This is a genomic window from Candidatus Zixiibacteriota bacterium, from assembly GCA_016933955.1.
GTDB lineage: Bacteria > Zixibacteria > MSB-5A5 > GN15 > PGXB01 > JAFGTT01.
Window position 1 is genome coordinate 1 of the sequence record JAFGTT010000019.1, and the last position, 57671, is coordinate 57671.

Consider the following 57671-nt stretch of genomic DNA (forward strand, 5'->3'; position numbering starts at 1 on the left):
ATCCTTCTTCGCATAACCTTTCAATCATTTTTGACATTATATGCAAAACGCCTATAGAATGAGTAAAACGCGTATGTTCAGCCGCCGGGAACACAAAGCTTGCCAAACCCAAATGCTTGATTTTTTTTAATCTTTGAAAAGTCTGTGTATTGATTATTTCTTGCTCTAATGCAGATATGCCAATTGATCCATGAACGCTGTCTGTGATGATTTTATTATTAAAATCGTTTTTAGTCATTTTCAGGATTATATCGTTTTGATATTTTATTTAGACGGATTTTTCCAATAAGCCCCAAATTGTTTAATTGTTCCCAGGCAGATTCTATTTCTTCTGAATTATAGTTGGATTTACCGGCTTTTTTTAAGATCTCCTCTATATTGTCAGACGTTACACTTGCCGGATTTGAAGATGAGATATGTTTTAGATAATGTATTGAACTAAGAAGTTCTAGCCATCTTGCGCCATCCAGGGACTGAGGTCTTTTTTGTAAAACATTCTCCAGTTTTACTATTCTCTCGAGAACATCGTCTCTTAATTCAGCATTCTTGGTCATTTCCAGGTATTCATTCTTACGCGAATCGATTTCATATGCCAATGATGTCAATTCTTTAGAATATGGCCCTCTTAAATACCAATCATAACGTAGGCGAAAATCTATACCAAATAACTGAAGTAAATATATAACCTTTTGAAGAAATAGCCTGTCAGAAAAGGAATCTATGCAGAAATCTTTAATCCTTTTCATTATTAAATAAACGCCAACTGAACGGATATCCACCACTCCTCCTCTTTACATGTATTATATAGGCAAGTTACCATTTACATAAATCACATTATATTTCAAATCAACAAAAATTTTAACAACGACTCGGTTTAAATCTCACCTGGATGGGCGATAGATAATTCTCAACGCATTTAGCTGAAATCGAAGGGTAAATTGTCATGATATTCCACAACCCCATAGAATTTAAAAAGCCCCGGAATCTCCCTTTGAGGGCGGGGCTTTTTGCTGTGATTGTTAGAGGCAGATGAAACTCCTCCAAAGAGGCCTTCCTAAGCTCCACTAACAACATGAAAAAGTATTTGGCAAATGTCAATCTTTTTTGAAAAATAAATTAAATATGTGAAAATACTTGAAAATACCCAGAAATTTGAGGTTTGACAGCGGTATAAGAAGGAGATATATTAATAAGTTTAACAACGAAACGGAGGAAAAAGTCATTATGAAAAAACTTGGCATTATCACCCTGGCCCTGTTATTCCTTATGCCCGCGGTTTTAGCCCAGGACAAAAAAGATCAACCCACCAAGGATAAAAAAGTGAGCGAATACAAAAAACGCCAACCCGATAACCCTGAAATAGCTATCGAAACCGATTTCGGAACCATGAAACTGGAGCTGTTCCGCGATGTCGCCCCGATCCATGTCGACAGCATGCTGTCACTGGTGAAAAAGGGTTTCTACGACGGCCTGATTTTCCACCGGATTATCGACGGTTTCATGATCCAGGGCGGCGATCCCAAAGGCAACGGCACCGGCGGCCCGGGCTATACCCTTCCGGCCGAGTTCAATAAAATCAAGCATGTCGAGGGTTCGCTCTCGATGGCTCGTTCCCAGGATCCTAATTCGGCGGGGAGCCAGTTCTTTATCTGTCTCGCTCCGGCGCCTCATCTGGATGGCCAGTATACCAATTTCGGGATGCTCATGGATGGCTTCGATACCCTGCACAAAATCGGCAAGGTCGAGACCGGCGCCATGGATAAACCGGTCAAGGATGTCTATATCCGGAAAATGTACGTGATCAAAGATATCACGCCGGTTAAGAAGGCCACGGAATAAGTTTTAATCGGGGCCGATCAAAGCGAAAATAATACGGAACCGGTCATCGGGCCGGTCGTTATATAAATTGTGAAAAAAAGACTCGTCATACTGGGTTCAACCGGCTCAATCGGTCGCTCGGCGCTTGATGTGGCGTCGCGACACACCGACCGGATCGAAATTGTCGGCCTGTCGGTTCATGCCAATATCGATCTTCTGGCCGAACAAATCCGCCGGTTCCATCCCAAATATGTGGCCGTAACCGAGCCGCGGGCCTATGACAAGCTGGCCCGGTCGTTTAATTACCCGGAAACCCGTCTCCTTGATTTCTCCGAAGGGATCAGGTTTCTGACCGGTTTGCCCGAGGCCGATGTCATTCTCAATGCCATCGTTGGGGCGGCCGGACTGAAAGCCTCGCTGGATATCGTTCATTCCGGTAAACGGCTGGCCCTGGCCAACAAGGAATCAATGGTGATCGGCGGCGAGCTGATTAATCGGGTGGCTTCCAAATCAAGGGCCGAGATCGTTCCGGTCGATTCGGAACATTCGGCCATCTGGCAAGCTTTGTGTTCCGGGCGTAAACGGGAAGTTAAAAAAATTATCCTGACCGGTTCCGGCGGGCCGTTTCGCGATTTGCCTCTGGATAAGTTTAAAGACATCACCCGCGAACAGGCCCTTCACCATCCGACCTGGAACATGGGCCCCAAAATAACGATTGATTCGGCGACCATGATGAATAAAGGGCTGGAAATCATCGAGGCCATGCGCCTTTTCGATATACCGGCGGAGAAAATCGAGGTGGTCATCCATCCCCAGTCGATAATCCATTCCATGGTCGAATTTGTCGATTCCTCGATAATAGCCCAGATGTCCAACCCGGATATGCGTCTGCCGATTGCCTACGCCATCTTCTTCCCGGAACGTCTCCCCAGCGCCAATGGGCGTCTGGACCTGATGGCCGCCGGAAAACTTGAATTTTATCCGCCCGATTATCAGAAATTCCCGCTTCTCAAACTGGCTTTCGATGTGGCCGCGCGGGGCGGGACGGTCCCGGCGGTATATAATGCCGCCAATGAGATCGCAGTCGAGGCATTCTTGAATAGCGCTGTTGAATTCGTTAAAATTCCCGAAATAGTTATTAATACTGTAAATAAACATGAACCGATCAAAAACCCATCGCTCGATGATATCCTTGAGGCCGACCGATGGGCCAGAGATACTGCAATAAAACAGGTGGGGTGATATTTTGACTACAATCCTGGCAACGGTCTTCGTCCTTGGCGTGCTGGTTTTTATTCATGAACTGGGTCATTTCCTGGTTGCCAAATGGGCCGGTATCAGGGTCGATAAATTTTCTCTTGGTTTTCCGCCCAAAATTATTTCCAGGAAGTGGGGCGAAACAGAATATGCCATCGGCGCAATTCCGCTGGGTGGCTATGTTAAAATGGCCGGCGAGAATCCCGATGATGATGCTCGCGGCGAACCATATGAATTCATGTCAAAACCGGTCTGGAAAAGATTCATGGTGATCTTTGCCGGACCGTTCATGAATTTCGTCCTGGCCGTACTGGTTCTGACGGGTTTGTATATGGTCCGTGGTAAGGAAATCCAGGCCGTTTTCATCGGCCAGGTGGCGCCCGACAGCCCGGCCGCCGCCGCCGGTATCCGGACCGGGGATAAAATTCTAAGTGTCGATGGGGTCAGGGTTACCAGTTTCCGCGAGATGGCGGATATTGTCTATAAGAAAGTGGAACAACCGGTCGAGATTTCCTGGGAACGGGACAACCGGGTTTTCACCGATACCCTGGTAACCTACCGGAACAAGGTGGAACTGGTCTCGGGCGATTCGGCCGAGGTCGGCATGATCGGTATCGGCAGTCAGGCGGTTTATCGGAAATATGGTGTTTTTACCGCCCTGGGCGCCGGTTTCGAGCAGTCAGTGGTCTATGTCAGGATGGTTTTTGAATTCGTTTGGGGGTTGCTAAGCCGCCAGGTTGATGCCCGCGAAATCGGCGGCCCCATCCTGATCGGTAAACTGGCCGGGGCCACGGCCCGGGCCGGCTTCGATGTCCTCCTGGAATTTTTAGCCCTGCTCTCCATCAACCTGGCCGTCCTCAATGTCCTGCCGATTCCGGTTTTCGACGGCGGACACCTGCTGTTTCTGCTGGTGGAAAAACTGAAAGGCTCGCCGCTTTCTATCAAGGCGCGGTTAATCGCCCAGCAGGTAGGCATTGCTTTTATTCTGATTCTGGTGATTTTTGTGACTTTTAACGATATCACCCGTTAAAACGGGGGAGCGGACAAAGACAGGATGTTTCGATGAAAAAAGATATTTTCGATGTTGCCTGGGAAAACATTAAATCGCTTTTAATCGCCATCGTTCTGGCCGTTATTATCAAAACCTCGATTGTTGAAGCTTATAAGATACCTTCGGCCTCCATGGAGGATACCCTGCTGGTCGGCGATTTCCTGATTGCTAATAAATTTATCTACGGTGCCCGTATTCCCCTGATCAACTGGCGTTTGCCCGAGATCAGGAATCCCGAACCCGGGGATGTGGTTATTTTCAAATGGCCCGGCGACGGGGTGACCAATTATATTAAACGCTGTGTCGCCGCCGAGGGCCAGACCGTGGAGATTATCGATAAAGTCTTATATGTCGATGGCAAAATTTTCCCCAACCCGCCCGAGGCCAAATTTACCGGGACTATCCAGCCCCGCCCCGGGCCGGGACAAAATTCCCGTGACAACTGGGGTCCCTATGTCGTCCCCAAGGATTGCTATTTTATGATGGGCGACAACCGGGATAATTCCTATGACTCGCGCTTCTGGTACGCCGTTCATAAGAATCTTATTCTGGGTAAAGCCCTGCTGATTCACTGGTCATGGGAACCCGATGCCGATTCTCCGGAAGTGTCCGTGGCCGATCCGATGTCGGTGCCACGGTTATTCATGTATAATGTTATCCATCTTCCCGAGAGGGTCCGCTGGGAGCGGCTTTTCACGCTCATCCACTGACCGGCGGTCATTCCCCTGATATCCGGGTTGCCCGGATATTACGCAGCAATCCTTTCAGACCGGGACGCCGAAGGGGAGAAGAAGCGAATTTGAGATCGAATTCGCCTTCCGTCATGTTTGTAACCGCCCCGGTTTCGACCATTCCGATTTCTTCCCGCCGGGTCAACTCCTTTTGATGCCTTGGTTTTTGAAACCGGTTGAAGGGGCAGACTTCCAGACAAATATCACAACCGAATACCCAACCTTTAGACAATAAGGCGATGTTTTCGGGTATGGTGTCGGATTTATTCTCAATGGTTTGATAGCTGATACATCGGGTGGCATCAAGGCAGTACGGGGCGGTAATGGCCCCTGTCGGGCAGGCCTCGATACAGGCGGTACATCGTCCGCAATGATCGTCCGAAGGATGATCGTATTCATCGATGGCGATATCGATAACCAGACTGCCCAGAAGAAGCCAGCTTCCATAAGTAGTCGAGACCAGGTTGGTATGTTTACCCGGCCACCCCAATCCGGCCTGTGACGCCCAGTATTTATCCATGAATGGAGCCGTGTCGACGCATATCCGGCCTTTCAGATCGGGAACAATGAGTCTCAGACGGGCGCGAAGTTTCTCCAGCATTTGGCGAATAATCCGGTGGTAATCATTCCCCCAGGCATACCGGGCCACCCGGTATGGGCCTTTTATCATTCGGTAATTGTTTTCATCCGGACAATAATTGAATCCCGTCACGATTATCGACTGCGCGCCCGGCAAAAGCCGTCCCGGATCGAAACGTTCCTCCTGATATCGGGCCAGATAGGCCATTTCCCCATGATAACCGCGCGACAGCCAGGTTAAATATGCATCTTTGACGCTGACCGGATTAACCGGGGCAATACCAACTGCATCAGCCCCGAGTCTTTTGGCAATTTCCTTTATTTCAACTGATATAAGGATTTTCGCGTTCTTCATCAGTCAGAATATAGCCTGTCAGCCGCCCCGGTCCAAGCAAAACAAAAAACGGCCGCGATCCGGAATGCAATATCGCGGCCGCTGTTGTTAGGAATTACCCGGCTTTACGGTTCCATGAGTTTGCCCATGAATAAAATCGCCCCGGAGTTAACCTCGTGAATGATGTACACGAATGGGCGATTCAACCGGATGATGGTCATCTGGGGTCCATCCGAAGTATTCCCGAATTCAATACTGGTCACCGCCGCGGCTTCCGTCCCTTCCTCGTTGACCTCGATAAATCCTTTATGTTTCACGCGGGAAATATAAATATCCCTATTTCCGGTTATTCCGGAAAAATCTGCGGTATATGGCAAAAAAGCGATTCCCATTCCCAGATCACTAAGGGGTTTCTCGAGAGAATATTCCGTCTCGACCTGGAAACGAGGCATCCATAAATTGACTTCATTCAGAGAAAGCTGCCCCTGCCATGATTTCCAATTGTCGCAATTGATTCGGCCGACAAATTCATTGATATCCACCCCGGGATTCGGGAGCAGAACCGTCATATTAAATGCCCCCAGATTATACGGAATCTCTGCCATCACGAAGTCGTCACCCAAAAAAACATCGAGACTGCACTTTTGAGACATCATCTGACACGATACTTCGGAACCGTTGTAAGCATAAAATGGTGCTTCCTGAGTATATTCGGGGTCAAACCGGAAAGTCCAGGTACCTTTGAAATATACGGCATTAATCAGAAAGAGAATAGTCTCAGGGCTGATTGGAGGTGTCACGATGGATTCGATTTTATCATTGGTTTTCTCTGCCACCCACCGGTTAATGATATCGGCGGCCTCCGGATCATCGAAATCCAGCGGTTCAATTTCGGCCGCAAAATACTTCTGGTTGGTGCTGACGAAATCCTCGAGAAGAATGAATCCCATCCGGGGCCACATGGAATTGGCAATCGACATTTGTACCTGGGAGTCAACCCCAATTAGAAAACTCATCAGGTTATAATAAGATTGATTGAATTCTTCCGACTCCATTCCCAAAACCTGCAGAACCGCGGCGATGGAATCGCGGGTATCGCCGGCCGCGCCGTTGTAGGCCATTCCCAGAGCATAGGATATCGATAAAGGGGAAATAAAAAGATTGTTGTTTTCTTCACCGGCATTGATTACTTCCAGCAAATTGAAGGCAAAGGCATTACCGGATTCGGCCAGGGCTTTTTCCGTTTCGCCCAGATTCTGCGGGATATCCGGTTTACCGGATTCCGAGGGATTTTTGGAACAACTTACCAGAACCAAACCGACCCCCAGAAGCAGGAAAACTGTCATTTTTCTGAAATAAAACATAAAACCCTCCTGATTATTTATTCGAATATGACAATATTAATCTAATGTCACAAGCGCCTTATTTCTATAAAATAATCAATCCGCCCTTTAGAAGAAATCCCGATGACCCTGGTCTCACGATTATGACGCTTAGTTATGTTAATACAATTCAATGACTTACATAGACCCCGAAGGAGTTCGGACAGTGAATCCGTAATATCATCAGGGAATTTATTTAATTCCTGCTATTAATGCCTAAATCTCCGGATTTACCTTATTCATGACGCGGCTGACCTGATTCTGTTGTAAAAAAAAGTTCACTCTCCAACTCCATGATTTTGTTCCGAGTCTGTAAAGCCCGGTGTAATCCTGTCGATAACATAAATAATATCAACATCTTTTCAATGGATAGAAAGAGGGTTCAAACAAAATTGGGAATCAAAATTAAATTAATAATCATCCATCAACAGGGAGAAACCCCATGAAAACCACTTTCAAACTGACAGCTCTGGTGATCGGCCTTGTCCTGGCCGCTTTTGCGCTTGCGACCGCCGACCAGAAACCGTCTTTTGATGTCAATGTCTACGGGTACTTCAAGCTGGATGGTGCCTACGATCAGAATGAAACCAGTCATGGTAATTTCGTGATGTGGGTAAATCAGCAGGAGTACGATGACAACGACGAGCAGTTCAATATGACCGCCAATGAAACTCGTCTTGGTATTAATCTGAAAGGTAAGAATTACGGGAATATCAATGTCAATGCCAAAATCGAGTTCGATCTTTATGCCAGTGTCACCGGCGGAGTCGCCGAGAACAAGGCGATGCTTCAACTGCGCCACGCCTATTTCGAGGTGATTTCGGGTCAGTTCAAACTGCTGGCCGGTCAGAGCTGGGATATTGTCAGTCCCCTCAATCCCTCGACCCTGAATTACCCGGTTCTCTGGGGCGTCGGTAATATCGGTTATCGCCGTCCTCAGGTCAGCATGTGGTACACCATGCCGGCCGGATCAGGAACCAATGTCACAGTCGCGGGCGGATTCTTCCGGACGATCGGAAGCAATCTCACGCCGACTTTCTCTCTGGCTCTGGGCGAGGAAACCGAAGGCGCCGATGACGGTACCGATGCCGGAATCCCGACCTTCCAGGGAATGTTGGATATCAAACACGAATCGTCGGACTGGTCGATCAGAACCGGTGTTTCCGGTCTGTGGGGCGAATTAAAAGCCGAGACCAATATGGGCAATTCAGAAACCTATAACAGCTGGGGTGTCAACGGCCACCTGATGATTTCTTCCAATTCGGGCTATGGGCTGGCCGGCGAGGTTTATTCCGGCTCCAACCTCGGCAGTTATTTCGGCGGCATTCTCAACAACAGCACGGTCGATGGAGTCAATTCCTTCGGCGGCTGGGGAAGTGCCTGGTTTACGCCGATTCCCAAAGTCAAATTCAGCGGCGGTGTCGGTGTCGATGATCCCGATGATAAAGACCTGGGTAACAACACCCGTTCCAAAAATACCGCCTATTTCGGCAACATCCGTTACAGCCTGGTTCCGAATGTTACCCTCGGTCTCGAGGTGTCCTTCTGGGAAACCGACTATAAGATGAGCGCCGATGTCACCGAATCATATGACGACGTTCGGGTTCAAACATCCTTCATATTCAATTACTAATATTTTTCTGGATTTTAAAGCCCCCGGCTAACGGGGGCTTTTTTTTTGCTCTTTTCAGAGAATTACTATATTCAATCCGGCCGCCGTTCAAACCATGATCATTATTCCGGAATATTTTTGGCATACCTGTTCAAAATCTGACCATTGCGCGGAAATTCAACCGCTTTCCTGTGCGTTTTTCGGGCCTTACCGTTTCTTGTAAACGGCCATTATCATGGGGTTAAAGGGATTAATTCTATTCTTGTCTTCGGGCATACCATTTGTATTACACCCCTCTGCCCTCAAACCGAAAATGCTAACTGACAGGGGGAACATTTTGATGGGGTTTAATGAATTGAAGCCGCGGGGCGGATTATGGCTATTGGCTATTTATCTGCCTCTATTTCTGTGTCTATTGACCGGATCGGCCCCGGCCACCTCACCGACCTCGGTGACCCTGACCTGGACCGCGCCGGGCGATGATGATGATATCGGAACCGCCGCCGAATACGATCTCCGTTATTCGCTGGAACCGATCACCGAAGACAACTGGAACAGCGCCGAACAGGCTAACGGCGAACCATCGCCACAACCGGCCGGATCGGCCGAGACTTTTGAAGTCACCGGATTACAGCCGGGGACATCCTATTATTTTGCGATCAAGACCGCCGATGAGATTCCCAACTGGTCGGAGCTGTCCAACGTTATTGCCCGCTCGACTCTTCCCGAGGATACTCCGCCCGGGGATGTATCTACGCTGGTAGCGGGAACACCCACCCAAGCCACTATCACGCTGGGCTGGCTGGCACCGGGCGATGATGGTTCATCCGGAACCGCATCCCAGTATGATATTCGTTATTCCACGGCAACGATCACCTCGGCCAACTGGGATGCCGCCCTTCAGGCAAGCGGCGAACCATCGCCCCAGACGGCCGGGACACCACAAACTTTTATTGTCACCGGTCTCGATGCCGGGACGACTTACTATTTTGCCCTCAAGACGGCCGACGAAGTCCCCAACTGGTCGGGATTATCGAATATCGCCTCGGCCACGACTGAGGAAGAACCGACCGTGCCCGATGCACCTCTGGTTATCGGGCCGGATAATGGTGTGATCGATCTTGTCCAGCCGGTCGATCTCAGCTGGGTGGATGTCGGCGAGGCCGATATGTACCGGGTCCAGCTCGATGATAATGCCGATTTCGGCAGCATTATTATCGACACTACTATCACCACTGTCACCTTCGCCGCCTCCGGGCTTGACGATGGATTAACCTGCTACTGGCGGGTGGCCGCCCATAATGATGTCGGCTGGGGTGACTGGAGTTCTGTCCGGAGTTTCACCACCGTCTGTCCGCTCCTCGATCCGCCGTCGCTGGCCTCACCGGCCGATGGGGCTGTCAATGTTACTTTGCCGATCGCGCTCGACTGGACCGATGTGGCCTCTATCCTGCAGTACCGTCTCCAGGTCGATGACCAGTCCGATTTCTCCTCGCTGGTGACGGATATTCTGACCTCCGGGTCGGCATATACTCTCTCGGGACTGGCCGAAGCCACCACCTATTACTGGCGGGTCCGCTCCAATAACGCCTGCGGTTCGGGCGCATGGAGCGCGGTGCAATCATTCACAACCCGCGATAATACCCTTCCGACGGCTATTTCCAACCTGGTCGCTTCGGCAGGTAATGACAACGGCGAAATCATCCTGACCTGGACAGCCACCGGTGATGATGGTACTGTCGGAACCGCCTCGCAGTACGATATCCGCTACGCCATCACGCCGATCACTCTCCAGAACTGGGATCTGGCCTCGCAGGTCAGCGGCGAACCTTCACCGCAGACATCGGGAACTACCGAATCGTTTGCGATCGGCAATCTCAATCCCAACCAGACCTATTATTTCGCTATCAAGGTGGTCGATGAGGCCGGCAACTGGTCCGGATTATCGAATGTGGCTGGCGGTCTTCCGGCCGATCTGATGCCCCCGGCGAAAATCAACGACCTTGGTTTTCTGCAGGATTTCGATATTGAGGATGGGTTGTTAAGACCGCGAGGTATATTGGGTCACAGGAATGAAATGATTATCGGTTGATGTGCCGATGATCGGATAAAAGTGTAAACCTCCGGTTAACCCGGAGCCCGACACCTCGAAATATCCCCGCCGCCGTGATATGGCGCCGGGGATTTTTTATATGCGGAATCTTGTCAATAATCGGAAAAGCCCCCCTTTTTCCCCCTTTGCTTTTCGGGTCAAAGTGCCGTATAATTGGGCGTTGAATATGCTTGAAAATCAATACCCTTTTTAAAAACAGGTGCTTATATGGCGGGACAAAATCTGATCGAAAAAATAGCCCGGAAACATGCCGTCGGACTCGAACCAAACCATATCGTCCACTCCGGCGATTATTTGTCCATCAAACCGGGTCATGTCATGACTCACGACAACACCGGCGCGGTAATCCCCAAATTCAAAGGAATCGGCGCCGCCAGAATCGCCAACCCTCGGCAGGTGGTTTTTACCCTCGACCATGATATCCAGAACAAATCCGAGGAAAACCTGGCCAAATACTCCAAAATCGAGGCCTTTGCAAAGGAGATGGGGGTCGATTTTTATCCCGCCGGACGCGGTATCGGCCACCAGATCATGTGCGAGGAAGGCTACGCCTGGCCGGGTACCATGGCGGTCGCCTCGGACAGCCATTCCAATATGTACGGCGGCCTGGGCTGTCTGGGCACCCCGGTAGTGCGAACCGATGCCGCCGCTATCTGGGCCACCGGGCGCACCTGGTGGCAGGTCCCGCCGGTGGCGCTGGTGGAATTAAAAGGGCAACTTCGGCCGGGAGTAACCGGCAAAGATGTCATTATCACCCTGTGCGGGTTTTTCAACAAGGATGAGGTCCTCAACCACGTCCTCGAGTTCACCGGTGACGGGGTCGCCGGGCTATCGATCGATCAGCGGCTGACTATCGCCAATATGACTACCGAATGGGGGGCGCTGGCCGGGGTGTTTCCGATTGATGAGCGGACCTGCCAATGGCTTGAGAATCGCGCCGAATATATTGTCAAACGCGGTCCGGCCCGGGTCCCGTCCGATGCCGATGGCGGCGAATTTCATCCCCGGATGAACCCCGACCGTATTCATGCTCTTCGGGCCGAGAATTTAAAGGCCGATACCGATGCGTTCTACGCCCGCAGACTGACCCTTGACCTGGCCACGGTTCAGCCGTATATCTCCGGCCCCAACACGGTCAAAGTGATGACCTCGGCGGCCGAGATGGATAAGAAGAATGTCAGGATTCACAAGGCTTATTTGATCTCGTGCGTCAACAGCCGGGTCGAGGATATCGCCCAGGCCGCGGCCGTGGTGAAAGGTCACCGGGTTGCCGATGGGGTCGAGTTTTATATCGCCGCGGCATCATCGGAGGTCCAGGCCGAAGCTGAAAAACGGGGCGACTGGCAGACTTTGATCGAGGCCGGGGCAATCGAACTACCGCCCGGATGCGGGACCTGTATTGGCCTGGGCCGGGGAACCCTTAATGACGGCGAAGTGGGCATCTCAGCCACCAACCGCAACTTTAAAGGACGGATGGGTTCCCGGAGCGCCGAGGCCTATCTGGCCTCACCGGCCGTGGTCGCCGCCTCGGCAATCGCAGGGAAAATCACGCTACCCGGAGAATTCGGTCAAATTCCCCTGAACGGTGAAATAACCATCAATAAGAAGCCCGAAAGCAAACCGGGGCTGGTCAGCATTATCGATGGTTTCCCGGATATTGTCGAGGGGGAATTGATTTTCTGTCACCAGGATAATCTCAACACTGATGGCATCTATCCCGGTAAATATACCTATATCGACGATTTCACTCCCGAACAACAGGCGCGCGTGGTGATGGAAAATTATGATCCGCAGTTCGGGAAAATCGTCAAAAAAGGCGATATTCTGGTTGGCGGCTTCACCTTTGGAAGCGGTTCCTCGCGCGAGCAGGCCGCCACGGCTCTGAAATACCGCGGTATAAGATTGGTCCTGGCCGGATCGTTCTCGGAGACGTACAAACGCAATGCCATCAATAATGGTTTTCTGGTCATCGAGGCGCCCGATCTGGTAACCGACCTGAAGCAGAAATTCGGGACCTCGCAGTTGACCGTCCGGACCGGAATCAACTGCAGTATTGATTTCAGGATGTCGATCTTGAACGCCCACGGAAAGTCATACTCCATCGATCCGGTCGGGGCGGCCGCCCAGGAATTGATTGTTATCGGCGGTTTGGAAAACTGGGTCAAAGAGAAACTCCGGGCCGGCGGGGAATAGGGCGGGTTGTCATTTGTGAATCAGCCGATCAGGCTTCTGAATAGGAATTTTTTCCTTCTCTGGCAGGGGCAACTGGTCAGCCAGCTCGGCAACCAGGTGCATGGTATTGCCATGATGTTCTGGCTGAAACATGCCACCGGGTCGGCAGGACTGATGGGTACCCTGATGATGCTTTCGATGTTGCCGGGAGTACTTCTGGGGCCGATCGGCGGGACCGTGGCCGACAATTTCTCACGCCGCAAAATTATAATCGCCAGTGATATTATCTGCGGTCTGGCCGTTCTTTCACTGGCCGGATTGCTGTTATGTTCTCCCGAAAATATATCCCTGGCCGTTGTCTGGTTATTCGTGGCCGGGATTCTGGTTGGAACCGTCAGCGCTTTTTTCCGTCCCGCGATTACGGCCGCCATTCCCGATCTGGTCCCGACCGATAAAGTGGCCGCGGCCAATTCGATGAATCAATCCTCCTTTCAGATTTCGTCACTTCTGGGTCAGGGGGCCGGGGGAGTCTTGTACCGCGTCCTGGGGGCACCGGTACTTTTTTTGATCGATGGTCTGACATACCTTTTTTCCGCAATAAGCGAAATGTTTATTATCATTCCACAAAACATTCCCGAGAAAACCCCCGGTTTCAAACCAATCATGAGAAAATTCCTTACCGATACCGCCGTCGGGTTTGATTATGTCTGGAGGAACCGGGGAATGAAAACCGTGTTTCTGACAGCCGCCGTCCTCAATTTCCTGATATCCCCGGTAGTTGTACTGCTCCCGTTCTATGTCGAAGATCACCTGAAAACCACGTCAGACTGGTTCGGTTTTATGATTGCCGCCCTCGGGGCCGGATCGCTGATCGGTTATGCGCTGGCCGGAATGTTGAAGATCGCCGGCAAAACAAGGAGTCTTCTGTTGATTCTGTTCCTGATTTTGCTCAGTCTGGATTTTGCCCTGCTTGGTATTTCCGGTAACAGGTTTTTTTCCCTTTTGCTTTTTTTGATAATGGGAATTATGACCGGAGTAATCAATATCAATATTATTACCGTCCTTCAGGTTATGACTCCGGGTGAAATCCGGGGACGGGTGTTTGGTCTTTTGGGAACCATCACCGGCGGGCTTATGCCGATCGGGATGGGCCTGGCCGGAGCCGTCTCCGAGATACTTGACAATAATATCCCGCTGATCTTTATTATCTGCGGCCTGGCTATGGCCGGTGTGAATATAGTCATGGCTTTTGATAAACATTTTCGAGAATTTTTGGCGTGCGAGATAAATAATAATAATAATACCGAATCGAAAGAGGAATAACATGGACAAGTCAATATCCCGGCAAATCGCCGAATTCGCGGTTGGTCTCAAATATGAGGATTTACCCGAAAACGTCGTCACTGAAGTCAAGCGATACCTGTACGACTCCGTCGGTTGCGCCTATGGCGGCTATCATACCAGGGATGTGAAAATTCTCCGGGATATTTACCTGGAAATGGCCGGGACCGGCCAGGCCACCGTTATCGGCTATGGTGACCGTATCCCGGCGGTCAACGCCACCCTGGTTAATTCCCTGATGATTCGCGCTCTCGATTTCAACGATATCTATTGGAAGGAAGACCCTTCCCACCCCTCCGACCTGATTCCGGCCGCTCTCTCGGCCGGGGAACTGACGGCGAAATCAATGAAAGATGTTATCGTCGCCATTGTCCTGGCCTATGAATTCGAGCAGAGGTTGTGCGAATTCGCCGTCCCGGGTGTCCGGGAACGCAAGTGGCACCATGCCACCCTGACCCAGTTTGTCTCGCCCATAGTGGCCGGTAAACTGCTCGGTCTCACGGTCGATCAGATGGTTCATGCCATCGGCATCAATGGTTCCCACAACCATACCATCGGGTGTCCTACGGCGGGGCAGTTGACCATGATGAAAAATACGGTTGATCCAATGGCTGTCCAGTCCGGTGTCTTCGCCGCCCTGATGGCCCGCAAGGGATACACCGGCACAGAGAAAGTTTTCGAGGGGAAAGAAGGTCTGATGGATGTTTTCGGACCCGAATGGGCACTCGATAAGTTGGTCGGAAATCTCGGCAAGAAATTCAAAATACTTGAATGCGGAATGAAAGCCTTTCCGACCGAGGCTCTGACCCATACCCATCTTTCCGCCACCCTGAAGGTCGTACGGGGGAATAACATCACCTACGATCAAATAGAAAGCGTTACTATCACTACCATTGCCCGCGCCTGCGATATTCTCTTCGATCCCCATAAGTACCGCCCCGAATCGCGTGAAACCGCCGATCATTCATTGCCCTATTGCGTCGCCTGCTGTTTGGTCGATCACGGAATCTCGACCCGGTCGTTTTCCGAAGAAAAATTGAAAGATAAGCGGATCTGGGAGGTGATCGATAAAATCAAGGGCGAGGCCTCGCAGGAATTCGAGAAAATGTTTCCGGCCAAACAGCCTTCAAAAGTCGCCGTGAGAACCAATGACAACCGTGAATACTGGGAATATCTTGAATATCCCAAGGGTGACCCACGGGAACCGATGACCATCGAGGATCTGGAATCGAAATTCAACGGTCTTTCGGCCGGATTATTATCACCGGAACGGCAAAAGCAGATCAAGGATATGATTTTTTCATGTGAAAAGATTCCGGCCGGCGAGTTTTTGAAAAGTCTGATTGTCTGATTTCACATAAGTACAATTGAAAGGTGCCGGACCATATAAACAATCCGGCACCATATTATTCCCTATTATCTTTGATCAGATATTGATTTGCAGTTGGGTTCGAAGGCTGATATCTTTCCAGGTATCGCCGTTACGGGTATGACCGTACCAGGTGAGATCATTCTGCAATTCCAGATAGCCCCCGATTATTTCATAATTGAGTCCGGCACCGATCTCGACCTCCCGATCGAGCACTTTCCCGGTGGATTCGTAAGCGTCTCGCGCCAGATCGCTTTTGAAATCCACCCGGGCGTAACGGATTGAAATGTCCAGCCGGGGATTAATCGTATAAGCTGCTTGAAGCAGTAAACCGGTCATGCCCAATCTTGTCAGGGGCGGATGACCCATATCCACAAAACCGGCATAGCCGATAACCAGAAACGATGCCCCATGATATTTCACCAGCAGTTCCGGGGCCAGTCGAATCGAAAAATCCTGGTGTTCGGTCAGCTCGATATCCCAGCCGCCGCTTATTCCCAGGCTGTATCGCAAACCGCCGCCTTCCTTATCGGCGTTGCTTTTCACATTAATACCGTTGGCGTTATAAGATAAATTTAAAAACAGCTCGGGATGGAAATCGGCCCGTGAGGCGGAATTGGCCAAATCCGAGGGATTGGGACGGTCTTGGTTATAAACCAGCGGAACCCCGATTCCATGAGAAGCGCGGGCATTAACCCCGGTGAAAACACCGGCGGCATAAGCCCATTCGGGCGGGCTGGTATAACCGTTGTGAACCATTAGACCCATCTGGCGCTCGCCTCCGAAATACTTGGAAACAACGGCCCAATCAGGGTAAATCAACCGGCTGAATGACTGCATCCTGTAATTGGTAAACGGGACTTTGTACTGCCCGGCCCGGAACTGCAAATTGTCATTGAAGCGATAATTCAAATAAAGATCCATCAACTCCAGCGACTTGGGGGCGAAGCTGAGATGGGTCCGGTAGGTCAGATCAGGCGAACCGAGTATTCCCGACAGAATCAGCCTGAGCCGCCGCGCTTCCATATAAACCTTATCGGACCGCTCATTACTCGGGTCATTGTCCTTGTTTTCATATTCCATTTTGAGTTGGCCGATAAGCTGGATTCTCAGACTGCTGTTGCCGTCCTGACTTTTAAATTCAAACGGGCCGATTTTGGATTCGGCCGATGTATTCCGGCTGATAATTGCCGCCAGGGCCAGAAGCCATATCACCGAAATTGATTTGCCTAACATATAGACCTCTTGGGCATCAGGGAATTGTCTGTTTTTCCGGTAAATCTCATATTCCGCCTCATATTGGCGCGATTTTAATCAAAAAAACATCATCCGGCAAGATACAAAATGAAATATTTATTCGGATATGGTCCCATGTTCCTTTGAGGATTAGGTTGTATAATAATTATTAGATTGTTATTATTAAATATCGGACAATAGTCTTTACGGGGGATACAAATGAGGCCGCGGGTCAGATTTCTGGATGACAGCCTGATCGAACGGATTATCTCCGAAGCCAGGGATATTCTCTGTCAACTGGGTGTGACCATTCACAATGATAGAGTTCTCTCATTACTGGCCGACAATGGTGCCACCGTCGATATTTCCGAACGCCTGGTCCGCTTCACCCCGGCTCTTATCGACCGCGCCCTGGGGACGACACCGGACTCGATTACGCTCTATGATGTTCTGGGTCTCAAGGCGGTCGATATTTCCGGAGATAAGGTTCATTTCACTCCCGGCTCATCGGCTGTTTATATGCTTGACAGCGGGGCTCATGAATCGCGCTGGGCAACTTCGGCCGACTATATCAAATTCGCCAAAATAATCGGTCAACTGGAATATCTGCATTCCCAGAGCACAGCTATGGTGCCGTCCGATGTCCATGAAAAAATCGCTGACAGTTACCGGCTGTTTTTAAGCCTGCTTTACTGCGAGAAACCGGTGGTCACCGGCACCTTCACCATCGAGTCGTTCAAATTGATGAAAAACCTGCAGGTGACCGTGCGCGGCTCGGAGAAAGAACTGGCGGCTAAACCGCTGACCATCTTTTCGGCTTGCCCGACTTCGCCGCTCAAATGGAGTGATGTCACCTCGCAAAACCTGCTCGATTGCGCCCGGTATAAAATTCCGGTTGAATTAGTGGCTATGCCGATGGCCGGGTTTATCGCCCCGGTGACCCTGGTTGGGACCCTGGTCCAGCATACGGCCGAAACCCTGAGCGGCCTGGTTATCAGCCAGACCGCCAATCCCGGGACACCGGTTCTTTATGGCGGTTCGCCGGGAATTTTCGATATCCGCTATGAAACCACCCCGATGGGCGCCCCGGAGACCGAGATGATCGATTGTGCCTACGGCGAGATCGGAAAATATCTTAAAATTCCGACTCAGGCTTATATCGCCTTGAGCGATGCCAAACATCTGGATGCTCAGGCCGGGTTGGAGACCTCGATGGGGGCTGTTCTGGCGGGTCTGGCGGGGATAAATCATATTTCCGGCCCCGGGATGCTCGATTTCGAGAATTGCTTCAGCCTCGAAAAACTGGTGGTGGATAATGAAATCTGCGGCATGGTTTACCGTATTCTGGCCGGGATTGAGCCAAAAGAGGATTTTCCGGCAATCCCCCGGTTTGAGGAATTATTGAAAGAACAACATTTACTGATTTCGAAACATACGCGTAAATATCTTAAAGAGGAACATTTCCAGCCGGGACCGGTTATCGAGCGGGCCAATCGCGCCCGATGGCTTAAAGAAGGTTCGCTGACCCTCGGTGAAAAGGCCCGAAAAGAAGTCGAAAAACTTGTCAATAGATATGAACCATCCCGGCTCGATAGAGATATAAAGAAAGAACTGGTTCGGTTGATGGAAGAAGAAGCCCGGCGGTATGGGTTTACAAAATTACCGCCAATAGAATTATGAGACAGATAACCAAATTCGAACCGAACAATATAAAACCGGATCATTCCGCGGTTCTTGCGGCCCAGGGTGTCCCGAAAAACAACGGTACCTCACCCAGAATTGAAAAACTGGCTGATGATGCCATTAATATTTTTCTGGGACTTTGCGATGCCAATGCCATCATTTCGGATATCTCACCGGCCCATTTCGATCAGGTTTACCGGGGCGAGGGGAAGAATGAAAAAGAGACGCCGGTAGCCGAAATTTTCCCCCATGCCGATCATCTGGCCCTTTTCGCCATTACGGTCGGCGAGAATCTTTCCACCAGAATCGAACAGCTTTTCCGCGATAATGATTTTGCTCTGGGGGCGATGCTCGATGCGGCGGCTTCCGAGGCGACCGAACTGGCCGGGAAAATCGCCGAACGGAAATACCTTGATGACCTGATCAACAACCGGATGACTTCGCCCAACCATGTCGCCGTGCGCTACAGCCCCGGTTACTGCGGCTGGCATATCAGCGGGCAGAAAAAATTGTTCGAATACCTCTATCCCAATGAAATCGGGATTTATCTTAATCATTCGTACCTGATGAAACCGCTCAAGTCCATCTCCGGGGTGATCCTGGTTGGCCCGCCGGATATACATGATTTCGAAATCACCTACGATTTCTGTAATCAGTGCCGCGATATGGGTTGCCGGGAAAGAATCAGGACCATTATGGGCCGGGGCTGAGGAAACCGGATGGATATACTGGCGGAAATTTCGAAAAATCTTGAGAACGGCGATGATGAACAAGTCGGCCGCCTGACCCGCGAGGCGCTGGATCAGAAAATACCGGCCAAAACCATACTCGATAACGGTCTTCTGGCCGGGATGAAGACGATCGGCGCGAAATTCAAAAATCATGAAATATTTTTGCCGGATGTCCTTCTGGCGGCCCGGGCGATGTATGCCGGGCTGGATTTGCTTAAACCGCATCTGATCGCCGATGATGTCCCCATGGTCGGACGGGTGGTGCTGGGAACCGTCCAGGGGGATCTGCATGATATCGGGAAAAACCTGGTGGGGATCATGCTCAAGGGAGCGGGTTTCGAAATTGTCGATCTGGGGAACGATGTCCCGCCGGAGAGATTTATCAACGCCGCCCTCGAAAACGAGGCCTCGGTAATCGGCCTTTCGGCTCTCCTGACCACCACCATGCCGAATATGAAGAAAGTGGTCGATCTGGTTCGGGAGAAAGGGCTTTCGGACCGGATCAAGGTGATTATCGGCGGGGCCCCGGTGACCGAGGAATATGCCGGGGATATCGGCGCCGATGCCTATGCTTTCGACGGGGTCAATTCGGTCGACCGAATCAAACAGCTTTTAAATATAGAGTAACATGACAAATTTTCTGGACCGCATCGCGCGGGGCGACATCCTGGTGGCCGACGGCGCGATGGGGACGCAGTTGATGGAGCGCGGGGTCGATGTGACCCGGTGCCCCGAACAAATCAACCTGACTCATCCGGAGATACTCGAGGATATCGCCCGGAGATATTTTGAGGCCGGGGCGGAGATCGTGCAGGCCAATACCTTCGGTGCTTCGCCTCTCAAACTGGCCCGGTACGGTCTCGAGGATCGGACTGAGGAAATTATCGGCAACGCCGTGGCCGCGGTCCGCCGGGCGGTCGGGGCTAAAGCTTATATCTACGGATCCTGCGGGCCATGCACCAGAATACTCAAACCCTTCGGCGATGCCGACCCCGATGACGTTTACGGCAGTTTTGTGCGGCAGATGCGCTCTTTTGTCGAGTTCGGAGTCGATATTATCGGTATCGAAACCATGACCGATATCACCGAGGCGGTCCTGGCGGTCCGGGCGGCGCGAAGCGTTTCGGACAGCATCCCGGTTATGGCCGCCATGACTTTCGATCCCACCCCGCGCGGGTTTTTTACCATCATGGGAGTCGATATCCGGACAGCCGTGAAGAAACTGACCGAGGCCGGGGCCGATCTGGTCGGCTCTAACTGCGGTAACGGGATCGAGCGGATGGTTGAAATCGCCGGGGAGTTTAAAAACTATACCGACCGGCCGCTGGTGATTCAGTCCAATGCCGGATTGCCGCAGATCAAAGACGGGCGGGCGGTGTACCCGGAAAGCCCGGAATTCATGGCCGACAAGGCCATCCGTCTGGTCGAGATCGGGGTGGCCGTTATCGGGGGATGTTGCGGCACGACCCCGGAACATATCGCGGCCTTATGCCGGATGGTCGATTCCCACCACCGTGTGCAATAGTATAGTACATACATCGTACCTTTTTGTCATTCCCGCCTCTTTCCCTTCATTCCGCCTCTTACTCGTCATTCCCGAAAAAAGTCTGTCATTCCCGCCCCTTTTCATGTCATTCCCATGAAAATGGGAATCCAGTCTTAGTAATCCCCTCTCGAGAGGGGTGGATCCGCCGCAGGCATTCATGCCGCAGGCGGAGACGGGGTGTGTCATCCAATCTGCCCAAGAGGATATTGATTTTAGGCTTGGCAGTATTGCGGTTTCCATCTTTCTTAATATGGAAGAAAACAAAAATATCATATTTGCGGAAAGAAATCAAAATAAAAGGATACCCATATTTTGTTTTAAAAGACCGGGAGGTTACTATTATGAAAATTACCCTATTATTGTCTATATGTTTTATTATGATTGGATGTGCGCACACATCAATGATGAGTCTAACACCCGAAGAAAAAACTGTCTTGAAATGGCAAAAAGATGCCCGTTGGAATTTTCTATGCCAATTGAAGAATCTGAAAATGCATGGGGGCGTGCCCAAAGCTTTATAGGCAGGTTTAGTTCTATTAAACTGCAAACTGCAACTGATTATGTTATTCAAACATATAATCCAATTTCTGGAGACACCGATTTTGGTTATTATGTAATAAAGACCCCTTATAATGGAGAAGTCCAATTTTCAGTCGAGTGCGTTAGCGGAAATATATTTGGAGAGAGTGATGCAAAAACAAATGCTCATTTGTTAGCCTATTATATGAAAACTGGTATTTTGTGTAATCCCAAAATGGTTGCCCAATAGAAAAGTATTGAAAGCCCGCCCGCCCTTTAGTCGGGTTTCTTGTCTGAATTCAGTACAAGCCTCCCATTTTTACCACCAAATTTCCCTTAATCCGTTCCCTCTCCCGATTTGTATGAAAACCCCTACATCCCAAAAGATCCGGCATAAAACCTTTTTTACTGAGGAAACGAACCCATTTCATGGCCTTTTTAAAACAACGAGGCATTAAAAAGAAACCGCCGGATGAAACGAACCCATTTTTGCCGAAAACCTTTTTATGAGGAAACGAACCCATTTGGCGAGGGCTTCCGGGCGGGTCACGCCCTCAGATGTGGCATTTGTCATTCCCGCCCCTTTTCATGTCATTCCCATGAAAATGGGAATCCATCTTATTAATCCCCTCTCGAGAGGGGTGGATCCGCCGCAGGCATTCATGCCGCAGGCGGAGACGGGGTGTGTCATCCAATCCGCTTTACATACCCCTAAAATCCCCTGCTCATACGCGTCAGACGCTTTCGTCTGCCCCTGTGTCACGGATAAACAACGGCCCAAAAAGCGGAGTTGACAAAACGGGGGAAATTCTTTTCATTACCGGCCAAATATTAAGCGAGTACACCGGAGAAAAGGATTGAAAATCGACAGTATCGCCATTCTCGATTGCGGCGGCCAGTATACCAAGGTGATTGACCGCCGGGTTCGGCAGTTATCGGTCAGATCCGAGGTTTACCCCCTTGATATCTCCCCGGAAACGATCAAAGGCTATGACGGGATAATTCTGTCCGGCGGACCGAAATCGGTCTGGGATGGCGGGCTCGATTATGATGCGGGAATACTCGAGATGAGCCTTCCGGTCCTGGGAATTTGCTACGGGATGCATCTGCTGAATAAACATTTCGGGGGAATTGTCTCGCCGGGGGTCCGTCATGAGTACGGCGAAACCGAAATCGAGATCGAACCCGGGTGTCCTCTGTTTGACGATCTGGCGAAAGACCAGCGGGTGCTGATGAGTCATGGCGATTCGGTCGAAGTCCTGGCCCCGGGTTTCAAACAGGCGGCCCATTCGGATAAAGTCTGCGCCGCGCTTTATGACGAAAAACGGAAATTGTACGGGGTGCAGTTCCATCCCGAGGTGGACTTGACGGTCAACGGCATGAAAATGCTCGCCAATTTTGTACATAAGATTTGCGGCCTGGAAGGCAACTACATCCTCGAGGACCGGATCGAAACAGCCATTGCCAAAATCAGGCAACAGGTGGGCGATGGAAAAGTGCTGGTGCTGGTCAGCGGGGGAGTCGATTCGGCCGTGAGCGCCGCCCTTCTGGCCAAAGCGCTCGATGAGGACCAGATTTATGCAATCCATGTCGATCACGGTTTGATGCGCAAAAACGAAAGCGATTTGATCTGCCGGCAGTTGGAACGGATGGGCTTGAAACATCTGATCCGCGAAAACGCCGAAAAGAAATTCTTCAATTCGATAGTCAAAGTAAACGGTCACGAAATCGGCCCGCTGGTGAAAACAACCGACCCGGAAGAAAAACGGAATATTATCGGCGAGGTTTTTGTCGAGGTTATCAGGGAAGTTTCCGACCGCCTGGGTCTTGACCCGGAAACCACCTTCTGGGCGCAGGGAACCCTGCGGCCCGATTTAATCGAGAGCGGCAATCCCGATGTCAGCAAAACGGCTCATAAAATCAAGACTCATCACAACGATGTCGAGATGATCCGGCAGGCCCGGGCTCGCGGGATGGTGATCGAGACTAACTGGGACTGGCATAAGGACGAGGTTCGGCAGGTAGCCCGGCGGATGGGAATCGATGAGAGTATCGCCTCACGTCAGCCGTTTCCCGGGCCGGGACTGGCGATCCGCCTGATCTGCAACCGGGCCGGCGGAGAGGTTGCGCCCGGGGTAATCGAGCAGTTCAAGCAGGTGATGGCCAATATCGGAGGCGAATACAAGGGGGCGGTGTTGCCGGTGCGGAGTGTCGGGGTGCAGGGAGATGTCCGCAGTTATCGGCACCTGTCGCTGATCTGGGGCAAGGGACTCGATTTCGACTGGCCGCAGATTTATAAAATCGGGACCAGCCTGCCAAACCGGGTCGAGGGTGTCAACCGGGTGGCCTATATCCTGAATAAAACCGGGATCGAACGACCGATTACGACTCATGAAATGTATCTCAACCGTGAGACGGTGGATTTACTCCGGGAGCTCGATCATGTGGTGACCGGCAAACTCAATAAGCCGCCGATGAGCCAGGTGCTGGCGGTGCTGGTTCCGATCGGGATCGATCGGAAGTACTCCGTGGCGATCCGGACCTTTATCACCAATGATTATATGACCGGCCGTCCGGCTGTTATCGGCGAGGATGTGATACGGGAAGATATCGCCGATCTGACCGCTGAAATCGAAAACAAGTTCCGTGAAATCGACCTGGTGCTCTACGATGTCACCAGTAAACCACCCGCCACGGTCGAGTGGGAATAGCCGTTTGGCGGTATCAATCTTATCCGAACAACAGAGCCAGAATTATAACCGCCGCGATTATTATGGCGGTCGGCAGTACCATCCTCTTGATCATTTCCCTGATGGAGACATGGAAATATTCACAGGTAACCACCAGGCAGGGATGGACCGGGGAAATGATATATCCGAAATAGATGGCGATATAGATCAGGGCGAATATAAACGGCGTTATCTGGCTTTGGGCGCCGAGATAAATCGGCAGGACAATCGAGGCCGGGAGCTGCACCCGTCCGGTGAGAAGACCCAGTAAAAAACCGGCGATAATGGCCAGCATGAGAGGCGGCAGGGGGAGTTCGGCGATAACCGTGGAGGTGTCTGACGCCTGAAAAATATGCAGATATAAAAACATGCCCAGAATAATCAGGGCGAAATTCCACGGTTTCATGCGTCTGGTAAGGTCCTTTAAGTCCAGCTTTTTCCGGCTGAGGGCGATTGACAGGGTAAAACCGGTGACGACACCGATCAGGGTGGCCAGCGATCCCATCCCAAGAGCCTTCTTCAGGATGAAATCAAGCACCGGGGCTGAAAGGATTATTAAAAGAGGCACCGACAGAGCTTTCAGGGAGAATTGACCGGTGTAAGTCAGACGGCCGTTGATATGTCGCAGAAAAAAGAGGTGGCCGAGAATATAGGCGAACACGGCGCCGGGCAGGATATAGAGAATAGCGCGATAGACATCGAGATCGCATATCTCGGCCGCGACAATCAGGGCCGGGGCCAGCGGGTAAATCAGGATGAAAATATGCCGGAACCAATTGTTGATGACGGCATTAAGCTCACCGGGAATATCCTGACCGGCTTTTTCCAGAATCGGAGCCGAGAGAAGCGCTCCTCCGGGCATCGGCAGAAGACCCATCAGGGCGGCAGAGGTAGCCAGCAGGTATTTGCGGCTGATTCTGAGGTTTTCGACCAGGTTATCGATCTGGCCGCTTTCTTTGAGAGTCCCGCCGATCATGGGGATAATCCCCATCGCCAGGGTGAGGAGAATGATGGACGGATCGGTGATGGTGAAGATGATACGGTCGAGCAGGCGGGCCGGAGAGAGAGTCATCAAGCCCAGGATAAGGGAGCCGGAGACAAGGCCGAGGGAGAGATTTTTCCGGGAAATAATTAGGATACCGGAAAGCGAGATCAGAAAAGCAAGCCAGAGCATAAGGAGAATAGTAGCCCGAACCGGTAATATTGTCAAGGGGAAGGGCTGAAGATATTTGCTGGATAAACGGAACCGGCCGTCCGTTAACGGACGGCCGGTGGGATCATAGGCTTGCTCGAATCCCTGTTATCAATGTTGCGGATCCATAATTGTCCGGTAACTCTCGCCTAGAAGAGTTATTCTTGATGGCTTGGACGAATTCGATTCCGGTAACTGGTAACGCGGGTCGATGAAACCGGCAGATTCATCTTTTTGAAGTTGCCGATAAGTTGTATAGGAATCATGTTCGGTAATAAATGAAACCTCCAAGTTGTCATCGATACCGAAGTATACAGCCTGTTTACTATTCAGGTCGCCCTTTCGATGAGCAAACATGCCGTATGCCTGGCCTTTATCGGGATTGGGAGTGATAAACCCGATGGTCAGCCGGCCGATCCCGGGTTTGACAAGCCTGACGGGGATTGAGAACTGGTATATGCTGTTTGAATCCACCGGATAGTTTAGACTTGCGGGGCATTCAGGAATTTCCATGTTGTCGCTGTAATTGATTTTGACCGCGATGCCCTCCGTGAAAGAATGGTAAGGTTGTACAAAGCAATCGATTATATAACCGTGATCATTGGCGATATCAGGGCGGATGACGGTTTTAATACTGAAAATGTGTTTGTACAGTTTTTCATTGATTCGCCGACAGAGTGACGGATAAAATTCCGGCTGGCAGATTCTGGGATCGGACTGAAATATGATTTCCTTATCCAGTTGATTGGCCGAAGGTCCCAGAGCGGAAGCGTTTTTCGAAGTGCAGATATCGGACGCAAGTCCGGATATGGTTCCCTCGGGGCTGATAAGAAGATCGGCTTTGAATGAGCCACCGGTTTTAACTGATCTCCCGGATTCCAGGGCTTCTTTCAAGAAACAATTTTCATATACAATGAAATCCACCGGTATCCACCCGATTTTCATCGGTTTGATAGTAAACTCGATTGCAACCGTATCGCCTGCTTTTACAGGTTCATTGATAGTCTTACCATAATTATCCAGTTCAACTGATCCGTCAAACCTCCTGTTATATTTGAAAGCCAGGCCGGTTTCACTGTCGAATTGAGCATAGTGCTCGATAATTACTCTGGTTTCCTGATTGTAGGCAGGCAGGGGATCAAAACTGATTGTTCCGATCAGGATCGAATCCCTGAAACCTCCGTCAGGCGAGCCATCCATCAGTCGATAACAAGGCACCGGATTATTAATGTCTGCGGCGTGCAACCCCGATACCAGAAACATCAACATCAGAAAAGCCGGAAATAGACTTCGTTTTATATCAATCATTTGACTGACTCCTATTTTAGAAAGTTGAGTTTCTTCGTTGCGGTTTTGTTGTCGAATCTCGCATTCAGGAAATATATGCCGCTGGCCAGAGCATTATTATCGAGGTTATCGAAATCAAGAATATAATGATAACTCCCGGCCGATATTTGTTCAAGAGCCTCGCCGTAGACTTTCCGACCGAGAACATTATATATCGTTATGTCCAGATTTCCCGAATGAGGAATATCAAAAAGCAGTTTGGTCGAGCTGTTAAAAGGATTGGGATAACACTCACTGATAGCGAATTCCCGCGGAATCAGGGGTGTTTCCTCCTCTTCAAAAACGGAGGTAGCCGGACACCCGATTGAATTCAAAACATCGGCTGGATAGTTGCCATTGCGGAGTAAGGCGCAAAAATCGCTTCCCAGGTAATCGAAGGCACTGGCAAATTTCCCGGTTGCCATGATGAGGTCGGATCCCAATCGTTGGTAGATTTCTCTGAAGGATATATCGAGATTATCCTTTTCCGGATCCATTTCGATCGGGGAATAATCATACATATCATAGAGAATGCTGGCGATAACACCTTCAACTTCATTACCGTCGCAAATTCCGCCGGTATTTTCCCAGTCATTATCTTCGATATTGACGTACAAGGGATCAATTACGGAATAATTATGGTTGACCATAACGGCACATTCTTTGTAATCGGGAACAATTGCCGAGAAAAACTCGGCCCATCCTTCGGCAAAGGCGGTGATAGTATCGGTGCACCAATCGACATCATGATATGGATAAGTCGTAAAATACCAGGGTGCCACAGCGTCAAAGTGAACCATATGACCGAATTCGTGTTGAATCACCCGATTATAGTACATGTCTTCTTCATATCCGCTTGGCAGGCTCAGAGTTCTGGTTGTTCTCGAATACGAACCAACATCATCCCCAAGTTCGTGGATAACGCGGAAAGTAATCAGGTTGTTGGTAAAACTACAGCCATTATTGTTCATAAAATTTCTGGTTTTATTCATTGTGGAGACGGCATTCATTCCGGAGTTGAAGACTGAATCATCATAGGCGTCGGGATAATCATCGAAAGCATTAAGACATACTTCATAGGGATCGGGTTCATAATAATATTCGGATATGGCGCCGATGGTATAACTTGAAGGTCCATCATAGACGATATATTCGTTCGGCTTATCGAGATAGGCTTCTATATAGAAGAAAGTTTCATTTTGGGGAATCTCCAGCTGGAAATATCCCCAGGAATCGGTTGTAGTTTCATCAATTGTGTTAAATCCGGCATATGCCCTTACCGGAATTCCGACCGCCTCATCGAATCCCCATTGCGTGTATGGGGGGCCGTCCCATTCATCCCAGTCAAAGTATTCTACGCATCCTTCCATTATTATATTCCAGTACAAATCAGCAAGATGTTCGCAATTATTCATCTGTTCAAGATAGGATTCCTCGTAGTAATTATCGGGATCGACAACACCAAGGATGTGAAAAACATCATCACTGGTCATTTCGGGATAATATATTTCCAGATTAACCAGCACTTCATTACCCCATTGGAATTCAACGCATTCGAAATCCTGTTCATCATCATAATAATAATCATCGCAGGTAACGGGGCCGGAAGCATACAAGCGGGCTTCGACTTCAAAGCCGGGAGGAACATCATCAGGGCCGGTATTTTGGACGTAAAATGATATCGTCGGGGGATCGGTGCGTGGAGCGTAAAGCTCAACGAATGATGGCCAGGTATAACTGGTGACACGGAAATCCAAATCCAGGGGATCATGTTCCAGGGTAATCTCCGGGTTGTCCCCGCCATAGTCGGCGTATTCGACATAGACCATTAATTCCTCGGCTTGAGAAACATAGTATGAAATCGTGACGCTGCTATAGTAGTTGCAATAGTCATCACAACTGTAGTCACTAGCATACCATGCATTTTCGGGATCGGAAGCATCGGCCGGGCAGATGCCCACAAAAGCCCAGCTTTCAGCCCAATCGCCAATGTTGTCTATGGTTACAGTCACCCATCCGGTGTCGGGATAAAATTCCCATGTAAAACAGGAATATTCCTCGAACCAGGGGTAGAAATAATCATAGTAATATTGACTGCCCCAGTAAAGCTGATAAACGTCATCACAATAATCGCACCAATAGGGGCAATACCGGCTTTGAGAACCGGCCTCATCTTCCGGGGTTTTTGCCTCCAGATTGTGTTTTGCCCGATCTACCTTCATAAATTCGAGTACCGACTGGGGCAAATCAGGAATCTGGCGTGGTTCCATCTGATCGGGATCGATTACCTTTTTGACTGTACAGCAGGTTTTCTCGGAGGAAAAGACTGCTGTTGAGCCGAACAGGAAAATTAGAATCAGAAGCAGGATGACCTGTGGAACCGCCCTTGACCTGTTTAATATTATCATATTTGGCATGAGCAAATTTCCTTTTTGATTAAGTGAATCTGGTCAAATCGAAAAATCTGTTATTCCCATAATTCAAAATTGTTTACCGCCATCAATCCGGTTTCCGGGCTGAGGATGCAGGTGTTCGAGACGCCCGCATCCCCCGGCACCGGTTGCAAGAGAATCAGTGATAATGTACTCCGCCTAAATACATATCCCGAATCTCCTACTTCAAATAATTCATTTTCCGTGTCGCCGTTTCCGCGCCAAACGTAACCTTCATCAGGTAGATTCCACTGGCCATATGGCGTCCGGACAGGTTGTCGAAATCGATGGAATAACTGTAATGCCCGGCGGCCACCTGTTCAAGTGTCTCGGAATAGACACGCCGGCCAAGAATATCGAAAATCTCAACCGCCACATCGCCGCTTCGGGGAATATCGAATTCCAGGCGGGTCAGACTGTTGAACGGGTTGGGATAATTCTGGCCGATGGCGAATTGCTCCGGAATCAGCGAGGCATCCTCTCGTTCAAAGACCGAGGTGGCAATACAGCCGATCTGACTGGAAAGAAAATCCATGTCGTACTGGGCATTCTCCATCAGGTTACACCAGGGTTGCTGCTGATCCTGGAATTCGATGTAGGTGAAGACATTGGCCAGATCGCAGGCATCCTGTGGATTATCCTGATTGATATGATTGTAAATACCGCTGAAGGCGACATTGAGTTTCTCATTGAAATGGGCCGGTGGATTATCATAAGTCTCCGACGGCGAATTATCGTAGAGGTCGAAAAGAAGGCGGGCAATTATACCCTCGATCTTTTCTCCCTGTTGGCTGGATTCCCAGTCATTGGTTTCGATGTTGTCGGCCAGATAGCCGCCGGAGTTATATAACTGGTTGAGCGAGACGGCGTTGACATCAATGTCAGGAATAATTGCCGCCATGAAGGCATCCCATCCCTTGATATAGGCCCAAGTCGCGTTGGTTACGACGTTAAGACCACTGGTTCCGGGGGTGGTCAGGGAAATATTGCCGACCAAATCGTAGAGGACCATTTCGGCTATCTGTCGCTGAACGATACGGTTATAGTAATACAGATTATTGTACCGTTCCGGGAGATAAATAGTCCTATTACTACTATTGTAGTTACGGTTAAAACCGGTCGGGGCAATATCGGATGTAACCCGGAAATTGACCTGACCCGGATTGTATGTGATACCATTGGCGGCCAGGAATTGCTTGACTTCATTAAGCATGTTCCTGGCGTTAAGACCGATATTGAAAGCCTGATCATTATGAGAAGTCGAAGGTGACAGGATAATCGGGGCGGGATCAATGGTTAACTGATCATAGCCTATTTTAATCTGCTCGCTGGTAGCATCATCACGAACAATAAAATCCCCGTATTCATAAAGGTCAGCGTAGCAATTGAAAGTCTGGCCAGCTGGTAAGGACTGCTGAGATATTTCGATTTCGAAATCACCTTCAGCATCGGTATAAGTGGAGTTCAAATAGTAGCCGCTGGAGTTGTAGATAGTCACCTCGATGCCATCGCCATAGTCGCTATAAACAATGGGATAAGTGGGTCCGGGCCAGTTTTCCAGATCGTTATACCTGACAAAGCCGTTAATCACATGATTCCAGTAGATATCGGCTATTTTCAGGGCATTATTCCCGGTTGTCGGATAGACACTGGGTGTCGGATCTACCACCGCCACGACATTGAAATGGGTTCCGGAGGACATATTAGGATTGCTGATATTAAGGGTGATAGTTTCATCCTGAAAGACAGTGAAATAGACGTACCAGTAGTCCTGCCTGGTGTGAGTGGTATAATTGGAAATCGTCACACTCTGATCGGCATAAAGCTCAACCGGGATCTCCCAGAGTTCAGGGGGGAAGTCATCGTGACCGATATTTTCCACTTTGAAAGTAAAGGAAAGGTCATCATCCTTGGAGGCGTAGACCGCCTGCACGGCCGGGTTGGTTACGCTGGTGATCTTAACATCCAGATCCAGAGGATCATGGGTGATATGAACCACCGGTTCATCCCAGGGGCCGCCGGCATAATATTCGATATGGGCGATCCATTCCTCGGCGTAGGTTACGCTGTAGGATACGCTGACACTATTTCCGGTGCTGGTGGCCTGTCGGACCCAGGAACCGCTTAATACCGGGCGTATGGCCACCATAGCGTGACTGCCCTCGGTGTTATTAATGTTGGTAACAGATAAGGACAAACCTCCGGTATCGGGATAGAAATAGAAATCATGGCAATAGGTTTCATACTGGAACGGATCGAGTTCCAGCGAATAACTACTGCTGTGATAATCAAGATCATCCCAGTATTCCACATCACAATCGGCCCGGGCTGACCGTAATCCGAAGGCTATTATAAAGATGACCAGAACGGTTATCAGCAGAAACCGTAAAGGTTTATATTCAGTTTCAGGTTTATTTAACATATTTCTCCCACCTCCTTATTTCACCAGCTGGAGACACATGGTGCGGACATGTTCGGCATACTGCAGACGAACGAAGTATATTCCGCTAGCCACCGGTGAACCGGAATCGTTGCGGCTGTTCCATTGAACGGTGTTGTAACCGGCCGAAGCCTCATCATCCCAGAGCGTTCGGACATGCTGACCGAGAATATTGATCACGTCGATACGAACCTTGCCGGTTTGGGGCAGGGAGAACGGAATGACCGTGATCGGGTTGAATGGGTTGGGATAATTCTGGAACAATTCGGGTGTTTCCGGAAGCATGGTATGATCCTGTTGATCATCGAAGCTGGTATAATAACCGGTCGAACGGAAAACGAATTCGTAATGATACCCAACGGGTGCGTCCGGAATGTCGGTAAAAGTCAGCCGGATAATATCGGTAGGCATCAGGTTGACAAATTTCCCATCGGCGCTGAGAATGTCATTGGGATCAATTTCATTGTCATTAAATGAGGCCGAGTGCGGCATAATTTCGCGTATAATTACTTCCTTCCGCAGGGCCGGAGTGATTTCAATACGATCGATATCCAGTTTGGTCTGCCAGCTCAGGGTAATCATGCCGTCCCGAACAAAATCGCGGGGTATTTTATAGGAAATAGTGGATGGATAAACCCTGGGTGCTGCGGCCAGTTCCAGTATTCCGTCTTTCTCCGAAGACACCATCAATTTCATGGGTGTGAAGGTGTCGGTCAGGCCGTTGGGCTTGTTAATTATATGCGACAGTTTCGTTCCGGTACCATCGTTATTTGCACTTTCCTTGTTGAGATGGACATTCACGAGAAGATCATCATAATCGGCATCCTCGGGAATATTGACATTGATATAGAGCGGGCCATAACCGATATAAGTTTCCGAATCATAAAGAGTCACAAGATCGGTGATATCGGCTTCATCGGTGGTGACGGTTGACAGGCACTGAGCCTCGGGTGAAATGTAAGCATTATCACCGTTCGACGAGAAGGCCAGATCGAGATCATCGGGGACTTCAACCAGGAGGAGCGATAAACGATCAAGGTAGGAACGCTCGAACTCGATTTCGCGGACGTCGAGATCGATTGAGCCGTTTGTCACTTCCGGGTAGTATTGCAATTTATAGAAGTCGGTCACGATCTGACCGCGATTGGCCGGATCTTCCGACTGAGTCAAAATAGTATTATCGACGACAAAACCCTCGGAGGTTTTAACATAAACAAACGGACAACTGCCGCCGGAACTCCCGGTTGTCACCGAAATGGTGCGTTTTTTGATGACAGTATTGCCGCCCTTGTCGTACACCTTGAGCGTGACATAATCGGTACAGGTATAGCTCGGGGCGTTATAGGTTACCGATGGACCGGAACCGGTAATGGTTCCCCGAACAGCGCTCCAGACATAAGTCAGTTCATCGCCCCACCGTTCATCGTATTCAAGGACGGTAGCACTGACGGTGGTGGAATGACTGTAAACAATGGAACTGGGGCAACTGAACGAATACAGGAAAGGTTTAGTTCCGAGGATATTATGGGTCCGGTGGGAATCGTGGCCATAAACGGGCCAGGCGAACTCCGCTCCGGCATAGGTTTCCTCAAGATCCCAAACCTTGACTTCATCACCGGCACAGACCAGATGAAGGTCATCATATGATATCATGGGCGTCAGGGCGGGAATTCCGCCGGCGCCATCGGAAATCGGGAAACCCGGAACCTGGTCACCGTTGATTTCATAGGCATAGGTACTACTGCCGTAATTTAGAACGATTTCGAAATCCCCGTCGCCATCGATATCGCCGACCATAGGATTATTGACAAAATCGGTGACGACGATATTACGTAGTGTTTTCGGCCAGCCGTCGATGAAATTACCGGCCTGATCGATGATAAAGAGCTGGTCATGTATGATACCGACGATTTCGAGAACACCATCATCGTTGACATCAATAACCGAAGGCATGGTAATCGAGTACCAGATCTCTTCCGAACCGAATGGTTCTTCGGGCCAGTCGAAAATAACCGAACCATCGGCATCGATAATATATAGGTTGTCCATGGCATTGTTGACCAGGATTTCGAGGCCCTCATCGGTGACATCGAAATTGGCCAGTAGCGGCGTCGAGAGCAAACCGCTGGAGGCCACGCTGACAGGGAAATTGGGCAGGAGATCACCTGAAAGATCGAAAGCATAAACATAGCGGTAGTGTAAACCGTTTCCATCAACTCTGCCGGTGACAACGAGTTCAAGCTGTCCATCGCCGGTCAGATCCCCGAGGGCCACGCCGGAATAGGTACTGCAAGTATCAGGCATCTGATAGAAATCGATGGTTGATCCAATCAGGGGCGTCCCATCATGGTTCATGGCGCAGACGGCGCCTTTATAGGTCACGGTGAAAAGTTCATAATAGCCGTCGTGATCGACATCGGCAATAGTAACCGGGCAGAACATGCTATTATGGTTTTCCGGAAGGGAAACCGGCCAGCCGCTTAAAGCGCTGCCACCCGAGGAATTGCCATTATTCTGGAAAGCGTAAATTTTATGGTCGGTTCCACTGGAAGTGGCAAAAAGATCGTACTTGCCATCATTGTTGACATCCTCGCCCGAAAGCGTACTCCAGGCCAGGGAGGCGTCGGCATCGAGAGCGGCATAAATCGGACAAGTTTCCGATTTGGGTGCCCCGACGCAGTTAAACCAGTAGATATTATTCTGATGGCCGACAAAAGTTGTCCGGTAATAATATGAAGGTTCAATCGGGGCGATCAGGGGAGCGGAAGTGTATGAGGACTGCTCACCCGGCCAGAAATTCGGCATTAACGGGTTGGTGGCCGTTTCATATTCTTCGGAAATCGGTCCCTGGCCCATATCCTGATGGAGCAATTCCACTTTGTAAAAATAGGTGGTATTGGCCTCCAGGCCTTCATCGATATAATAGGTCGCGCCGGTTATCGGCAATTCATTGACCTTGACAAAAGCACTTGTAGTTGTTCGCCGATAGAGGTTGTACCCGGACAGCTCGGAATTATCCTCATGGTACCAGGTGAGGTATATTTTATCCGGATAACAACGGAAAAGAATACTGTCGATGACGGCTGTATTGCAGTGAGCGACAATCGGCAGCGGGTAAATATTGTTATAGAAATCGTGAAATTCAAGAGTATAAGTGGCCAGCGTGTCACCGGTGACAAAATAAAATTCAAAGGGATCACCGGTGACCGTGCTCATAGGGGGGATATCACCGAAGAAGATTGAATCTATACCCGGATCAAATATCGCCCAGTAAGGATCATCAGGGATCAGTCTACCCCAGACCTCCTCGAGAACACCCTTACCGATATTGTTAACGGTCACGGTGAAATCGATATCTTCGAAGCCACCCAGGCAGCCGTCATCGTTTCCGAATTCGGAGTCATCAATAGTATAACCGCCTATTTCGGGGACGCCGCCGCCGATCGGGATGGTCAGCGGGAAATCAATGACAACCCAGTTAGACATGATTTCCAGATAAGGTCCCGAGAGATATTGAATATCGCTGATGGTTTCGGAGACAGTAAAATTAATGGTGTAATCTGTGACAATGGTTTCGCCGGCACCGATGGAACTGACCATGAGGTATGGCGTATTGACAGTTATATCCGAATTGGTATTGGCCAGATAGAGAACAACATTTTCAAGGTCGGTGGTACCGGTATTGGTCAGGGTAAAAGCCATGGCGATCTGTTCGCCGGCCTCGATCATGCCGTTACCGTTTCCGGCCGAAACAGCTGTGGAATCATCGAGATACGAGACACCTTCGAGAGTGGCAAAAGAGGTGTTGTCGTCAACCTGGATGGTTCTTGTGGCGTGCCAGTAGTTGCGTTTAGTGACACCGACGGTGATGTCATCATTGGAGGATATTTCCAGGGTGAATGATGCTATCCCCGAGGCGTTGGTCAGGGCCGTCCCATGGAAAAAATCCTTGTAGCGAAGGGCCACCATGGCTCCCTCCACCGGGACGGTATTATCGGTGACCGTGATCTGAATAGTTTGCTCGCCTTTGGCCACTGAGGTCGGGCAGGCGATTTCGAATTGAGAGGGCGCGTCCGACCAGACATAGAGGGTCGGGTCACCAATATACATATAAGACAGCAGGGCTTGACGCGAAAGCCCGTCGATATCAGCACCGCGGCTGGCATTGACCAGATGGGCCATGGTGGTCATTTCCCCGATGGTCATGGCGACCGGGGATTGATAGGCATTTTCGAACATCTGGGTGTGATAGCGGAAGGAGGCATAACCGGCATCACGGGCCGGAGCCCCGATATAACCGATGGCGCCTCCGATGGGATTGTTGATCAGATGTATTGAAAGGCAATCATGGGTAATATCATTATTATGACAGGTGACGGTGCTAAATATGGGATACATCCCGTAGTTGGTCAGAAGGTCGGCATCAGCATTGGTGAAGGAAACCCGCTCATAATATTTGCGGATAATGAAGTTGTCGACATTGCTGGAATGGCCATACGCAAAAAAAACGCTGCATCCCGAATTGAAGGCGTCGATAAGATCCTGTTTGGTATATTCCTGCTCCTCGTCACCGATGAATTCGAGGAATTTTGTGGGGGTATAACCGGACGGTGTCAAAGCATCCAGTTCATCGATAATCCATTCGGAATCGCCTTTATAGCTGACGTAGGAACCCATATAAAGGGATTTTTGCTGGTAGCCTGAAAACTGGGTGTCGGTTTCATACTGCTGCAGTTTATTGAAATAATTGGTAACTTCCGAAGGTGTCGAAACCGGAAGACGGCCGACAAAAACTTCCGGTAAATAATCGACATTATCAGCCACCAATCCGATATATTCATCGAGATTTTCATTCCAGTCGCCATCAAGACAGGCATAATAATAATCGGATGGAATATAGTCGCCGCCGAGTTTATCCGACCAGATCAGTTTGGTCGGGAGAATTTCATGGCTTGCTCCCAGAAGGATGTACTGAGTTCCCCAGTTCTGATAAGCGAACCTGATGAACTCGCGGACGTAATCAGGGGTTTCGGCCCCGACGGCAAAGTTTTCGGCGATCCAATCGAGATCGACGACTTTGGTATAGTAGCCTTGGAGAGTTTTGTAATCGGCATAAGTTTCAAATTCGGATACCATTTCCGGGGCGGTTATGATAACAAAGGGAACGGTATTATCAATCAGATCGGGGAAAAGCGAGGCCGCCATATCGCTTTTCAGGCGCGGGGTTGACAGAGTCAAGTAGGCGGTGATGTTTTCGCTGTAGCCGAGGCAGTTATCGGCCACGAAGCGGTCCGAGGCAACCGTGGTTATCCGCGGCTGGGCGTCGAATTTGGCCGGTTCGCTTTCAAGGTCAAATGACAGGCCGGAGACTACCATAATATTACCGCTGGTTTCGTCGAAATAGACCGGATTACATATAATGGTGGCCAGGTTGTACCGGGCCAGGCGGCCTGATCCGGCCAGAGTAATCGGTTCATGAGGAAGAATTTCCTCGATTTCCTCAATATCCGCGGCCGTGATTTCATATGCAATCACAACATTGTTGACGTTGAGGGTGGTGGCTCGATGGTCGGGCGGCAGGAGAACCTGCCGTAATTCCGACAGGCCGGCAGAAGCCTGCGCCAGATTAGCCGGGTTCGGTTCATTCAGCATTGACTGTAAATAATCGTTATTGATCTCATAATTGATTTCAAATGAGAATCCACTGACCGTCATGAATAGCCCCCAGGCGGCGATAACGGCGACAATCAGCCTCAGGGTAGATGCCCTGTTAAGCATATTAACCTCCCATAGATTTTGGTTAACTAAGGTTTAAGTTCGCGGGCAATCGGAAAAGACGGCACCGCATCGGTGGATGGGACATGTGCAGAAATGTGCAATCAAGACGGATGGCGGACAATTCTAAATATATATTTCAATAAGAGGTTGTACCATGGTACATTGATTTACGTAATAGTCGGCGGTCCGATGCGCATGCATAATCATTTTCCTAAATCAGCCTTTTAACCGATAAAACAGCATGCTTCTCATTCCGGTCTGGCGGAGAAACCGATTTCGATGTTATGACTGCCGGATTTCGATGCAGGTTATCGGGTAGAGATCATAATATTCAATCCTGATATCCTGCGGAAACATGCCTTTACAGCTCCGGATAGCTTGAGCGGCAACCATTTTAAGACCCGGCGCTTGACTTCCTGATGAAATTCGTCCAAGCGAGGGGTATTAAAGCCGTTTCTGGAAAGATCCCGGGCCAAGCATTAAATAACCAAGTGGTGCCTATCACCCCCAATCATTGTGTAGCAGAGCGACTCGCCCCCCGGCCGAAGTCGTCCGGGTTCATAAATCAAATGGTCTCGCCAAGTTAAATTTATTTATCCTTTGAGCCGGTTAAATCGAATATTATCAATCCGTTTGGCCACCGGTATATTTGATAACAATGGCGTCGGATACTTAACCGGGACAATATTTGCTTTTTCGTCTCATTGCATTAATTTCCGCGAGATGGGAAATCTTACAAATTTTTTTAAAGACTTTATTTATCCGGTAAAAAGCGCTTGGTGCCGGCGTGATTGCATACTATATTGTATTCAAGTACTTGTGAGGCCCCCCGTGAATCAATTGGTACAGCAGGCGGCCAAGGGTGATAAATTGGCCGAGGAAAGACTTTTCCGGCATTTACATGCCCGATTTGTCTTTCTGGCAAGAAAACGAATAGGTTTGGATTACGCCGAAGACGTGGCGCAGGAAGCCTGTATGATTATCATTCAGAAACTGAAATCGCATGAAAAACCGCCGAATTTCGAAGCCTGGGCTTATATGATTCTCAGAAACAGTATCGGTAATTATCTTAAAAAAAGCATGGTTCGCCAGAACCGGATAGGGGCGGGCGATTATGTCGATCATCCCGATAAGGTTCATGTTTCCGATCCCGATTATGATTTGCGGCCGCTCCTGATCGAGTGCCTTAGGAAACTGGTATCGATATTTCCGCGCTATGCCAGGGTGTTGAATCTTATTCACCATGGCTATGAAACCGATGAAATCTGCCTGCGGCTGAAGGTCAAACCCAACCACCTATATGTTATTTTAAATCGAAGCCGTAAAATGCTGAACAGGTGCATGGATAAAAGAGAGGCTGGATGATGAAAAACCAATGCACTAATCCCAAATTGGGGGAAATGATTCATGCCTATGAGCTGAACGCGCTTTCGGAAGAAAAACGAGATCAGTTCGAGATACATTTGCTGGAATGTGAGTCCTGTTTCGAGGAGGTCCGATCTTTCGAGGCCAGAGCCGATATTATCCTGAATGATCCTGAGGTTCGACGCGATTTGAAAGCGGCGGCCGTTGAAACATCCGGTGAAAATATCCGCACCGGTATTTTCAGACGATTTCTCTGGCCTGAGGCGCCTTTTATCTTGCGACCCGCCGTGGCTTTTATATTGATACTGCTGCTTCTCTATCCCGCCTATCTCGGATTAAGGCGCAGCAGCAACCAATTAGCCCGGCCGGTGGTGTCGGTGGGATTGTTTCCCACCCGTTCTAACGGTATTGAGGCAGTTTCCGTTACGCCGGGGATGGACTTGGTGGTGTCTTTTGTCTATCATGGGGCAACACCCGGAACCGTTTACCGGGTCAATATTTCCGATGAATCGGGCCTTCTGGTTTTTCATGATGATAACTATTCCGATTTCGATCGCTATGAAATCGGAAATGTGCTGGTGCCGGGAAGATATCTTCATCCCGGGAAATATGTGGTAACGATAGCCGAAACCGGAGGGAAGAGGACCGACGGACGGCAGGTGTACGAGTTCCGGATTGAGATAGAAAATAAGTAACTTTCGAAATTTATATTTTTCCGGGTCAGGTCATAAATCTTTAAGGTGGGGTCATGATTATTAAAAGAGCACATGGTCTGCTGATTTTCCTTATTTCTATTTTTATCGCCGGCTCTGGCCAGGGGGGGGAACAGAATGCCGGGGTTGGATTCCATGATGAAATCCGCGGTCTGCTTATAAAGGCGCGCGAATTTATGGATAACGGCGAATTTGATTCGATGCTGACGCTGGCCACACAGGCACAAGAATTGGGCGAAAGTAATCCGAGTACGCCGGACTCGACCATGGCGGGCATACTCAATATGGTTGGCCTGAGTTACTACTGCCGGGGAAATTACGGTCTCAGCGATTCCATATACAGTCTGGCCCTGGAGTACCGGGAGAAAACCGATCCGCCCGAGGATTCTCTTATATCCGATATAATCGGGAACATTGCCAAACTCAAGATTATAACAAGTCAGTACAGTGAAGCCGCGGAGTATCTCAATCAATCGCTGGCTATTCGCGAGAGGATTTTCGGGGAGGATCACCTGGAGACGGCCAAATGTGTGAGTTATCTGGCGGTTCTGTATTATTACATGGATGAATTTCAGAAAGCGATCGATTACAACAATCGCGCTCTTGATATTCAGATAAAAAATCTCGGCCCCAATCATTATGACGTGGGGATGACCCTGAACAACCTGGCTATTGTATATGATGATATGGGCCGATATACCGAGGCGGAATCGCTGTATCATAGATCCCTGGAAGTCCAACAGGATGTTTTCGGGCCGGGGCATTACAATATCCTGAGTATTATGTACAACCTGACGCTACTGAAGACCAACCTTGGCAAGTACAATGAAGCCGATTCCCTTAACAGGGAAATTCTCGAACAGGCCAAAACAACGATCGGACTGGAGCATCCTTTGATCGCCATGGTGATGGATGTATATGCTCTCAACGATCGGCAGATGGGCAGATATTCCTCGGCCATTATTTATCATCAAAAAGCGCTGGAGATAAGAAAACGGGTATTCGGGGAGAAAAACGCCGATGTGGTTATGAGCCTGAGTAATATCGGTCGTTTGAACCTGGAGATGGGCCAGTATGACAGGGCTCTTGCGAATTTCGAGAGAGTCCTGGCAATTGAGGAGGATCTGGAAGATATCCGCCCGCTGAACCGGGCCAGTACCTACGCCAATCTGGCGGTTATTTACAATGTCACCAGAGAATATGATAAGGCATTGGAATACGGCAAAAAATCTCTTGATATCAAGATCGAGATTCTCGGAAATGAACATCCGCTGTTAGCCAGCGATTATCAGAACTTATCCAACGTTTATGATAATCTGGGGGATTATAAACTCGCGGAGTCACTGAATGTCCTGGCCAACCAAATCTATGAGACCGCTTACGGCCGGAAAAGCTCAAGTTATGCCAAAAGTGTCAATAATCTAGGGCATCTGTACTACGGGACGGGGAAATACGAGGAGTCGGAAAAACTGCTACTTGAGGCCCTTGATATCTATGGAGTCGATTTCGATCGAATGGCCAGTTTGCATGGTCTGGCACGTCTTTATGCGGCGATGGATAATTATGACAAAAGCCTGGAATACTACCGGCTATATATCGAAACAATGCGGAAGTTTATCAATTATGCTTTTACCTTTTCATCGGAAGAGCAAAAACTCAGGTGGATTGATCAGTATTCGCCGATGGAACATTCGCTGTTTTCCATGGCGCTTAAGTCAAACGATGAAGGGGCGCGCCGACTGGCCCTGGATATGGTGCTGAAGAGCAAATCCCTGGTGGTCGATGCCATTATGTCTGAGGGTGAGACCGCTTATTGCTCATACAACGACCAGATCACCGCGAAACTCAAACAGCGTGGGAAAATTTGCACGATTATTGCCAACCTGGTAATGGCCGCTATGGGCGAAGATGAGGAGAATCCATATGGCGACAGCCTGCAGGTTCTCTATTATATCCAGGACTCGCTGGAGACGGAAATCAGCCGGATGTGCGCCGATTTCAAGAATGATCTGGAAACCGGGGGTTTTACGCCGGAGGATATCGCCGCGGCCATACCGGAAAATACCGTTCTCTGGGAATACGTGCGCTTTAAACCGCATGATTTCAAAGCCAGGGGCAACGATTTTATCAAGACAGGGGCGCCGCATTACCTGGCCTTTATTCTGGATCATAATGGCCGGGTCGGCCTGGTTGATCTCGGCGAGGCGACGATTATCGACAGCCTGGTGACGGTGGCAAGACGAATGATATATGAATCCGGTTCCCGTGCTTATTCTCCACTTATCGTGCAAATGGAAAAGGAACTGAGTGAGATTACTTCACAATTAAAGGAATTGCTGTTCCGGCCGCTGGCGGAAAAAAATCCGGAGGTAAAGGATATTTATCTGGCGCCTGATGGTCTTCTAAATCTTTTGCCTTTTGAAATCCTTCCGGACAGTGGCAGTTCCTATATAATTGAGCATTATCGCCTGTGCTACCTGTCCTCGGGACGGGACCTGCTTCGTCCGGAGGAAATATTTCCGCCAAACCCGGAAGTGGTGATAATCGCCGATCCGGATTTCGATAATAATACCTCGGAAATGATCGCCATGAAGGGTAAGGCGACCGATGACTCCGGAATGGTAAGTCTGTTGATATCGCAACCCGACCGGGGATCGGTGGAATGTCTTAAGGATGGTTTCCGTCCACTTCGATACGGGCGCGAGGAATCCGCTTTGGTGGCCGAGGCTTTCTGGAAAAATGGGGCAAACGACGTTCGAGAATTTTGCGGATCCGAGGCCCGGGAGGAGATAATCAAGGGACTGGATCGCCCTCCCCGCGTTTTGCATTTTACGACCCATGGTTTTTTCTGCAGTTCCGAGAATGATGATCATGAGAAAATACTGGTCAATCCGCTACTCCGCTCCGGTCTCGCCCTGGCGGGGGCCAACCGGATTATAAAAGACAGGACCAAACCGGCATCGGGTATTGAAGACGGTTTGCTGACCGCATTTGAGGTTTCCCGAATCAACCTGATGGGGACCGAGCTGGCGACGCTATCCGCCTGCGAAACCGGGGTCGGCGAAACATCGAGCGGGCAGGGCGTATTCGGCCTGAGGCGGGCTTTTGCCCATACCGGGGTACGATCTATCCTGATGACTCTCTGGAAAATTCCCGACCGGGAAACGGCGGAATTGATGGATGGATTTTATCGGGGCTGGCTGGGGGGCAAATCGAAGCAGGATGCTCTCCGGGAATCGGCCCTGGCTATTTTGAATCGTCTCCGCGCCGAACGGGGAACCGGCCATCCGGTTTTATGGGGTGGTTTTGTTTTGAACGGGAATCCGGATTAAATCCGATTGATTCAGGTGTCGGGGTACGCGAACCGACAATATTGATTTTCGAAAATAAAAAGGCACTTATTGATTCCGGGGACCGATCGGCAGGGGCTGAGCGGCATCAGTTACGGCTCCGATTTTGGCGGCATAATTGCTTTTTTTCTCAATGTCTTCATCGGTGATTATCTGGACATCGAGAAAATTGGCGACCCTGTAACCGGTCCGCATGAAGTTGATTTCCTCGAGACAGGAACTCCAGGCCGAAAACCATAATTTGAGATCATTCAACTGCCGCTGGTCGCCGCGGAAATGCACCATGATGTCGATATCGGAATCGGGTCGGGCGCTGGCATTTTTGGTACTTCCGAGAATATAGAAAGCGACGATTCCGAAATGACTGGGATCGATTTCCCCGGCGATTTTTTCCACCATCTGCATCCGCCAGCGCCAGTGATTTTCCTTTTGTTTCTGCTGGATTTCTTCGGCCGTCATGGCAATCTCGGTCTGGTCGGTCGGCTCGGTAATAAGACCCACGGCCTCTTTCAAATCGGCATTCATCAACACCTTCATGACCTGGCCGCCGGTTGTCCTGGGGATATCGATCAGACGGATGGTCTCAGCCAGGTTGGCATGCTCCGGAAGAATATCAGCCAGGAAATTGGGTGATTCGAGCAGAAATTGCTCGTTGAAGATGATGCCTTTATCATCCGGGTAGAGGGGCAGATACCTGATTTCGGCCTCGACCAAATCCTGGAAAAAATGGGTTCCGAAAGACAGATCGGGAACATAGCCGCCTTTCTGCCGGGCGATTTCAATCAACAGCGAGGTATTGTTAATTTCCGAGTAGGTCACGTTGACGCCCAGTTTGATATCGCCGCGACTTCCCCATCGTCCCGGCCCCATCAGGATAAACTGCCGTTTGGGCAGGAGTTTGTTCAGTTTGCCGACGGCGCGGGCCACGCCGATCATATCTCCCCGATCCGGCAGGGCCCCGTAGCGCTCGGGATCGACATAGACAATATGGGTGATATTGTTGACCTTGCCATTGGAGATATGACGGTTGGCCGAAAAGACGATTTTTTCGGCGGGAATGTCTTTGGGAATCGGTTCCGGGGCGCTCTGCCCGGAATAACTCTGAGGCCGGCATTGCAATAGATAGAAATCCTCGCCGTCGGAGGCAAATTCGATATCGACCGGACGGCCGAGTGTTTCCTCGAGAACTTTCAGCATGGTCTGCATCTGCTTGATAAACGGTGTCCGCGTCAAAAGACCTTCAAACGTGATAACCAGGTCCTCATTTTCGAAGTCGATATTCATTCCCAGCGGTTTGGTCAGGCGGTTATCCCGGAAGATAGACACCATATTGTTTATGGCCGGGATTTCATAGCCGACCCTTTTGATGAACTGGTCAATATCAATCGACTCGAAGCTGTCATTTTCCAGATTGATGACATCGATTTTTTTGGGAGAATAGCGGATAACTTCATCGGGGCTGACATTAACCCGCAACCCGGGCTGTCCCGGGGCGATAAGAATAGGATAATCATCGCTAAGGCGGTCGACAGCGCGAGTTCCCAGGCCGGGGACAATCCTGACCAGCCCGTCTTTACGCTGAATGCGCGGCGACCAGCGGAATTCGTTGTTGCTGAAAGCCACCCCGGCGAAGGAGGGAAGGAAATATTTGCCCACCCGGGTGCCGACGACTTCCTGGATAATGACACCCATTTCTTCGCCGAAATCGATCAGGCCGCGTTCGGACCGGTACTCGATCGGGTCGGGACTGAAAGTGGAGGCATAAACTTCAGCAATAGCATCCATCAGGGCATCGAGCCGCTTCTGCTTGCTTCCCTGATTGGCCAGAAACAGGCTTTTATATTTACCTGAAAAGGCGGCCCCGATCCGATCCTCGAGAAGGCTGGAGCTTCTGACAATCAAAGGACGGTCGCCGAAATCATCAAGCGCCACAGAAAGGCTTTTTTTAATATCGACCGGGAAACGACCATTTTTAAAAGTCTGGACGATATGGGGATATTCGAGCCGGACCTGATTGAGGTCTTTATACTTCTGCTCGACGACTTCATCGAGATCGTTATAGTGCATGAAGTGCAGGACGACATCGGAGGTGATATACCAGGTTTTGGGTATCTTGACATTTCCCAGCAGGTCCAAATCTTTGGCTTTTTTCTTCAATATCTGTGAGGCGAGAAACATCCCGGCGCTTTTACCGCCCAGTTTACCCTGACTTTCGGCACTGAAGATGAGATTCTGGAGGAGATGGTAAAAATCGCGGACCTCGATGAAATTTTTGGCGATATTGATGTATTGGAGCTGGTCCGAAAGAAAACGCCGGATCAGGGAGACCTGGATGCCGCGTTTGCTCGGGGAAAAGACCTCGGGTTCATCCGGGGCGAGATGGTGATAGCGGCGGATGGCATCGGCTACCTCGGCCAGCGACAGATTGCGGTTGACCACCTGAACCAGAAAACTGAGCTTATCCTCCTCGATCCATTTCTGAATAACGCGCATAATTTCCCGGTCACTCATGTGATCCGAAGCGATTTTGAAGGCGGCTGAACTGAAATCGGCCGAAAATCCGAGAACCCGGCGCCGGTGAGGGATATTCCAGTCTTCGCGGAGTTCTTCCTCCTCCTGTTTCTGGTCACTGCCGAAGGAACGAAGGAGTAATTCAGCTTCCGTGACGCCGCTCCAGCAAAGGTGGTTGAGCATTTTGCGGGAGATACTCAGGAACAGGTTACGGTCGGTTTTACGGAGCATATCCATGATAACCTGCCATTGGGTACATTCACCGTCGGCGATTGGTCTGGACTCACTGTTGAATTCGCCGAACACCTGTTTCATTTTGTATTGCAGGATAAAATGACCCAGCCGATCGGAAATGGTTTTAATCAGGCGGGATTCCTCTTTCAGGAAAGGACCGTGGTCAGCCTCGGGGCGTTTTTCGGAATAATAGACGCTGAGGGTGCCGATAACCATTTCCTGAACGAGAATATCGGCGGTAAGGACCCATTCGGTACGGATCAGATCCGGGGATGAGAAGGTTTTATCTTCGAGGATTATTTCAGCTTGGCAAATATCGGGATACTGCCAGCCCCAGGGCATGGCCTGAATGATTTTGCGGCAGATTTCATCGAGCGATTCATCGGATGACACCAGAATCTCTTCAATACGGTAGAGGCAGTTGAGTTCATTGGCGCGCTGTTTTAAGGCCTCCAGAAGCTTATCAGTAGATTTCCCGTTATCCGCCATCATCTACTCCTTGATATCGGCATTAATCGGAGAAATTCATAATATTGCCGCTGCGGCCGGTATCCAGCCGCAACGGCATCCAATGAAATATATAAAAACAGAAAAATTAAAGCCAGCAGTTTATGCAACCCAGCCCCGGCTACGGCAAGCCTCGGCGACACGCCCGACCGCAATTACATAAGCGGCATCGCGCATATACAATTTACGTTTTTCCGACAGACCGCTGACGGCCAGGAAGGCTGAGGTCATCTTGGTATCCAGTTTGCTCAGGACCTCGCTTTTTTCCCAGAAATAGTTCATGTTGCACTGGACTTGTTCAAAGTAGCTGCAGGTCACCCCACCGGCGTTAGCCAGGAAATCCGGGATGACGAAAATATTGTTTTTTTCCAGGATGACATCGGCTTCCGGAGTAGTCGGGCCATTGGCTCCCTCGGCAACCACTTTCACCCGCGAGCTAATCTTTTTGACGGTTTCGCCAGTGATCTGGTTTTCGATGGCGGCCGGGATAAGGATATCGACATCCTGCTCGATCCAGGCATTGCCGGGAAGAATTTCATAGCCCAGGTCTTTGGCCTTGTTTTTGTCGATACCGCCGAAACGGTCGGTGATTTTCAGCAGTGATTTCAACTCAACCCCGGCTGGATTTTTATAGGTATATGATTTCTGGTCGGCCTGATCCCAGCATGAGACGCAGATGACTTTGCCCCCGAGCTGTTCATAGAGATCGATAGCATACTGGGCGACATTACCGAAGCCCTGGACACTGGCGACCGTATCGGCCGGGTTAATGCCCATTTGCTTCAAGGCTTCGCGGACGGTGTAAATGACGCCGTATCCGGTCGCCTCGGTACGTCCCAGCGAACCTCCCAATCCGACCGGCTTTCCGGTGATGAAGCCGGGATACTTGGAGCCGTGGATGGCTTCGAATTCATCGAGCATCCAGAGCATATGCTGGGAATTGGTCATGACATCGGGTGCAGGAACGTCGCTGATAGGGCCAACGTTTTTGGCCAGTTGACGAACCCAGCCGCGGCAGATCTGTTCCTGTTCGTAGGCACTCAAATTATGAGGATCACAGATAACACCACCCTTACCGCCGCCGAGAGGAATATCCACGACGGCACATTTCCAGGTCATCCACATCGACAAGGCTCGAACGGTATCGATGGTTTCCTGGGGATGGAAACGGATACCGCCCTTACACGGTCCGCGGGAATCGTTGTGCTGAACGCGGAAACCGCGCAGAACCTGGGTGGATCCGTCATCCGTGCGGATCGGAATATTGAAATGATATTCCCTCATCGGATTGCGAAGAAGGTCCCGCGTCCCTTTATCCAGATCGAGGATATCGGCGACTTTATCAAACTGGGCCTGAGCCATCCGAAAAGGATTGAATGATTCGCTACTCATTTTGGCAACCTCTCATGATTTAACTTTGTATAAAATATATGGTAAATGGCGGTAATGACGGTTATTGGGAAACGGAATCCCGATATTATCAAGTCAGTCTCAGCTCCTTGGGAAATCATAAGAAAATCGGGGTTTTGAATCATCAATCGGCGCTTCATTACTCACACCACTTAGTTACTTTTTTCACAAGCAACATATGTCGCTTGTTGGGACTTGTCAAGCCCCCAATTAATATACAAGCGGTGTTTAAGCAAATACTTTTTGAGCTATTTTGAAAGAAAAAATCCGATGACTCTGCCCAAAAACACTCCGGCGGGATATTTACAACCAATAGCCAATGGCGTGTAAGATGCTGATGTCCAGTGGATTAGATCTTGCGCTGGCCGTGGGGCGCATGGTTGGGATGCTGTGAGTTTATTGGAGGAGAAAGTCCTGTTTATAATAATCGGGAGGCCGGATTTTAAAAATTCGATCTTTGACCCCGATTTTCCCCCGAATTTTCCCCCGGGCGGGATAATATATAAATCAGGATGGATATTCCGGGTCCATGAAAAGCAGGCAGGAGACAACCGAGATTTTTGGCAGTAAGTCTCCATCTTGTCAGGATAACGGGCGGATGAATAGTGAATCGAAAGGCAGTACAATGTCAGTACGGCGGCCTAATGATATTGGACGAAATCATAAAGGTACAGATAAAATGACCGGACCGATAAGATATATCAAATGGCCGCAATGAATTTGTTTGATATTGTTTAACCTGGCCGGGATCAGAAGTACTTAACTTTTTTGATTCCGGTTAGTTCTTTCCAGGCCCGGTGCATTCTGGCCAAATTATTATTGGCTTCTTCGGTGAGATCATCCAGCCGGGTCATATCCAGATTATCTTCCAGATCGGCGATTTTGACCCGCACGGCCAGAGAACTGACCCGGGTTCGCTTGATGAAATCCTCGTATGTTTCATAGGAACGCTTGACCAGGCAATCCAGCGCTTCAAGAATCTCGTCGGAGAAACCCTCGATTCTGAAATCCTGAAGAGTCCAGTCGGTTTTGTCGATCACATCGTGCAAAACGGCCACGATTTTTTCCGGTTCCGACGACATACGCATCATGACACGCAGGGGATGCAGAATATAAGGTTCACCATAGGCATCAATCTGGCCCTGGTGAGCCTGAGCGGCAATTAAAATAGCTTTATCCAAAGTCGACATTTCCTTAGCTCGGTTTAATGGTCGTCATAAAATATATATCGGATCGAATTCGTCAATCCCTATCTTTGCATTGAGGTTCGAATTATTAATCAGATATGAGGAATAGGGACGGAAGGACAAGACGCCGGTTTCCGGGTCGGGTGGGATAAATCGGCCTGATAATCAGGTCCGATGGTGACAGGAATGAAGTTTAAAGGCCGGGGCATTCATCATTATTAAGAACAATATAGAAAAGGCAACTCAATTAGTTTTAGTTATTTCCGTGTTCTCTATCAGCAACAAGTGAACTGGATGTTTAATATATTGAATTACAATTGAATAGGCGTCTGGCGGGTCATTTGGCGTAAATTGCGGAATATCGTAATTAAGTGAATAATTTCACTTGACATTTACATTATTAATATTATCATTTTACTAATGTTAACTGTATAATGTTGTGGAAAGGCCAAAATGAAGTTTTCTACGAGGAATAGATATGGGCTTCGCCTGATGGTGGAACTGGCCCGGGAGCTTAAAAAGAATAACCTGGTTCATCTGGGACGAATCGCCGGGATAACGGGTGTTTCCGAGAATTATCTGGCGCAACTGGCCATTCCTTTGAAAAATGAGGGGTTATTGATTGGTGTCTCCGGGAAAAAAGGGGGATATCACCTTTCACGGTCACCGGAAGAGATCAAAATTATGGATGTAGTGCGGGCAGTCGATGGGCCGATCAATCTGACCGATTGTGTCAATAATCCCGATATTTGTCTGAACAGCAGTTTTTGTGAAGCCAGAATTATGTGGGCGATTTTAAGCGGGCGTATGGTTGAGGTTCTGGAGAAATACACTCTGGCGGATTTGATCGATAAGGATCGATTGCAACGGATTAAGGATGAGTACGCTTTTTTGCCGATGCTCAATCCTGATCGAATAATGGCTCCAGAGGATGAGGGGGAGGAATCAGAACCGGGGTGCCCTGTCAAGAAATAAAGGCATTTGAGGAGTCCGATTTATGATGATGGTACAAATTGTGTCTTATATCTCGTTTCTGGTGGCGATCATTGCCATGGTCGTCAAGACCATGAGGTATATCAATGCCCCGGAGGGCCTGCGGTGGGAATTGTATCCGGTTCCGCATGAAAAAGGCCGGTCCGATTACGGCGGTTCGTATCTTGAAGAATTGGATTGGTGGACCAAACCGAGACATTCGGATATGTTCAACGAGTTGAAAGAGATGGCCGAGGAGATAATCCTGTTCAAAGGAGTTTGGCGTAACAATCTCAAGGTCTGGCTGTTTTCTTTCCCTTTCCATTTCGGTCTTTACCTGTCAATCGGCTGGCTGGCTTTATTGCTTCTGGGCGGAATATTGCAGGCGGCCGGGATGGCGATTGGGAATACAGCCGGTTTTTTAGGAGTTCTGATTCACTATGCCACCTTGATAACGGGTTACGCCGGATTGATTTTGGCCGGATTCGGGGCGCTGGGACTTCTGGTCTGGCGTTTAACGGACAAAGGCCAAAGGGCCTATAATTCACCCATGGAATATTTCAATCTTCTGGCTTTCGATGTCGTGGTGGCCATCGCCCTGATTGCACAATTCAGCACCGATCCGGGATTTCTGGCGGTTCGATCATACATGCAATCACTTGTGACTTTTTCCACGCCGATTGTTACCGGCGGTTGGCTGAAAGCCGAAATTATCGCGGTCTCGTTGATGATTATGTATATACCGTTGACGCGAATGTCACATTTCGTGGCCAAGTATTTCCTGTACCATGCGGTGCGATGGAACGATAAACCCAATGAACGAGGGAGTCGTCTGGAAAAAAGCCTGGTGAAAATGCTGAATCAGAAAGTCGGCTGGAGCGCGCCTCATGTCAAGACCGGTAAATCTTGGGCTGAAGTCGTAACGGAGGCCAAAGATGAGCAGTAATTTCATTAAGGTGAAAGATTTCGGTAAGAAAACCGACCGGTTATATACTATCGATCCCAAAGAACTGGTTAAACTACCGTATCCCTACGAAGATTGGGAGGATCCGCCGGTACCGGAGATATCCGATAGCCGAAGACAGGGGAAAGATATATCACTCGATGGTATCCTTAATGTCACCATCCCGATTCCGGAAACGGAAGAAGAGAAGGAGAAGATGGTGGCGAAATTTCTCGAGGGACTCAGGAAGCTATTGACATCGGAAAACAACTGGACCTTCATCCGGCCGCTGATGTTGTCGCTGGACAATTGTGTCAAGTGCAACACCTGTTCGGAGGCCTGCCCGATTTATGAGATGAGCGGAGGAGCCGAGATATACCGGCCGCTGTTCCGCTCCGATGTCCTGCGGCGAATTGTCAACAAGTATATCAAGCCGGGCGGCAGGCTGACGGCCAAATTTACCGGAGCCGATATCGATCTTAACTGGGAGACAGTGGCCCGCTTGGGCCAGCTGGCTTACCGCTGTAATCTCTGTCGGCGCTGTGCCCAGACCTGCCCGATGGGAGTCGATAACGGATTGATCGCCCGGGAAATAAGAAAATTATTCAGCCAGGAACTGGGTATTGCGCCCTCGGAACTGCACCAGGATGGAACCGTCAAACAACTGAAAACCGGTTCCTCAACCGGGATATCACCGGTGGCCCTCATGGACCTGATGGAATTCGCCGAAGAGGATATCACCGATCGAACCGGTTTGAATATCAAAATTCCGTTCGATAAAACGGGAGCGGATATTCTGCTGATTCATAACGCCGGCGAATTTTTATCCTGGCCGGAGAATCTCGAGGCCTTTACTATCATTTTCGAACTGGCCGGGCTGAGCTGGACGCTGTCGAGCGAGATGGTCGGTTATGATTCGGTCAATTACGGCTTATTTTACGATGATGTACAGCTGGCCAAGGTGACTTTGAAACATGCCGAAGCGGCCAAAAAACTGGGAGTGAAGAAAGTCGTTGTGGCCGAATGCGGGCATGCTCACAAGGCGGCCATGGCTATCGGGGATCGGATCTGGCTGGGCGAAAGCAATATTCCCAGGGAATCGAGCATGGTCACGCTGGAGGATATTATTCTGAATGGCCGGGTTAAGGTTGACCCGGAACGCAACGATTTTCCGATAACGCTGCATGATCCCTGCAATATGATCCGCTCTATGGGTATCGTACAACCGCAACGGCGGGTGCTGAAAAAAATCGCCCCGAAATTCCGCGAGATGACGCCTCACGGGGTGGATAACTACTGCTGTGGCGGGGGAAGCGGATTCGCCATCATGCAATCCAACAATTTCCCCAACTGGCGATTCCTTTTTCCCGGCCGGAAGAAGTTCGCCCAGATTCTGAACGCCTTTACCCATGAGGAACTTGATCCATCGGTCAACAAGTATGTCTGTGCTCCCTGTTCCAACTGCAAGGGCCAGATGCGGGATCTGCTGACCTATTATGATGCCTGGGAGAGAACGCGGATGCTCTATGGCGGTCTGGTGGAACTGATTGTCAATGCCATGACCGATGTCAGGGAAGGTTTTGTCGAGTGGGAATTCCATTGATTGAGACGTAACATTGATAAGATTGGAAGGCGGTTTTTTAAGACCGCCTTTTTTAAGAGAGTTTTATTTATATGATTGCTGGCCTATCAGGTCTGGAAGAGGTACTGCAATTTCATGAAAAACTGGCGCGAGGACAGCTCCCAGCCCGAGGACAAATCGGGATTGGGGGTCGGGTGATAGAATGGGTAGAGATCGTCGGGGAGGCGGTCATAATCGTAGGTGGTTCCGAAATAAAAGACCGAAAAGGGACTGATGCGGACGGTTATCAGAGGATCGAAATCCCAGTGACGGTTTTCATACTCGGCATATTCGAGCAGTCCATCGTTATCAATCGGGACAAGCATGCTTCGATAGGTGTACTGCACAACCAGCCTGACCGACAAAGTCCGGGTGGCCTGGTAGCTGAACCGGGTTCGGAAAATATAGTTCTCGAACAGCTGTTCGTTGGTATCGACATGATTGCTGACCAGGTAATCACCCTCCGGTTCGATAATCAGGCGGTCGAAAGGTTTGATGCTCAAGCCCGATGAGAATGACCACTCACGACCTTTTTCAAGAACATTCAGGGCCGCACCGACACCGGTTTCGACGGAGAAGTTGACGCCCAAGCGATCGCTGATGGCACTGCTGCCGTCAAAATGAAGATTCCAGAGATTGTCGAATTCCCGGCCGCTCCATGATTCCCAACCGGTATTATAGGCGATGGCGTAATGGGTCTGGGCTAAGCGAAGCTGATTTTCCAGGGCAATATTGACATTGGTCCATTTGCGGGAGCCATCGAAATTCCACCGGGTTTCGGTATAGAGTTGCGGTGTAATCTGTTCGAATAAGCCATGATTGAAATATATGTTATAGCCGCTCCAGACAACGAAATTACGGTAGTTGATCCAGGGGTCATAACCGGTTTCGGTGCGATAGGTTCGGCCGACCTGATCGTAGTTAATCAGGAAATTCCAGTGGCGGGCGTTGCGCAGGAACCGGGAAATGAATCCGTGCCCGGTATATGATTCACCGTCAAAACCGATTGTGTACCTGCCGCGGTCGAAAGTCGCCTGATTGTAGTACAGAGCGCTGTCGTCGGGCTCATCGGTATAGGTCATAATGTACTGGCCGTCAATGACATAATTACGCGATAACCTGATTCTCTGGTCTAATGCCACGACCGAATTGGAGCCACCCCGCTCATAACGGCAATCGTTGAAAATGAATCCGAACTGGGAACTTTCGCCGAAAGAATACATGCCGCGAAAGATGTTGACATAGCTTTTGCCGACATTAAAGGGCCTGACAGAGGATTCTTCGAGGGGAATCAGGTAATAGCTGTTTTCGTCGACGGCCGAAACGACGCCGAAACGGAACGGCCCGGAACGACCGGTCAGTTTTCCGGCAAATTGCGGATCATTAATGGTCCTGGTATAGAAGGAGTTGAACAGGGTTCGAAAGATATCACGTCCTTCCTGGAAAAACGGGCGTCGTTCGGGGAAAAACAGGGCAATGGTAGTATTGACATCGATCTGAGCGGCATCGGCTTCAACCTGGCTGAAATCGGGATTGACGGTGGCTTCGAGGGTGATATCGGAGTTGATGGCATATTTCCCCCCTAGTGAAATTTCACCGTCGATATTATCATTGTCGAAAGGAATATCGGGATTGTAGACATCGGTGACCGCTCCCGCCTGGCTGGCGATCAGGGACGGCAGGATTTCTATCCCTTTACCCGGCCGGACATCGGCAAGCCCGGAAACAGTCCCCCACTGGCACGGGTCGCACTGCTCATTACGATCATGAGCCGCCCATGAGTACTGGTGATAGCTGTCACGGGGGTGGTTACGGCGGAAGTCCATCTTCCATATCTGCCGATCTTTGTTGGGGAAACGGATACTGGCAAAGGGAATGGCTATCTCCACCTGGTAGCCGAAATCGGTTATCCGGGCGGCTGAATTCCAGACCAGATCATAGCCGGAATCGTCGCCGACAATATTGGTCCAGAGATAATCCTTCTGGACGCCATAAGGATTTACGAAGAATTTGTAGGCCCAGGCGGCGTCACCATAAGTGTCAATAAAGACCCCAACGGCATCATCGCCGTTAAATTGGTCGCGCTGGCACATGGTTGCTCTGATGTTACCTCTATTATCATAGCAGATAAAAGCGACATAAAGACACTTTTCATCATAGGTGACCATTACCCCGGTTTCGGCGAGCGGGGCAATATTATCGCCTGGATAACTCTCGATAAAGTTATCCGACTGAACGGCGTTTTTCCATCCGGCATCGTTCAGATCGCCATTGACATCGATATTGGCCGATGTCCGACTGATTTCCATGGTGGGTTTGAAAACCGGTTGATTGGCCGCGGCTGGCGAGATCGGGGCAAGAAGGCTAATAATCAGGGAAATTATCACGGCAACCGGTCCCCGCGATCCCTTAAAGTATTTGGTAACCATAAGTATCCCTTTCACTTTGTGCATCGAGGGGAATATGCGGGAATATTTGTGTGAGGGTGTCTTGTCGGCGGCCCACCTGACACCGAAATTCATGTTTTTAACGCGTAAGCGGCTTAATTCCCAATCCAGTCTACTATACGGAAATGGGCCGTGAAGGTTTTATAAAAGCCTGATAATTTTTGTGGTTTTAATTTTTGTGTGAAAAATAGAGTGCCCGATTGGTATTCCATGGGCCATGATCTGAAAATAATGACTTTAAAAGAAGCCGGATGACTTCCCAAAAGGCGTCACCCGGCTTTATTTGGTACCGGTACGGGGAATCGAACCCCGGTTTGAGGACTGAGAATCCCCCGTCCTGGGCCACTAGACGATACCGGCGTGAGATTTCAATTTCGGCCAAATATAACAGGTTTCCCTTAATTGTCAAGAAGGCTTGTTTTGTAAATAAAAAGAATATATATTGGACGAAATTAAATTCAGGAGGGTAATATGGCGCCCCGCAAAGCCAGGGAATTGAAAATCAAGGATCTTGTTCCCCAAATAAATCTGGGCAAACTCAAAATAAAAACCTCCGATGATGTTTCTCCTTGCGGCAATATTATCAGCCAGGAGCGGGCTATCAAGGCGATCAAGCTCGGGCTCAAGGTTAAAAGCCGGGGTTACAATATATTTGTCACTGGTTTGACGGGGACTGGTCGGACGACGACCATCAAACATCTTCTCGAAGGACTTCATAATAACCATACACCGAATTTGATGGATATCTGTTATGTCAACAATTTTCGCGATTCGGATCAGCCTCGGGCGTTGATTTTCCGGGCCGGCGATGGGCGTAAGTTTAAGAACAGTGTTGAGTTAACGATCTCGGCCCTGCGAAAGTCGATACCCAAGATATTCGACAGTGAAGACTATAAAAATCGGCGCAACCGGATTGCGGCTGATTTTGAAAGCCGCCAGAAAAAACTGATTGAGGATTTCGAGAAGAAGATGAATGAGGCCGGTTTTGTAATGGTTCAGTACCAGGTCGGAACCGGTATCAAAAACGAGTTGCAGCCACTGGTGGACAATGAACCATCGCCCCTGGAAAAACTGGAACGGCTGGCCCAGGACGGTAAGTTTCCCAAAGAGCGGCTGGATGAGTTGATTCGCAGCCGCGAAAGACTTCGCCGGGAAATGGGTATTGTGGAAATAGAATCCAAAAAGATGCTGAATAAACTTGATGAGGCGTTGGAAAAGCTGGATCAGTCTATGATGGCCCCGATCATAAGCGATAAAATAAATGTTTTGAAAAAGAAATATCCTAATGAAAGGGCGGTCGAGTATCTGACCGAGGTGGAACGGGCTTTGCTTGAAGATTTGGATCGATTCAAAGAGGCCCGGCCGCGACGGGGGGAGCAGGAAGCCCCGGGATTTCGTAAGAAAGAACCGTTTGAGGAATTTGCCGTCAATCTTTTTCTTGACAATGCCGAGACAGAAAGTACTCCGGTGGTGATTGAAAACTCCCCGGCCTACCGTAATCTGTTCGGGACCATGGAGCGGGTGGTCGATCGTTTCGGGTACTGGCGGACCGATTTCTCCCGTATAAAAGCCGGATCGCTGCACCAGGCATCGGGCGGTTTCCTGGTTATCAACGCTCTTGATCTATTTACCGAGCCGGGAGTATGGAAAAACCTCAAACGGGTTCTGATGAGCGGCGAGGTGGCGGTTTCGGCCTATGATCCGTTTTACATGATGGCTGGTTCGGCTCTTAAACCGGAACCGGTGCCGATCAATGTCAAAGTAGTATTAATCGGCGAGCGGCGAATTTACAATATTCTCTGGTACCAGGAAGAAGATTTCAAGAAGATATTCAAGATCAAGGCCGATTTCGACCATGTCATGGAGCTGAATGCCAAAACGCTTCGCCAGTACGTATCCTTCGTCAGGAAAATAACCGATGATGAAAAGCTGATTCCCTTTGATCGGGGGGCGCTCGAGGAAGTGGCTGGATACGGCAGCCGCCTGGCCGGCCGGAAAGACAAACTTTCAACCCGCTTCACCAATATCGCCGATCTCATTCGTGAAGCCGCCTTTTGTGCCATTGACGGGAATCGTAAGGCTGTAACGCGAAAGGATGTCTGCGAGGCGGTCAAATCGAGAATCCATCGGGTCAACATGATCGAGGATAAGTACCAGGAGTTTTATGATGACAATATCATCATGGTGGCCACGAAAGGCAAAGCGGTCGGACAGATAAACGGGCTTTCGGTTTTCGATACCGGGGAACACAGTTTCGGCCGCCCGGCGCGAATAACAGCCCGAATATCAGTCGGACGGGCCGGGGTAATCAATGTCGAACGGGAATCGGATCTCTCGGGGCCGATTCACAACAAAGGTATCCTGGTGTTAACCGGATTTTTGAGGGGGAAATTCGCCGCCAATAAACCGCTGGTGATGTCGGCATCGATCTGTTTCGAGCAGTCGTATTCCGGAATTGATGGCGACTCGGCCTCATCAACCGAAATTTATGTCATCCTCTCGGCCCTGTCCGGAGTACCGATCAATCAGGGTATTGCAGTGACGGGTTCCGTCAATCAGTTCGGTGATATTCAACCGATCGGCGGGGTCAATGAAAAGATCGAAGGCTTTTTCGATGTCTGTAAATCAAGGAAACTGACCGGCCGTCAGGGCGTGATTATCCCCAGACAGAATGTCGAGGAACTTCATTTGAAACAGGAAGTGGTTGAAGCCGTGAAGGAAGGCAAATTCCATATTTACCCGATTTCCCGCATCGAGGAAGGGATCGAAATCCTGACCGGCAAACCGGCTGGACGGGAATTGAAAAACGGCGGTTTCACCAGGGGAAGTATTTACGATCTGGCCGATAAAGAACTCGACCGTCTGGCCCGGCAGTATAAAAGCTCCGCCGAGGATGAGAGTAAGAAGGCCAGCAATGGCGATGGCAAAGATGCCGTTGAGCCGAAGAAAAAACGCGAGAAGTAAAATTCTTCATCAGCACTAAAAAACCCGCCATCGGCGGGTTTTTTTACTCATTCCGTTTTTTTGTGTTTTAGAAATC

37 protein-coding genes and 1 tRNA gene (1 of these 38 running past the window's edge) are annotated in these 57671 nt (G+C 49.7%); 22 read left to right on the plus strand and 16 right to left on the minus strand.

Going from position 1 to position 57671, the window contains the following annotated elements; genetic code table 11:
* Both JXQ28_06650 and JXQ28_06655 read right to left on the minus strand, forming a co-directional pair.
* Positions 1-238: hypothetical protein (locus tag JXQ28_06650; GenBank protein ID MBN2277408.1), on the minus strand; the 238-nt coding region annotated here is incomplete at its 3' end.
* Positions 231-779 carry a hypothetical protein gene (locus JXQ28_06655; protein MBN2277409.1) on the minus strand — a complete coding sequence of 183 codons (549 nt, stop codon included), beginning with the start codon at positions 777-779 and terminating at the stop codon, positions 231-233. The genes JXQ28_06655 and JXQ28_06650, both read right to left, overlap by 8 nt.
* Positions 780-1224: 445 nt before the next feature.
* Between JXQ28_06655 and JXQ28_06660 the strand changes: the two genes are divergently transcribed.
* The 4 genes from JXQ28_06660 (at position 1225) to lepB (ending at position 4836) form a co-directional block, all read left to right on the plus strand.
* Positions 1225-1839, plus strand: a complete 615-nt coding sequence (locus tag JXQ28_06660; GenBank protein MBN2277410.1) for a peptidylprolyl isomerase — start codon at positions 1225-1227, stop codon at positions 1837-1839.
* 69 nt (positions 1840-1908) lie between these two features.
* Positions 1909-3060, plus strand: coding sequence for a 1-deoxy-D-xylulose-5-phosphate reductoisomerase (locus JXQ28_06665; GenBank protein MBN2277411.1), 1152 nt, complete (start codon positions 1909-1911; stop codon positions 3058-3060).
* Between the two features lie 4 nt (positions 3061-3064).
* Positions 3065-4105 carry an RIP metalloprotease RseP gene (rseP, locus tag JXQ28_06670; GenBank protein MBN2277412.1) on the plus strand — a complete coding sequence of 347 codons (1041 nt, stop codon included), beginning with the start codon at positions 3065-3067 and terminating at the stop codon, positions 4103-4105.
* A 32-nt stretch (positions 4106-4137) separates the two neighbouring features.
* On the plus strand, positions 4138-4836 hold the full coding sequence (lepB, locus tag JXQ28_06675; GenBank protein ID MBN2277413.1) for a signal peptidase I: 699 nt from the start codon (positions 4138-4140) through the stop codon (positions 4834-4836).
* Between the two features lie 7 nt (positions 4837-4843).
* On the opposite strand, the gene queG is transcribed toward lepB, so the two are convergent.
* Together queG and JXQ28_06685 are read right to left on the minus strand one after the other, a co-directional pair.
* Entirely contained in the window at positions 4844-5791 is a 948-nt protein-coding gene (queG, locus tag JXQ28_06680; protein MBN2277414.1) for a tRNA epoxyqueuosine(34) reductase QueG, read from the minus strand.
* Between the two features lie 104 nt (positions 5792-5895).
* Complete coding sequence (locus JXQ28_06685; protein ID MBN2277415.1) at positions 5896-7134, minus strand: serpin family protein; 1239 nt, start codon at positions 7132-7134, stop codon at positions 5896-5898.
* A gap of 460 nt (positions 7135-7594) precedes the next feature.
* Between JXQ28_06685 and JXQ28_06690 the strand changes: the two genes are divergently transcribed.
* From JXQ28_06690 to JXQ28_06710, 5 genes are all read left to right on the plus strand, one after another.
* Positions 7595-8785: a hypothetical protein gene (locus JXQ28_06690; GenBank protein ID MBN2277416.1), complete on the plus strand. Its 1191-nt coding sequence runs from the start codon at positions 7595-7597 to the stop codon at positions 8783-8785.
* A gap of 316 nt (positions 8786-9101) precedes the next feature.
* The gene (locus JXQ28_06695) at positions 9102-10856 is read left to right on the plus strand and encodes a fibronectin type III domain-containing protein (GenBank protein ID MBN2277417.1); all 1755 of its coding nucleotides are present in this window, start codon (positions 9102-9104) and stop codon (positions 10854-10856) included.
* A 228-nt stretch (positions 10857-11084) separates the two neighbouring features.
* Positions 11085-13070: a homoaconitase gene (lysF, locus tag JXQ28_06700; protein MBN2277418.1), complete on the plus strand. Its 1986-nt coding sequence runs from the start codon at positions 11085-11087 to the stop codon at positions 13068-13070.
* 15 nt (positions 13071-13085) lie between these two features.
* Positions 13086-14372 (plus strand): MFS transporter, encoded by a 1287-nt coding sequence (locus JXQ28_06705; protein MBN2277419.1) that lies wholly within the window; start codon positions 13086-13088, stop codon positions 14370-14372.
* 1 nt (position 14373) lies between these two features.
* Entirely contained in the window at positions 14374-15741 is a 1368-nt protein-coding gene (locus JXQ28_06710) for an MmgE/PrpD family protein (GenBank protein ID MBN2277420.1), read from the plus strand.
* A gap of 75 nt (positions 15742-15816) precedes the next feature.
* Here JXQ28_06710 and JXQ28_06715 read toward each other — a convergent pair whose 3' ends face one another.
* Positions 15817-16995: a hypothetical protein gene (locus tag JXQ28_06715; protein ID MBN2277421.1), complete on the minus strand. Its 1179-nt coding sequence runs from the start codon at positions 16993-16995 to the stop codon at positions 15817-15819.
* A 219-nt stretch (positions 16996-17214) separates the two neighbouring features.
* Between JXQ28_06715 and JXQ28_06720 the strand changes: the two genes are divergently transcribed.
* From JXQ28_06720 to guaA, 6 genes are all read left to right on the plus strand, one after another.
* Positions 17215-18675: a trimethylamine methyltransferase family protein gene (locus tag JXQ28_06720; GenBank protein MBN2277422.1), complete on the plus strand. Its 1461-nt coding sequence runs from the start codon at positions 17215-17217 to the stop codon at positions 18673-18675.
* Entirely contained in the window at positions 18672-19388 is a 717-nt protein-coding gene (locus tag JXQ28_06725) for a hypothetical protein (GenBank protein ID MBN2277423.1), read from the plus strand. Before JXQ28_06720 ends, JXQ28_06725 begins: the two co-directional genes overlap by 4 nt.
* A gap of 9 nt (positions 19389-19397) precedes the next feature.
* The gene (locus tag JXQ28_06730; GenBank protein ID MBN2277424.1) at positions 19398-20036 is read left to right on the plus strand and encodes a corrinoid protein; all 639 of its coding nucleotides are present in this window, start codon (positions 19398-19400) and stop codon (positions 20034-20036) included.
* 1 nt (position 20037) lies between these two features.
* On the plus strand, positions 20038-20934 hold the full coding sequence (locus JXQ28_06735; GenBank protein MBN2277425.1) for a homocysteine S-methyltransferase family protein: 897 nt from the start codon (positions 20038-20040) through the stop codon (positions 20932-20934).
* 178 nt (positions 20935-21112) lie between these two features.
* Positions 21113-21724: a hypothetical protein gene (locus tag JXQ28_06740; GenBank protein MBN2277426.1), complete on the plus strand. Its 612-nt coding sequence runs from the start codon at positions 21113-21115 to the stop codon at positions 21722-21724.
* Between the two features lie 607 nt (positions 21725-22331).
* Entirely contained in the window at positions 22332-24185 is a 1854-nt protein-coding gene (guaA, locus tag JXQ28_06745) for a glutamine-hydrolyzing GMP synthase (GenBank protein MBN2277427.1), read from the plus strand.
* A 19-nt stretch (positions 24186-24204) separates the two neighbouring features.
* Here the strand turns inward: guaA and JXQ28_06750 are convergent, their stop codons facing one another.
* From JXQ28_06750 to JXQ28_06770, 5 genes are all read right to left on the minus strand, one after another.
* Positions 24205-25377, minus strand: coding sequence for a DUF401 family protein (locus JXQ28_06750; protein ID MBN2277428.1), 1173 nt, complete (start codon positions 25375-25377; stop codon positions 24205-24207).
* Between the two features lie 129 nt (positions 25378-25506).
* The gene (locus JXQ28_06755) at positions 25507-26703 is read right to left on the minus strand and encodes a hypothetical protein (GenBank protein MBN2277429.1); all 1197 of its coding nucleotides are present in this window, start codon (positions 26701-26703) and stop codon (positions 25507-25509) included.
* An 11-nt stretch (positions 26704-26714) separates the two neighbouring features.
* Positions 26715-29138, minus strand: coding sequence for a T9SS type A sorting domain-containing protein (locus tag JXQ28_06760; protein ID MBN2277430.1), 2424 nt, complete (start codon positions 29136-29138; stop codon positions 26715-26717).
* 196 nt (positions 29139-29334) lie between these two features.
* Positions 29335-31575 carry a T9SS type A sorting domain-containing protein gene (locus JXQ28_06765; protein MBN2277431.1) on the minus strand — a complete coding sequence of 747 codons (2241 nt, stop codon included), beginning with the start codon at positions 31573-31575 and terminating at the stop codon, positions 29335-29337.
* A gap of 15 nt (positions 31576-31590) precedes the next feature.
* Complete coding sequence (locus JXQ28_06770) at positions 31591-37371, minus strand: VCBS repeat-containing protein (protein MBN2277432.1); 5781 nt, start codon at positions 37369-37371, stop codon at positions 31591-31593.
* 831 nt (positions 37372-38202) lie between these two features.
* Between JXQ28_06770 and JXQ28_06775 the strand changes: the two genes are divergently transcribed.
* The 3 genes from JXQ28_06775 to JXQ28_06785 are packed head-to-tail and all read left to right on the plus strand — an operon-like array spanning position 38203 to position 42781.
* Positions 38203-38736, plus strand: a complete 534-nt coding sequence (locus JXQ28_06775; protein MBN2277433.1) for an RNA polymerase sigma factor — start codon at positions 38203-38205, stop codon at positions 38734-38736.
* Positions 38733-39431, plus strand: coding sequence for a zf-HC2 domain-containing protein (locus tag JXQ28_06780; GenBank protein ID MBN2277434.1), 699 nt, complete (start codon positions 38733-38735; stop codon positions 39429-39431). The genes JXQ28_06775 and JXQ28_06780 overlap by 4 nt, the downstream gene beginning before the upstream one ends.
* A gap of 53 nt (positions 39432-39484) precedes the next feature.
* Entirely contained in the window at positions 39485-42781 is a 3297-nt protein-coding gene (locus tag JXQ28_06785) for a CHAT domain-containing protein (protein ID MBN2277435.1), read from the plus strand.
* A 66-nt stretch (positions 42782-42847) separates the two neighbouring features.
* On the opposite strand, the gene JXQ28_06790 is transcribed toward JXQ28_06785, so the two are convergent.
* The 3 genes from JXQ28_06790 to JXQ28_06800 all read right to left on the minus strand — a co-directional run bounded on the left by JXQ28_06790 (position 42848) and on the right by JXQ28_06800 (position 48651).
* On the minus strand, positions 42848-46033 hold the full coding sequence (locus tag JXQ28_06790; protein ID MBN2277436.1) for a PEP/pyruvate-binding domain-containing protein: 3186 nt from the start codon (positions 46031-46033) through the stop codon (positions 42848-42850).
* A 120-nt stretch (positions 46034-46153) separates the two neighbouring features.
* A complete protein-coding gene (locus tag JXQ28_06795; GenBank protein MBN2277437.1) occupies positions 46154-47443 on the minus strand; it encodes a Glu/Leu/Phe/Val dehydrogenase in 1290 nt (429 codons plus the stop codon).
* Between the two features lie 767 nt (positions 47444-48210).
* Entirely contained in the window at positions 48211-48651 is a 441-nt protein-coding gene (locus JXQ28_06800) for a GTP pyrophosphokinase (GenBank protein MBN2277438.1), read from the minus strand.
* Between the two features lie 450 nt (positions 48652-49101).
* On the opposite strand from JXQ28_06800, the gene JXQ28_06805 reads away from it, so the two are divergent.
* From JXQ28_06805 to JXQ28_06815, 3 genes are read left to right on the plus strand one after another with little or no spacing between them, the layout of a single operon-like run.
* Positions 49102-49623 (plus strand): Rrf2 family transcriptional regulator, encoded by a 522-nt coding sequence (locus tag JXQ28_06805; GenBank protein MBN2277439.1) that lies wholly within the window; start codon positions 49102-49104, stop codon positions 49621-49623.
* 22 nt (positions 49624-49645) lie between these two features.
* A complete protein-coding gene (locus JXQ28_06810; protein MBN2277440.1) occupies positions 49646-50566 on the plus strand; it encodes a hypothetical protein in 921 nt (306 codons plus the stop codon).
* Positions 50556-52166 carry a (Fe-S)-binding protein gene (locus JXQ28_06815; GenBank protein MBN2277441.1) on the plus strand — a complete coding sequence of 537 codons (1611 nt, stop codon included), beginning with the start codon at positions 50556-50558 and terminating at the stop codon, positions 52164-52166. The genes JXQ28_06810 and JXQ28_06815 overlap by 11 nt, the downstream gene beginning before the upstream one ends.
* Positions 52167-52252: 86 nt before the next feature.
* On the opposite strand, the gene JXQ28_06820 is transcribed toward JXQ28_06815, so the two are convergent.
* Together JXQ28_06820 and JXQ28_06825 are read right to left on the minus strand one after the other, a co-directional pair.
* Positions 52253-54637, minus strand: coding sequence for a carbohydrate binding family 9 domain-containing protein (locus tag JXQ28_06820; protein ID MBN2277442.1), 2385 nt, complete (start codon positions 54635-54637; stop codon positions 52253-52255).
* 278 nt (positions 54638-54915) lie between these two features.
* Positions 54916-54991: transfer RNA gene (locus tag JXQ28_06825), tRNA-Glu, on the minus strand.
* A 111-nt stretch (positions 54992-55102) separates the two neighbouring features.
* On the opposite strand from JXQ28_06825, the gene JXQ28_06830 reads away from it, so the two are divergent.
* Complete coding sequence (locus JXQ28_06830) at positions 55103-57595, plus strand: AAA family ATPase (protein MBN2277443.1); 2493 nt, start codon at positions 55103-55105, stop codon at positions 57593-57595.
* 67 nt (positions 57596-57662) lie between these two features.
* Here JXQ28_06830 and JXQ28_06835 read toward each other — a convergent pair whose 3' ends face one another.
* Positions 57663-57671, minus strand: the end of a protein-coding gene (locus tag JXQ28_06835) for a PD40 domain-containing protein (protein MBN2277444.1). The gene runs 3264 nt beyond the window's last position; the window shows 9 of its 3273 coding nt (coding positions 3265-3273); the start codon falls outside the window, past its right edge; the stop codon is at positions 57663-57665.

Excerpts from the sequence above, each read along its gene's own strand:
- JXQ28_06660 (MBN2277410.1), top strand. The coding sequence starts at position 1,225 with ATGAAAAAACTTGGCATTATCACCCTGGCCCTGTTATTCCTTATGCCC.
- lepB (MBN2277413.1), top strand. The coding sequence starts at position 4,138 with ATGAAAAAAGATATTTTCGATGTTGCCTGGGAAAACATTAAATCGCTT.
- queG (MBN2277414.1), bottom strand. The coding sequence starts at position 5,791 with ATGAAGAACGCGAAAATCCTTATATCAGTTGAAATAAAGGAAATTGCC.
- JXQ28_06685 (MBN2277415.1), bottom strand. The coding sequence starts at position 7,134 with ATGTTTTATTTCAGAAAAATGACAGTTTTCCTGCTTCTGGGGGTCGGT.
- JXQ28_06690 (MBN2277416.1), top strand. The coding sequence starts at position 7,595 with ATGAAAACCACTTTCAAACTGACAGCTCTGGTGATCGGCCTTGTCCTG.
- lysF (MBN2277418.1), top strand. The coding sequence starts at position 11,085 with ATGGCGGGACAAAATCTGATCGAAAAAATAGCCCGGAAACATGCCGTC.
- JXQ28_06710 (MBN2277420.1), top strand. The coding sequence starts at position 14,374 with ATGGACAAGTCAATATCCCGGCAAATCGCCGAATTCGCGGTTGGTCTC.
- JXQ28_06715 (MBN2277421.1), bottom strand. The coding sequence starts at position 16,995 with ATGTTAGGCAAATCAATTTCGGTGATATGGCTTCTGGCCCTGGCGGCA.
- JXQ28_06720 (MBN2277422.1), top strand. The coding sequence starts at position 17,215 with ATGAGGCCGCGGGTCAGATTTCTGGATGACAGCCTGATCGAACGGATT.
- JXQ28_06725 (MBN2277423.1), top strand. The coding sequence starts at position 18,672 with ATGAGACAGATAACCAAATTCGAACCGAACAATATAAAACCGGATCAT.
- JXQ28_06730 (MBN2277424.1), top strand. The coding sequence starts at position 19,398 with ATGGATATACTGGCGGAAATTTCGAAAAATCTTGAGAACGGCGATGAT.
- JXQ28_06735 (MBN2277425.1), top strand. The coding sequence starts at position 20,038 with ATGACAAATTTTCTGGACCGCATCGCGCGGGGCGACATCCTGGTGGCC.
- JXQ28_06740 (MBN2277426.1), top strand. The coding sequence starts at position 21,113 with ATGCCGCAGGCGGAGACGGGGTGTGTCATCCAATCTGCCCAAGAGGAT.
- JXQ28_06750 (MBN2277428.1), bottom strand. The coding sequence starts at position 25,377 with ATGCTCTGGCTTGCTTTTCTGATCTCGCTTTCCGGTATCCTAATTATT.
- JXQ28_06755 (MBN2277429.1), bottom strand. The coding sequence starts at position 26,703 with ATGATTGATATAAAACGAAGTCTATTTCCGGCTTTTCTGATGTTGATG.
- JXQ28_06760 (MBN2277430.1), bottom strand. The coding sequence starts at position 29,138 with ATGCCAAATATGATAATATTAAACAGGTCAAGGGCGGTTCCACAGGTC.
- JXQ28_06765 (MBN2277431.1), bottom strand. The coding sequence starts at position 31,575 with ATGTTAAATAAACCTGAAACTGAATATAAACCTTTACGGTTTCTGCTG.
- JXQ28_06770 (MBN2277432.1), bottom strand. The coding sequence starts at position 37,371 with ATGCTTAACAGGGCATCTACCCTGAGGCTGATTGTCGCCGTTATCGCC.
- JXQ28_06780 (MBN2277434.1), top strand. The coding sequence starts at position 38,733 with ATGATGAAAAACCAATGCACTAATCCCAAATTGGGGGAAATGATTCAT.
- JXQ28_06785 (MBN2277435.1), top strand. The coding sequence starts at position 39,485 with ATGATTATTAAAAGAGCACATGGTCTGCTGATTTTCCTTATTTCTATT.
- JXQ28_06790 (MBN2277436.1), bottom strand. The coding sequence starts at position 46,033 with ATGGCGGATAACGGGAAATCTACTGATAAGCTTCTGGAGGCCTTAAAA.
- JXQ28_06795 (MBN2277437.1), bottom strand. The coding sequence starts at position 47,443 with ATGAGTAGCGAATCATTCAATCCTTTTCGGATGGCTCAGGCCCAGTTT.
- JXQ28_06800 (MBN2277438.1), bottom strand. The coding sequence starts at position 48,651 with ATGTCGACTTTGGATAAAGCTATTTTAATTGCCGCTCAGGCTCACCAG.
- JXQ28_06805 (MBN2277439.1), top strand. The coding sequence starts at position 49,102 with ATGAAGTTTTCTACGAGGAATAGATATGGGCTTCGCCTGATGGTGGAA.
- JXQ28_06810 (MBN2277440.1), top strand. The coding sequence starts at position 49,646 with ATGATGATGGTACAAATTGTGTCTTATATCTCGTTTCTGGTGGCGATC.
- JXQ28_06815 (MBN2277441.1), top strand. The coding sequence starts at position 50,556 with ATGAGCAGTAATTTCATTAAGGTGAAAGATTTCGGTAAGAAAACCGAC.
- JXQ28_06820 (MBN2277442.1), bottom strand. The coding sequence starts at position 54,637 with ATGCACAAAGTGAAAGGGATACTTATGGTTACCAAATACTTTAAGGGA.
- JXQ28_06830 (MBN2277443.1), top strand. The coding sequence starts at position 55,103 with ATGGCGCCCCGCAAAGCCAGGGAATTGAAAATCAAGGATCTTGTTCCC.